Below are 40,870 nucleotides of genomic sequence, written 5' to 3'. Positions count from 1 at the left end.
CGCCTCGCTTCGCTCGGCGGAAATCGGTCGCGCCGCTGACGCGGCGCAGGCGCGGGCTTCGCCCGCTTCCCTAACCGACGGCGAGGACGCCGTCGGTACATCCCGCGCTTCCGCGCGGAGAACTTCCGGCCCAGTGGTGGGGATCTTCCGCCGCCTCGCTTTGCTCGGCGGAAATCGGTCGCGCCGCTGTCGCGACGCTTTTTTCAAGTCAGTCACGTTTGCCGCTGGGGCGCGGGCGGCGGTGCGCCTTGCCCCATTCCACGATGAGGGCATGGTACTGCTGATAGAGCTCCACGTCGCACGGGAGCGAGCTCTCGAACAGCGTCTGCAGGCGGTCGTAGGGGAGGGTGGCGTCCACGGTCAGCTCGGCGGCGCAGAAGCGGCGCGTGTAGGCGTCGATGATGAAGACGGGCAGGCCATAGGCGTAGAGGAGGATGTCGTCGGCCGTCTCGCGTCCGATGCCCCGGACGGACAGCAGGCGGTCGCGCCAGTCGCGCGTGGCTGTCGGCGGGGCGGAGGCCAGCGCCGCGTCGTGCTCCAGGACGAACGCGGCCACGGCCTTCAGGTAGGCGGCCTTCTGGCGCATGAAGCCGGCGGGGCGGATGAGCTCCTGGAGCATCGGGGACTCCAGCGCGAGCATGGCCTCGGGGGCGAGGGCGTCCGCCGCCGTCAGGCGCTCCAGGGCGCGCTCCACATTCTGCCAGGCGCAGTTCTGCGTCAGGACGGCGCCGGCCACGATTTCCCAGCGCAGGCCGCTGCGGCAGGGCCACCAGGCCTGGGCGCCATACTGCTCGCGCAGGCGTCGGTAGCCGTCGCGTATCCGTTCGCTCTCTGACCTTCCTGTCTGTTCCATAGCGATGCCCTCATCGGATGTGTCTGACTGTCTCACTGTAATGGCCTCACCCTGTCCGGCAACTCTGTGCTGGAAAAAAAGGCCGTCTGAGGGGCGGGCGCGGCAGCCGTCGTGTGTGGGGGGATGGGAGGGGCGTTCGTGCACAAAGAGGGCGTCGCGGACATCGGGGGGGAGCCTGACGTCCGCGGCGCCCTTGTTGTGCGTGTGTGTGTGGCGAAGCCCTCGCCATCAGGAGGCGTGAGGGCACCGTCGCGCCGTATGCCGCCGACCGCTTACTTGTGGATGCGGATCTTGCGGATGCGGATGGACTTGGGGGTGACCTCGACGAGCTCATCGTCGTCGATGTAGGCGATGTTTTCCTCGAGGGACATGGTGACGGGGGGCGTGAGGATGATGGCCTCGTCGGAGCCGGAGGCGCGCATGTTGGTGAGCTTCTTGGCCTTGGCGGGGTTGACGAGGAGGTCTCCCTCGCGGCAGTGCTCGCCGACGACCTGTCCCTCGTAGACGTCGATGCCGGGGCCGACGAAGAGCTTGCCGCGCTCCTGGAGGTTGAAGAGGGCGTAGCCGACGGTGGTGCAGGTGCACATGGAGACCATGGCGCCGCGGGTGCGGAAGCGGATTTCGCCGGCGTAGGGCTCGTAGTCGTGGAAGATGTAGTTCATGACGCCGAGTCCCTTGGTGTCGGTGAGGAATTCGGAGCGGTATCCGAGGAGTCCTCGGGTGGGGATGAGGTAGGTGAGCTTGGCCATGCCGTTGGCGGTGTCCATGGTCTGGATGCGTCCCTTGCGGATGCCGAGCTTTTCCATGACGGCGCCCATGCAGGTCTCGTCGACGTCGATGGTGAGTTCCTCGTAGGGCTCCATCTTGACGCCGTTTTCCTCGTGGAAGATGACCTGAGGTCTGGTGACCTGGAATTCGTAGCCCTCGCGGCGCATCTTCTCGATGAGGATGGAGAGGTGGAGCTCGCCTCGTCCGGAGACCTTGAAGCCCATGCCTTCGCCGAGCGGCTCGACCTGGAGGGCGACGTCGGACATGATCTCGCGTGCGAGTCGCTCGGCGAGGTGTCTGGAGGTGACGAAGGTTCCCTCGCGTCCCGAGAAGGGGGAGTCGTTGGGGATGAAGTTCATGGAGATGGTGGGCGGGTCGATCTCGGTGGGGGGGAGTGGGATGGGGTTTTCGGGGTCGGTGTAGGTGCAGCCGACGGTGACGTCGTCCATGCCGGAGATGGCGACGATGTCGCCGCAGATGGCGTGGTCGCAGGGGACCTTCTGGTTGACCTCGAAGCGGAAGACCTTGGTGACGCGGGCGGGCTTCATGGAGCCGTCGCGCATGACGACGGCGATTTCCTTGTTGATGTTGAGCTGTCCGCTGGTGATCTTGCCGATGCCGAGTCGTCCGAGGTAGGGCGAGTAGTCGATGGTGGAGACGAGGACCTGGAGGGGGCCGTCGGGGGAGCCGGAGGGCGGGGGGATGCGCTTGATGATGTGCTCGCAGAGGGGGGTGAGGTCGCGGTGCGGGTCCTCGAGGTTGTCGATGGCGTAGCCGTCGCGTCCGGAGGCGTAGACGACGGGGAAGTCGAGGAGCTCGTCGGGCGCGTCGAGCTTGACGAAGAGGTCGAATACCTGGTCGACGGCCCAGTGGGGGCGTGCGGCGGGCTTGTCGATCTTGTTGATGACGACGATGATGGGGAGGGCGAGCGCGAGGGCCTTCTTGAGGACGAAGTAGGTCTGGGGCATGGGGCCCTCCTGGGCGTCGACGAGGAGGAGGGCGCCGTCGGCCATCTTGAGGACTCGCTCGACCTGTCCGCCGAAGTCGGCGTGTCCGGGGGTGTCGATGATGTTGATGGTGTAGTCCTTGTAGCGGAAGGAGCCGTTCTTGGAGGTGATGGTGATGCCGCGCTCGCGCTCGAGGTCATTGGAGTCCATGAGGCACTCCTCGACCTGCTGGTTGTCGCGGAAGCTGCCGGAGAACTTGAAGAGTCCGTCGACGATGGTGGTCTTGCCGTGGTCGACGTGCGCGATGATGGCGATGTTGCGCAGATCGTTACGGATCATATCTATTCCTCCTAAAGCGGTTATTTTCGTGCAGCTATTATTATACTTTGTTTGCCCGTGCATTTCTACTACTTTTATCATCAAAATTGCACGCACCGACCGGCAGAAAACTGTAAAAAAAAGCTGAAACACGCTTTTCCGCCACCCTTTCGGATCCGGATAGGGCAAAGCCCCCGGCGCACAGAACCGCGCGCTCCGTCCGCCGCGCAAAACAAATGGCTGCAAGCGCAAACCGCTTACAGCCATAGCTTTTTACTGCTTCTCCTCGATATACTTGACGATGTCGCCGATGGTGCTCATCTGCACGGCATCCTCGTCCGGGATCTTGACGCCGAAATTCTCCTCAACGTCCATGATCATCTCGACGATGTCAAGCGAATCCGCGCCCAGATCCTCCTTGATCTTAGTATCCATGGTCATGGTGGAGACGTCGGCGTCAAACTTATCAGCCAGCAGCTCGCAGATCTTCTCAAACATGGGTCCTACACTCCTTCGATTTTTTCATGATTTATTTGTCTGAAAACTCCGATCTTGCGGAATTTTTCATACCGTTTTTGCAGCAGCGCGTCGATGCTGCGCTCCGCGCAGAGGGCAGCGAGCTGCTCCCGTATCGCCTTGCCAACGTTGCGGATCAGCTGCGCGCCGCTCGTCCCCTCCGGGATGATGCCTTCGATCATGCCAAAGCCCAGCAGATCCTGCGCGGTGATGCGCAGCGTGTCGGCGGCCTCGGCCTCGCGCTTGGGGTCTTTCCACAAAATGGACGCACAGCCGCGCGGCGAAATAACCGAGTACAGCGCGTTTTCGAGCATCAGCACCCGGTCGGCCACGGCCAGCGCCAGCGCGCCGCCCGAGCCGCCCTCGCCCGTGATGATCGAGATGACCGGCGTGCGCAGCTCGATAAACTCATACAGGCAGCGGGCGATGGCCTCGCCCTGCCCGCGCTCCTCCGCGCCCACGCCGCAGAACGCGCCGCCGGTATCGACAAAGTTGATGACCGGACGACCAAATTTCTCAGCCTGATGGGCAAGGCGCAGCGCCTTACGGTAGCCCTCCGGGTGCGCCATGCCGAAATTCGCGTCCATGTTCTGCTCGATCGTGCGGCCCTTACGGTGGCCGATAACGGTCACCGGACTGCCGCAGAAATACCCCACGCCCGCCATGATCGCGTGATCGTCGCCGAAATAGCGGTCGCCGTGCAGCTCGATAAAGTCATCGAACAGGCTTTCAATATAGTCGCTGAGCATCGGCCGCTTGGTATCGTGGATGATATGCATTTTTTCGCTTGCCGAACGGTCAATCATTGCGCCACACCTGCCATTTCTTCGGTTTGGGCTGCGTGTGCAGCTTGAGCAGCGTTTCGAGCGTGCCCTTGAGCTTATTGCGCGGAACTATTTTATCACAGAAGCCGTGCGAAAGCAAGAACTCTGACGACTGAAAATCCTCCGGCAGCGTTTGGCCGATGGTGCCCTCGATCACACGGCGGCCGGCAAAGCCGATGGTCGTGCGCGGCTCGGCCAGAATGATGTCGCCCAACATGGCAAACGAGGCGGTCACGCCGCCTGTGGTCGGGTCGGTCAGCACGGTGATATACAGCAGTCCCGCGTCCGAATGGCGGCGCGCCGCCGCGGACACCTTGGCCATTTGCAGCAGCGAAAACATGCCCTCCTGCATCCGCGCGCCGCCCGAGCAGGTAAACAGCACGACGGGCAGGCTCTTTTCGGTCGCGTATTCAAACAGGCGGGTCAGCTTTTCACCAACGACCGAGCCCATCGAGGCCATCAGAAAATGGCTGTCCATCACGCCGATGCCGGTCTCCACCCCGCCGATGCGGCATACGCCGGTCTTGACCGCGTCCGGCATACCGACCTTTTCGGCAAGCTCGGCCGTTTTTTCGGCATAACCCGGAAACTGGATCGGGTCGGCAGGCGCAAGGCCGGCGAACAGCTCACGGAAGGAATCCTTGTCCGCGATCTGCCGAATGCGTGTGCGCGCAAGCAGCCGGCCGTAGCGGCCGCAGTGCGGGCAAACATACAGGTTTTTGCCATAGGTGTAGGCCTTCAGCTCCGCGCCGCAGCCCTTGCAAGCGACGACCTTGCCCTCGTCCTCCTCCGGCGGCTTCATCTCCATCGAGGTTTCTCTCGTTTTTTGGAACAGATCAAGCAGCCCCATGGATATCCTCCTCTCTTATCAGTCGAAAGCGCCCTGTGCAATCGAGTTGACGTGAAAATCCGCCTGCTCAAATGCCTTGGAACGCAAAATGCGCATCTGGTAATCCGCACCGGTCACGACGCCCTCAAACAGCATCTCAGCCAGCGCACGGCGCATCCGGGCGATGGCCTGCTGCCGATCTGCGCCGTAGACGATCAGCTTACCGATCATCGAATCATAAAACGGCGGAATGGTATAGCCCTGATAGGCCGCCGTGTCAATGCGCACGCCCGGCCCGCCCGGCAGATGCAGCGAAACCAGCTTGCCTGGGCAGGGCGCGAAGTCCCGGCTGGGGTCTTCGGCGTTGATGCGGCATTCGATCGCGTGTCCGCGCAGCGCGAGCTCGTCCTGCCCGAAGGAGAGCGGCTCGCCGGCGGCGAGCTTGATCTGCTCGCACACAAGGTCGACGCCGGTCACCTGCTCGGTGACGGGATGCTCGACCTGAATGCGGGTGTTCATCTCGCAAAAGTAAAAATTGCGCTCCTGATCGACCAGAAATTCGATCGTGCCCGCGCCCCGGTAGCCGACGCGCTTTGCCAGCTCGACCGCCGCCTTTGTCATCCGCTCGCGCAGCGCGGGTGTGACGAACGCCGAGGGTGCTTCCTCGATCAGCTTCTGGTGGCGGCGCTGGATCGAGCACTCGCGCTCGAACAGATGCACCACGTTGCCGTAATTGTCGCCCAGCACCTGCACCTCGATATGGCGCGGGTTTTCGATGTATTTCTCCATGTACAGACGGCCGTCGCCAAAGTTTGCGATCGCCTCAGCGGCCGCGCCGTCGTACGCGCTCTTCAGTTCCTTGACGCTGCGTGCAAAGCGGATGCCCTTGCCGCCGCCGCCCGAGGCCGCCTTGAGCATGACTGGGTAGCCGATGCGCGCGGCCTGCTCGATGGCTTCGTCAAAATCCCGCACCGGCCCGTCCGTGCCAAGGGCGACGGGCACGCCCGCCGCAATCGCGGTGCGCTTGGCCTCGGACTTGTCGCCCATCAAACGGATGGTGGCCGAGGTCGGGCCGATAAAGGCCAGTCCGGCCTGCGTGGTACGCTCGGCAAAGTCCGGGTTTTCGGACAGAAAGCCAAAACCCGGATGAATGGCCTGACAGCCCGAGGCCAGCGCCGCCGAGATGATGTTTTCCATATTCAGATAGCTGTCCGACGCGCGCGCCGGGCCAATGCACACGGCCTCATCCGCGATCTGCGCGTGCAGCGCCTCGCGGTCGGTCTCGGAATAGACCGCGACCGCGATCACGCCGAGGTCGCGGCAGGCCTGAATGATGCGAACCGCGATCTCGCCGCGATTTGCGATGAGTACCTTTTGAAACATTGCTCTCTCCGTCTCAGTCCATGATGACCATGCACTTGATCTCAGCCTCGGCGGCCTTCTGGTCGCCCACCCAAACAACGCCCTCGGCCACTGCCATCGGGCCGCGGCGCTTGACAAAGCGCACCTCCATGCGGAGCGTGTCGCCCGGCTTTGCCATCGCGCGGAACTTGGCCTTGTCGATGCCGGTGTAGACCGCCGTTTTGCCCCGGAACTCCGGGATGGACAGCAGCGCCACACCGCCCACCTGCGCCAGCGCCTCCAGCCGGAAGACGGCCGGCATGATCGGGTTTCCCGGGAAATGCCCTTGGAAAAAGAACTCCTCGCCGGTCAGATGCAGCAGGCCGACCGCGTGCTCCTCATCCAGCTCGACGATCTCATCGACCAGCAGCATGGGCGGCCGGTGCGGCAGGATCGCCATGATCTGCTCTTTATTCAGCATATTCTACATCTCTCTCCGTTAAAACATTGGTTGCGGCAAAATCCGCGCGCAAAGCACGCGCTGGACAGCGCCCGCCGCGCCTCACTCCAGCACGACCACGACCTGATTATACTCAACCAAATCGCCCGGCTGTGCGAGAATACGCGCGACTGTGCCGTCGCACGGTGCTTTGATCTCGTTCATGGTCTTCATCGCCTCTACAATGAACAAGGTGTCCCCCCGCTTGACCTTCTGGCCGACCAGCACAAAGGGCGGCGCGTCCGGCGCGGGTGACGAATAAAACGTGCCCACCAGCGGCGCGGTCACCGGCGTGCCCGCGGGTAGGGTATCGTCCGGCGCACTCTGCTCACTGGGCGCGGCGGCGGCCGGTGCGGATGCGGCCACAGGCGCAGCAGGTGTCTGCACCGCGACCGGCGCGGCCTCCTTGGCCTTGATCTTGATCTTGACGTCGTCCGTCTCGATAGAGACTTCACCCAAACCGCGGGTCTTGAGCGCGTCCATCAACTCGACGGCGACGTTCTTGAGCGTATTGATATCCATGAAGCATCACACCTTCTTAAACAGGATACAGGCATTATGCCCGCCAAAGCCCAGCGAGTTGGAAATCGCCACGCGAACCGGCATCGAGACTGCCTGATTGGGCGTAACGTCGAGGTCACACTCGGGGTCGGGCTGCTCGTAGCCGATGGTCGGCGGCACGACACCGTCCCGGATGGCCATGACGCAGGCGACCGCCTCGATCGCGGCCGCGCCGCCCAGCAGGTGGCCGGTCATCGACTTGGTCGAGGAGACCTTGACCTGCCGCGCCGCCTCACCGAACGCCTTTTTGATGGCAAGCGTCTCATATTTCTCATTGAGCGGGGTCGAAGTGCCGTGCGCGTTGATATAATCCACGTCCGCCGGGGTCAGCCCCGCATCCGCGATTGCATTTGCGATCGCACGGGCGGCTGTGTCGCACGCGGGATCGGGACTGGTAATATGATATGCGTCGCCCGTCGCACCGTAGCCCGCAACCTCAGCCAAAATGGCCGCGCCGCGCGCCTGCGCATGGGTCAGGCTCTCAAGCACGAGACAGCCCGCGCCCTCGCCCATGACAAAGCCCGAGCGCCGCGCGTCAAACGGAATGGACGCGCACGACGGGTCATCGCCCAGATGCACGGCCTTCATATTCTGGAAGCCGGCCATCGAGATCGGGATGATGCCGTTTTCCGTGCCGCCGCACACGACCACGTCCTGATAGCCGTGGCGGATGGCGCGCATGGCCTCGCCAATGGCATGGTTGCCCGTGGCGCAGGCCGAGACCGGACAGAAATTTTCACCCCTGAAGCCAAAGCGCATCGAAATGTAAGCCGCCGCCATGTTGGCGATCATCTCCGGAATGCACAGCGGTGAAACACGCCCCGGCCCTTTTTCGTTGAGCTTGGGGATCTCCTCCTCGGTCACATGCAGGCCACCCACGCCCGAGCCGAAAATCACGCCCACGCGGTAGGGGTCAAAGCTGCCCTCCTTCAGTCCGGCCTGATCGACCGCCTGCTGCGCCGCCGCCAGCGCGAAATGGCAGTTGGCGTCCATGCGGCGCGCCTCGCGCTTATCCACATACTGCGTCACGTCAAAGTCCTTGACCTCAGCCGCGAGCTTTACCTTGAACTCGCTCGCGTCAAACCGGGTGATCGGCCCAATGCCGCACTTGCCTGCCTTGAGCGCCGCCCAGTAGCTTTCCACATCATTGCCAACCGGCGTGATCGCGCCCATGCCGGTGATTACAACTCGTTCCACTTCAAACACTCCTTTTCTCCCTCGCTCTGCCGCCGAACCGAGCGCCCTGCGCGGCCCTTGCTTCTGCACGTCATCCATGGTTTGCCGTGCGCGCGCCTTACAGCATACCGCCGTCCACGACGAGCACCTGCCCGGTGATGTAGCTTGCCGCGTCCGAGGCGAGGAAGGACACCAGCGCGGCGACCTCCTCCGGCTGACCACAGCGCTTCATGGCGATCTGCGCCAGCATAGCCTTTTTCACATCCTCGGGCAATACATCGGTCATATCGCTTTCGATAAAGCCGGGCGCGACCGCGTTGACACGCACACCGCGCCCGCCAAGCTCCTTGGCGGCAGACTTGGTCAGGCCGATGACGCCCGCCTTGCTGGCCGCGTAGTTGGCCTGCCCGGCGTTGCCGGTCAAGCCCACGACTGACGAGAGGTTGATGATGCTGCCCCTTTTGGCGCGCATCATCATCGCACCGGCCAGTTGCGTCATGTTGAACACGCCGACAAGGTTGGTCGAAATGACCGCTTCAAACTGCGCGGGCGTCATGCGGACAAGCAGGCCATCCTTGGTGATGCCCGCGTTGTTTACCAAGATATCCGGCGCGCCCAGCTCCTCCTTGATCTGCCGCAGCGCCGCCTCGCACGCCGCGTAATCGGCCACGTTCCACTGGCGGACATAGGCCTTCACGCCGTGCGCGCGGCACGCCTGCGCCGCCGCCTCGGCCTTTTCGACCGAGGATGCACAATTGATAACGACATCGTGGCCATCCTTGGCCAGCTTTTCCGCGATGGCCGCGCCAATGCCGCGCGAGCCGCCGGTCACGATTGCAATACCCATATTTCCTCCTCGTTTGGCACGGGTCTCGGCCGTGCTTTGCACTTATTGAAACCGCTGATAGGCGTTTTTCAGCAACGCTTCGGCCTCTCCGGCCATGCCCTTGATGATATCCGCGCACGGGCGCAGCGCGGTGAGCATACCCGCGATCTGTCCAGCCATAAAGGTGCCCTCCTCATAGTTGCCGTCCTGCACGGCCTTGCGCAGTGCGCCCGCCGTCGCAGCCTCCAGCTCCTCGAGCGACTGGTCGGTCGGGGTTTTCTCCAGCTTCAGGCACTTGCGCGCCAGCGGGGTCTTGAGCGCGCGCACCGGATGCCCCGAGGGACGGCCGGTGACAACGGTCGAGATATCGCTCGCGCCCAGCACCAGCTCCTTATACTTATCCGAGATAAAGCACTCATTTGAGGCAAGAAAGACCGTGCCGCACTGCACGCCCTCCGCGCCCAGCAGCAGCGCCGCCGCCATACCGCGGCCGTCCGCGATGCCGCCCGCCGCGATGACTGGGATATCGACCGCGTCCACCACCTGCGGCACGAGCGGCATGGTGGTCAGCTCGCCGATATGGCCGCCGCCTTCCATGCCCTCTGCGATGACCGCGTCCGCGCCCGCGCGCTCCATGCGTTTGGCCAGCGCGACCGAGGCGACCACCGGCATGACCTTGATGCCCGCATTCTTCCAGCTTTCCATATATTTGCCCGGATTGCCCGCGCCCGTGGTCAGCACCTCGATCTTCTCATCAATGGCCAGCTGAGCAAGGTCATCCGCATTAGGAGAGAGCAGCATGATATTCAGGCCGAGCGGCTTGTCCGTTATCGCGCGCGCCTTACGGATCTCATCACGGATCACGTCGGCCGGCGCTGCGCCGCCCGCGATGATGCCCAGACCACCCGCCGCGGACACCGCACCCGCCAAATGATGCTCCGCGACCCACGCCATCGCGCCCTGCACGATCGGATATTCGATCCCAAGCAGCTTGGTGATTTTTGTATGCATAATAGTATACCCCTCTCCTTTATAGACGAATCAGTGCCGAGCCATAGGTCAGCCCGCCGCCAAAGCCGGCCAGCAGGATAAGCTGCCCCTCATGCAGCAAGCCCTTTTGCTTCATCTCCGCCAGACACAGCGGCACGGACGCGCTCGACGTGTTGCCAAAGCGGTCCATGTTGATGTAGATTTTGCGCTCATCCAATCCATACTTTTTGGCGACCATCTTGATGATGCGCTGGTTTGCCTGATGCAGCACGAACCAGTCGACCTCGTCGGCCGTTTTGCCCACTTGCTCCAACGCCTTGTCGATGGCCGCGGGCACGGCAGTGGCAGTAAAACGGAACACGTCGTTGCCCGCCATCGTCAGGTAGCGCGTATCTGTCACGGTCGGGCGCGACGCGCCGAAAGGATCGTCCTCGACCGGCAGCGCGCCGATATACAGCGCGTCGCCCATCGTGCCGTCCGCCATTGAGTAGGTCGAGAGCACGCCGCTCCCGTCCCCGCTCGGCGCAAACACAGCCGCACCCGCGCCGTCTCCGAACAGCACACAAGTCGTGCGGTCGGTATAGTCGATCACGCTGTGCAAACGCTCGGCCGAGATGACGAGCACCCGCTTTTTCTTGCCGGAGCGGATGTAGCTGTCCGCCATCTCCACCGCGTACACAAAGCCGCTGCACGCGGCGTTGAAATCCAGCGCGGCGGCGTTTTTCGCGCCGAGCGCGGCCTGCACCCGGCAAGCCACCGTGGGCGTCAGGCTGTCCGGCGTGACGGTCGAGACGAGGATCAGATCGATCTCCTCGGGCGCTACGCCCGCGTCAGCCAGCGCCTGCTGCGCGGCGGCCAGCGCCATGTCCGCCGTTCTCTTTCCTTTGGCGATGCGGCGCTCGTGTATGCCGGTGCGCTGCACGATCCATTCATCGCTCGTCTCGACCAGCCGTTCCAGCTCCGCGTTGGTCAAGCGGTACTCGGGCACATAGCTGCCCACTCCAAGCATTTTGCTCTGCATGTTCCTCTCCCCAAATGAAATCGCTTCCCCCTGTTGCGCGGAAAAGCGACGATAGTTTGATTGACAAAGTATTCCTCACCTATTATAATAAAAGGCAGCAGTATTGTCAACCTTTTCAGAGGGTTGGCCAACGATTTGGAGGAAAAACAAATGGAATACGGTTTCGCATTTTTCCCCGGCCAAGGGGCGCAGACCCCGGGCATGGGTAAGGATCTATACGAAAACAGCGCCGCCGCCCGGCTGGTGTTTGAGCAGGCGAGCGACGGCGCCGGTCTTAACATAGCAAAGCTCTGCTTTGACAGCGATAAGGACACGCTTTCCCGCACGGAAAACAGCCAGATCGCCATTTTCACTCATTCGCTGGCCGCGCTGGCCGCGCTGCGGGAGCTGGGCGTCACCTTCCGCGCCGCTGCGGGCTTCTCGCTGGGCGAGTACACCGCGCTGACCGCTGCGGGCGTGCTCTCGCCGGCGGACGGGGTCAAAATCGTCTCGATGCGCGGCAAGCTGATGCAGCAGGCGGCCGATTCGATCGACAGCGGCATGGCCGCCATCCTCGGGCTGGACGACGCGGCCATCGAGGACGCCTGCGCCAAGGTGACGAGCGGCCTTGTCCGCCCGGTCAACTACAACTGCCCCGGGCAGCTTGTCATTGCGGGCGAAAAGGCCGCGCTCGCACAGGCGATCGAAAACTGCAAGGCCGCCGGTGCGCGCCGCGCGCTGCCGCTGGCCGTATCGGGCGCGTTCCACACGCCGCTGATGGCCGGCGCCGCAGCCGAGCTGCGCGCCTACGCGGCGGACTTTACCTTCTCCGCCCCGCAGATGGACATATACTCTAACCTCGACGGGCAGGTGCTGAGCACCGACGATCTGCCCGCCCATCTGGAGCGGCATATGGTCTCGCCCGTGCGTTGGAGCCGTCTGGTGCAGAACGGGCTGGACGCCGGACTGACCACCGCACGCGAGGTCGGCCCGGGTACAACGCTCACCGGCTTCGCGGGCAAAATCAGCAAAGCGCTTGTGTGCAAGGCCGCGGGCGACATGGCGGGCGTGCGCGCGGCTGCTGAGTGAGCCTGCTCCAACCTATCCCACACACGGCAGACATAGCAAGAAGGGTGAAAGCCATGCTTTCACCCTTCTTTTGTCACGCCCGGTGCGGCTTTACAAGTCCTGCGGCGGCGCGTCTGCTTCAGAACGTCGGTACGACCGCGCCCTGATACTTCTCCTCGATAAACTGCTTTACCGTGTCCGAGTGCAGCGCCTCGACCAGTGCCTTTATCTTGTCGCTGTTCTCATCGCCCGCGCGGCAAGCGATCACGTTGACATAGACCGAGCCGTATTCCGCGGACTCCGCGGCCACCGCGTCATCGTTGACGTTCAGATCAAACTGCAGCGCATAGTTGCCGTTGATAACAGCCATGTCGACATCCTGTAGCGAGCGCGGGATCTGCTCGGCAGCCAGCTCACTGATATTCAGGTTCTTCGGATTTTCTACGATGTCCAGCACGGTGGCCATCTGCGTCGCGTCGATGCCGTCCTTGAGCTTGATTAGGCCCTGATCCTGCAAAAGCAGCAGCGCGCGAGTCTCGTTGGTCGCGTCATTGGGCACAGCAATCGTGGCGCCGTCCGGCAGCGCGTCGATGGTGGCCGTCTTGCCGGGATAGAGGCCGTACGGCTCATAGTGGATACCGCCCGCGTTTACGAGCGCATAGCCCTCCTCCGCGCACTTCTGCTCCAGATAGGGCAGGTGCTGGAAGTAGTTGGCATCCAGCTGGCCGTCGTTTACGGCCACATTGGGCTGGATGTAATCGGTAAATTCGGTGATCTGCAGGTCATAGCCCTTTTCGGCAAGGATGTCCTTGGCCGCGTTCAGGATCTCCGCATGCGGCGTTGGGGTCGCGCCGACCTTGATGACCTCCAGCTTGTCTCCGCCCGCATTGCCGCCCCCGCAGCCTGCGAGCGTGGCGGTCAGCAGTGTGCCCGCCAGCACCAGTGCAACTTTCTTCTTCATGATGTTCTCTCCTTTTTTATATATGGGTTATTTGCGACAAAAGTTATTTATTGCGCTTGTCCAGCTTGTGGGACAGCCTCAGGCCGATGGTCTGGAAGATCTGCACGATCACGACCAGTAGCACGACTGTAACGATCATCGGCGGGGTCTGGTTTCGGTTATAGCCGTAATTCTGCGCGATCGTACCCAATCCGCCGCCGCCGATAAAGCCGGCCATCGCCGAATAGCCGAGGATGGTGACGATCGAGATAGCCGCGCCCACCAGCAGCGAGGGCTTGGCCTCGGGCACGAGCACCTTGGTCACGATCTGCCACGGGCTTGCGCCCATCGACTGCGCGGCCTCGATCACACCAAAGCCGACCTCTTTGATCGAGCTTTCCACCATACGCGCGACATAGGGCGCGGCCGCGATGGTCAGCGGCACGATAGTCGCGGTCGAGCCGATGGTCGTGCCGACGATCGCGCGCGTGACCGGCATAAACAGCACCGCGAGGATCAAAAACGGGATCGAGCGCAGGATATTAACGATCACGCCGACCACCGCGTTGAGCGCGGGCATCGGCCGCACACCGTCCTTTGCCGTCGCCACGAGCAGCAGACCGAGCGGCAGGCCGATGAGGTAGGAGGCCAGCGTCGAGACGATGACCATGTACAGCGTCTCCAAAATGCCCCGGCCGATCAGCCCCCAAAGCTCAGGTGAAATCATCCGCGTCCCCCTCCTCTACATGCACGTTCTGCGTTTGCAGATAGGCCAGCGCGCGCCGCGCGGCACGTTCGTCCTCAGGCAGCTGCAGCAGCATCTGACCGTAGGCCTTGCCGTCGATGTCCTTGGTGTTTGCAAACATGATATTGACCGGCGCTTTGCACTCGAGCACCATATTGCTCACCACCGGCTCGAAGGACGAGTTACCGTCAAACACGATGCGGCAATAATGCCTGCCGATAGCCAGCCCGTCCCGCTTGCCGTCCGGGTAGATGAGCTGCTTGGCCATGGCCGACTGCGGCCGCGTGAACACCTGCTCGACCGCGCCGACCTCAGCGATACGGCTGGCATCAATGATGGCCACGCGCTGGCATATCTCCTCGATGACCGCCATCTCATGTGTGATAACGATGATGGTAATGCCGAGCGCGCGGTTGATCTCCTTGAGCAGCGCAAGGATGGCGCGCGTGGTCGTCGGGTCGAGCGCGCTGGTCGCCTCGTCGCACAGCAGTATCTTGGGCTTGGTGGCAAGCGCGCGGGCGATGGCTACGCGCTGCTGCTGCCCGCCCGAAAGCTGGGAGGGGTAGTTGTCCGCGCGGTCGCTCAGGCCGACGACTTTAAGCAGCTCCCGCGCGCGGCGCACAGCATCGGCCTTGTGCGTGCCTGCGATCTCCAGCGGGAAGCAGATATTCTCAAGCGCGGTGCGCTGCTGCAATAGGTTAAACTGCTGGAAGATCATGCCCATGCCGCGGCGTGCCTCGAGCAGCGCCTTTTTGCCCAGCGCGCCCAGCTCCTGTCCGTCCACCGTGACCGTGCCCTGCGTCGGCTTTTCCAAAAAATTGATGCAGCGTACCAGCGTCGATTTGCCCGCGCCTGAAAGGCCGATGATGCCGAAAATTTCACCCCGCGCAATATCCAGATCGATTCCGTCAAGCGCGGTCACCGTGCCCGCCCGGCCGTGAAAGGTCTTGTTCAGGCCGCGGATGCTGACAATGACATCCTGCTCCAAGCCGATCCCTCCTTGTAGCTAAAATCCTAAAATAAAAGCGGAAAGCAGATGAGCTGCTTTCCGCCCGCCTTCTGAACGTTTGGCGCCATAGCCGCACACAAAGCGGCCCGCGCCGTTACCGCGAGAGCCAATGCCCCCGCGCCGCAGCAAAACGAGCAAAACAGCACATGTCACACAGATGCATTCGCATGGTCAGCATGGTCATTTTCTCCTTCTCCTACGGATTTACAGGTATTACCGCCTGTTTTTATAGTGTACCGCAGCGGGCGGTATTTGTCAAGCCCTTTGTCGTCCCGCCCGATGTACGCGCTTTGCGCCCCGGGCGCGGAAAGCAGCAAGGGTAAGGCCACATAATTCGGCAAAAGCAATTTGCGATAAAATTTTGTGTACTGATAAGGCAGAATTTTGCAGTATTAGTCGATGTATTACAAGAAATTGCAACGAAATCAGAGCACAAAATTTTCGCAAAGCGCGGAAAACGCAATTGTGCGGTGTTGCCCAAGATATTTGCATTATAGCATCCCCTCGGCCGGATTGCAACGCCTTTCTTTAGAAAACCCGCCAAAATATGCGCCTGCCGCACGGCTGTCCTGCGCAGCAGACACAAAAAAGTCTGCCCGCAGGCAGACTTTTTTGAGCTACGCGGTTTTCAGCCGCTTACCAGCGGAAGAAATAGGAGAAGGGGTCGTTATAGTAATAGCCGCCGCTGCCGTTCTGGGGCGTTTGCTGCTGCTGGGTGCTCCCGTTCTCGCTCGACAGGTCGTGCGCGTCGGTCAGCGTAACGGTCACGTCGATCGTTCTGCCCTCGCTCATGCGGTAGACAGTCAGTGTGATCTTGTCGCCCGCCTTCATGCCTTCCTTGATCGCGTTGATCTCATTCATCGTCGAGACTTGCTGACCATTGACCGCTGTGATGATATCGCCGGCCTTCAGCCCCTCACTTGCAGCATACGCACGCGGGTCGATCCAGCGGATATACACACCTTGGTCGATGTTCTGCCCGGTGATACCGATAGACGGCCGTCCGGCGATGTAGCCGTTTGCAATCAGCTCGTCGACGATCGTCTTGGCTGTGTTCATCGGGATGGCGAAGCCCAAGCCCTCATACGCCGCCGAGCCAAAGCTCGAGCCGGATATCTTGGCCGACGTGATGCCGACGACCTGCCCGTACTTGTTGATGAGCGCGCCACCCGAGTTACCGGGGTTGATCGACGCATCGGTCTGAATCAGGCTCATCACGCGGTCGCTGATCGTGATATCGCGGTTGATGGCCGAGATACGCCCACCCGTGATGGTATTGGCCAGCTCCACGCCGCCGGGCGAGCCGATCGCATATGCGTACTCACCGGGCTGCAGCTGATCGGAATCACCAAACTCGGCGGCGGTCAGCTTGGTGATCGTTGTGGCGCGGAGCACGGCAAGGTCGGTCTGCTCGTCCAGGCCGACGATCTCCGCCGGCAGCTGCGTGCCGTCGCTGAGCATGACAGCAACCTGCTGTGCGTCCTCAACGACGTGATTGTTTGTGATGATATAGCCGTCCTCACTCATGATAACGCCTGAGCCACTGCCCGCGTTCGACACGACCGAGACGATCGAGGGGCTGACCTTTTTGTAGATCTCCTCACCCGCAAGGCCGTTTACCACATCGTAGTTATCCGGGTCGTAGACCGGGCGCTCGGTAATCTGCACGGTGGGCAGACCGGACTTGCCCGCGTCCGCCTGCGTGTCGCCGGGCTGGCCGTCCGCGCCGGTGACAAAATAGCCGAGCACTGCGCCGCCCGCAAACAACAGGCAGGCCGCCGCCACGCTGCACAGTGCAATCACCGCGCCGTGGCCGCGCTTTTTGGGCGGCTGCGGCGGCGTATGCGGTGCGCCGCCGGGCATCTGCCCGCTGCCGTAAGGCTGCTGCCCATAGGGTGCGGAACGGTATTCCGGGTGCTGCACGGGCGTTTGATAGGGGGTGCGGGGTTCCTCACCCTGCTGTGCGGCGGACGGCTGTTCCTGCTGCCACTGGCTCGGCTGGTGATAGCCGCCGCCCTGCTGATAGGGGGAGTCGCCGCTCTTGTTATTATAGTTAAAGTCATCCATGATCCATGGCCTCCTGTCCGTTTTGATGGCTTTATTCTAGAGCCGCTGTGTGGCGTTTTGTTGAAGACAATGTGAACGTTTTCTGAACTTTGCGCCCGTGCGCCAGCGGACGGGATGGTCACGTCGCCTTGGTGCCCGGCAGCTGCGGCGGCGCGAGCGGCAGGGTGAAGGCGAACTTGGTTTCCCTATCGTGGGAGCAGACCGATATCTCGCCGCCGTGCAGATTGATGATATTTTTGACGATATACAGCCCCAGTCCCGCGCCTGTTTTGTCCATCGAGCGCGATTTATCCGCCTTGTAAAAGCGGTCGAACACATGCGGCAGGTCCTCGTCCGAGATGCCCGCACCCGTGTTGCGGATGGAAAATCTGCAAAAATCCCCATCCGGATAGGCGTGCAGCGTCAGCTTGCCGCCAGCGTCGACAAATTTGACCGCGTTGTCCACCAGATTGTACACCGCGCGGTAAAGGTGGTCTCGGTCGCCCATGACCATCAGGCGGTCGGTCAGCTCGCACTCGACCGCAAGCCCCTTCCTTTCGATCTTCTGCTCAAACGACAGGATGATTTGGCTCGTCATTTCGGTAAAGTCAAACGGCGCGGGCGAGAGCAGCAGCTCGCCCGACTGAATTTTCGCCGCATCCAGCATACGCCCCACCATGCGCGACAAACGGCGGGTCTCCTCGGCGATGATGTGCAGGTATTTATCATACTGCTCGGGCGGGATGGTACCGTCGATCATTCCGTCCACAAAGCCGCCGATGGTGGTCATCGGCGTTTTGAACTCATGACTGACGTTGGAGATGAAGCCGCGCGTCAGCTCCTCGAGCTGGTCAAGGTCACGCGCCATGTTGTTGAACGAGACGGCCAGCTCGTCGATCTCGTAGCAGTGGTTATCCTCGGGCACGCGCACCTCAAAATTGCCCGCCGCGAACTCCTTGGCTGCCGCGGCGATCACGCCGAGCGGCCGGGTCATGTGCTGCGAAATCATGAACGAGAGCAGCAGCGCCACCGTCAGCGTGGCCAGCAGGATGAGCACGAGCGTTTGCGTCGAGTGGCGGATCATCCCGGCGACCGAAGTGTCCTTGGTGGAGACGAACACCATGCCGGTGAGCTGGCCGTTCTCGTCGGTCACGCCCGTGCCGACCGCATAGGTCGACGCCTCGGTGAACACGCCCATCGTGCCCACTGCGGCATAGCTGCCGGTGGTGCGTATCTGCTGCGCCGCGGCGGGCGCAATAAAATAGCCCGGCGACAGCACCGCGCGCCCGTCCGTCCCTGCGATCAGCGTGACCACGCCCTGCTCGTCGGTGACGAGCACGGTGATCTCATCCTCCTTGGCAATCCGCGCGACCGACAGCATGTAAAAGTCCAGAAAATCCTGCGAATCGCTCTGCTGCATCAGCTTGGTCTGCTCGGCCAGACTTTTGACCGTCGTATGCAGCTCATCCTGCTTGGTTTTGAGCGCGTAGCTGCCCATCTGGTAATAAAACATGCTGCCCGCGATCGCAAATGCCAGCACGATCAGCACGACATGCGAGACATAGTTTTTGAAGAAAAAGCTGTGTCTGCCCATGGCCTACTCCTTGGTCTCAAACTTGTAGCCGACGCCCCAGACCGTCTTCAGCTCCCACTTGTCGGACACGCCCTCGAGCTTTTCACGCAGACGCTTGACATGCACATCCACCGTGCGGGTATCACCGAAATAGTCAAAGCCCCACACATCGTCGAGCAGCTGCGCGCGCGTAAACACGCGGTTGGGGCTGGAGGCGAGATAGTACAGCAGCTCGATCTCCTTGGGCGGCGCGTCCACGCGCTTGCCCTTGATGACCAGATCATAGGCCTGCTTGTCAATGATGAGGTTGTCAAACGCGATCTTCTCCGGCTGATCGTCCGGCGCGATGCGGCGGAACACCGCGCGCACGCGGGCGATGACCTCGGGCATTTCCAGCGGCTTTACGATATAATCATCCGCGCCCATTTCCAGGCCGGATACACGGTCAGCCGTCTCGCCCTTGGCGGTCAGCATGATGATAGGCACGTCGCTGCTCTGACGGATCTCCTTGCAGACCGCCCAGCCGTCCATCACGGGCATCATCACGTCCAGCAGCAGCATATCCGGCTTTTCGGTTTTCCATAGCTTGATGCCCTCGACGCCGTTTTCGGCCTCGACCACGGTATAGCCCTCCCGCTCAAGGTACAAGCGCAGCAGCTCACGGATATTGGCTTCATCCTCGACGATCAGTATCTTTTTTGTCATATGTTCTCCCCCTGCTTTCCAGTTATATCAAGTTTATTATACCGCCGCACACGAAAAAAAGCATTAACGATTTGTAAAAGGCACGGTATTGCCCTCCATTGCGCGCGCCGCGCGGGCATGTTATACTGATACCATCAACTGCAAAGGACGTTTTCCATGTCAGATACCATCCCCATGCATATCATCGCGCGCATCCGCAGCGATTTTCCCACCAAATTCGGCATTCCCCGCCAGAGCGGACTGGCCGACACCCCTGCCCGCATCGTCTTCGAGCCGCCCTACCGCAGCGCCGACGCGCTGCGCGGCATCGAGGCGTTCAGCCACCTCTGGCTGATCTGGCAGTTTTCCGAGGCCGTGCGCGCGGACTGGTCGCCCACCGTGCGGCCGCCCAAGCTGGGCGGCAACCGGCGTGTCGGCGTGTTTGCCACGCGCTCACCCTTTCGGCCGAACGCGATCGGGCTGTCGTCCGTCCGCCTTGACCGCGCCGCGCTGCAAACGCCCGACGGCCCGGTGCTCCACATCTCGGGCGCTGACCTGATGGACGGCACGCCCATTCTGGACATCAAGCCCTACCTCGCCTACACCGACGCGCACCCGGAGGCCGCGGGCGGCTTCGCCCTGCAAAGCCGGAAGGGTGTGCTGCGGGTGTGCTGCCCCGCCCCGCTGCTTGCCCGGCTGCCCGCCGACCGGCAGGAGGCGCTGCGCGCTGTTCTCGCCCACGATCCCCGCCCCGGTTATCAGCACCTGCCCGGCCGCGTGTACGGCTTCCCCTTCGCGGGCTTTGAGGTGCGCTTCACCGTCGACAGCGACACGCTGACCGTTGTCGCCATTGAGCCAATAGACTAACGCGGCCATGCGAAAAAACGTCCCCAAGCAGCCTGCTTGGGGACGTTTTCCATTTTTACATTGCCGCTTAAAAGTGGGTCGGCGTGATCGCCTCGTAGTCCTCGATCGTACCGCCCTTCATGAAGCAGTCGATAATCTGCTTGCCGACCGGGTCAAGCTCGGGCGTATCGAACTTTTTCAGCTCCTTGGCAAAGAAGTCGACCAAAATCTTGGCGCCGGCATCGTAGCCCGCCTCGCCCATGCGATCCTGTAGCTCCGGGCGCAGGTACTTGGAGCGGATCTTCTGTCCATCGACCTTCATTTCCTTGAGCGCGTAGCCGAGCAGCGGGCAGCGCGCAGGCTCAAGGCCCTCGCGCTTGACGCGGCCGTTGCGGCGCGCCAGATACTCGCGGGTGATCCACTCCGCCGCAAAGCCGACCTTGTAAACACCGATGTGCTGGTTGGGGATGAGCACATAGCGGGTGTTCGGGCAGCTCAAAATCTGCTTGAGCAGCAGATTGGCCTGCTTGACGCGCAGACCGGTGGCAAAGGGCCAGTACGAGCCGACGCCCTCGCTCTTCAGCTCGCCGCCGCCAACGATGGACGGGTTCTTAAAGCCGCGCGGCGCGACCAAGCGCCACAGCCATGCCAGCGCGGGCGGGATGACGTGCATCATGCCCATGATGCCGTAGTTCGGGTTTTCCGCCGTCGACGGGGGCATACGCACACCGAAGGTGCGCACGTCTACCTCGACCGGCTCGGTGACGATACGCGGCACCTTGTCGCGCGGCACGATGGCGCGCGGATTGGGGCAGGGTTGTCCGTTGGAATCGAGCGTATGCTCCCAGATCAGACAGGTCGCGCCGCGGTGCGCCTCCATATTGAAGAAGCAGAGCGGCTCGTCCGGCTCGGTGCAGATGCGCTCGTAGACCGGGTCGCAGCCATAGTGGGTCACACCGTCCATGCGGAGGAACCAACCGGCCTCGCCGTCCACCAGCACCAGCTTGCCGCTGCCGTTTTGCAGCGCGGGATAGCAGGTGGCCATATCGTCGCACACCGGCTCGATGCGGCAGGTGGTGCCCATGTTGAGCACGGTCTCCTCACCGGTGACGGTGTTGGTCGAGAGCAGCACGCTGTCGTCCTCCAGCCGGGCGATATCCTGCAGCATTTCGCTCTTGCCGCCGCCCGAGGCGCCCTCGTGCATGATGACCAGCTCGTTCTCATACGGCGTTACGATGCGGCCGCAGGAGGCGTGCGCGGTCACCCAGCCCTCCCGCTCGCCGATGTCGAGCAGGATGGAGTATACGCCCTTCTTGGCCGAGGGGCCGGGATACAGGTTATACGAAAATACCTCGTGGCAGTGCTCCATGCGGTTGTGCACGCAGACCTGCCTGCCTTCAAAGTGGGAATGCCGGAACGGCGGCGCAACATAGACGAACGCGCGCGGCCGGAAGCCCTCGCACTCCGAAGCCGAGATAAAGCCCTGCAAATGCGCCAGCGCAAACGCAAAGAACGCGGCGTTCTTCGGGCAGACCAGCATGGACGGGTAGCCGTATTCATTGCCGCCCGAATTGAAGGGCATGAAGATCAGCTCCTGCGTTTTGAACCACTCCATGGTCTCCTTACGCAGCTTGTCAAAGGGATAGCCGTACACATCCTGAAAGCGCGGCTTGTCGGTCGGTCCGTCGTCGGCGATGCGCATACAGTCAGGGTCGCGGCGGCGCATATAGTCCTCCACATAGTTGATGGCCGCGCCGTTCTTGCAGCGCGTCACATCGCACTCCTTGACCGGCCCTCTGCCGGGCACATCGTATACAACGTTAAAGCGGCGGTCACCACCAAAGCACATCTCATAAAGCTCGGCCTTGGTCGTGGGCACCCAGACCGCCCGGCAGTTGGAGATCACATCGAGCAGCTCCGGGTCAAAGGTAAATTTGTCCAGCAATGAGTTCATCTATATCATCCTCCCTTCGCACCGCGTATACGCCTGTCGGCGCGGGGCGGCGCGTCATACACAGGCCCGCCATTTCTCTCTTTCACAGCAAGACCCATTGTAATTCATTCTTAGCATACAACAAAACCGGCTCTGCCGTCAATCGGTTTTTCGCGCTTTGCCGGCCGATATCCCAACTTCCCGCAGAATGCACAAAAGCGACGCCGCTTTTTCGTGTGTTTCCGTCTGGCGGACAAGTGTACACCGCACAGGCGGTGCTCACCGCTGATACCGCTCCCACACGCGGGTGACCGACCGGCAGACGCCGCCGCGCGCAACCTCAAACACCGCGCCGGACAGCGCGCAATCACCGGGGGCGGTCTTGAAATAATCGGTCAGGTCGCCCCGAAACATGGCGATAGACTGCTCCGGGCACACGCCGAGCACCGAGACGATCGGCCCGGTCATACCGATATCAGTGATATAACCCGAGCCTTTGGGGTTTATGCGCTCATCCGCCGTCTGCACATGGGTATGCGTGCCCCAAATGCAGGCGACGCGGCCGTCGAGATAATAGCCCATGGCCATTTTCTCGCTCGTGGCATTGGCGTGGAAATCGCACAGCGCGATATCGTATTGCCCTGCGTGCTCACGCAGCACCCGGTCGGCGCAGAGAAAGGGGTTGTCCGGCCCAAAGGGCATGTCGCACCGGCCGATCAGGTTGAACACGAGGATGCGCAGCCCCTGCGCGCCCTCATACACGGCTGCGCCGCGCCCCGGCGTCTGCGGCGCGTAGTTGGCCGGGCGCAGGATGAACGGATTGTCGTCCAGATAGGGGACGATCTGCCGCTTGTTGAACGTGTGGTTGCCCAGCGTGATGACGTCCGCGCCCGCGGCCAGCATACTGTCCGCCTGCCCCGGCATCAGCCCGACGCGCGCGGCGTTCTCGCCGTTTACCACGACGAAATCCACGCCGTGGGCGCGCTTTACCTTGCGCAGCAGCGCATCGAGCGTATCCAGCCCGGCCTCGCCGACCACGTCTCCGACTGCCAATATCTTCATATCATACCCTCCTTCCGAAAGAGGGGCTGCCCGCGGCAGCCCCTCAGCTTTCAGTCGAACAAGGTCGACACCGATACTTCCTCATAGATGCGTGCGATCGCCTCGGTCAGCACCGGCGCGACCGACAGCACCTTGATCTTGTCGATCTTCTTTTCATGCGGCAGCGCGATGGTGTCCAGAATGGCCAGCTCGCGGATCGGGCTGTTCTGGATGCGCTCGATCGCAGGGCCGGAGAGCACGCCGTGCGTCGCGCAGGCGTAGACCTCGGTCGCGCCGCCCTTTTCGACCAGCGCGTCGGCCGCGTGCACCAGCGTGCCGGCGGTGTCGATCAGGTCATCGACCAGAATGCATTTTTTACCCTGCACGTTGCCGATGATGTTCATCACCTCGGACACATTGGCCTTGGGACGGCGCTTGTCGATGATGGCAAGCGGCATATCGAGCTTTTCGGTGAACTTGCGCGCACGGGTGACCGAGCCAAGGTCGGGCGAGACGATGACGGTATCCTCCGTGCCGACGCCGAACTTGCCCGCGATATACGGTATCAGCACCGAAGAGCCGAGCATATTGTCCACCGGGATATCAAAGAAGCCCTGTATCTGGGCGGCGTGCAGATCCATGGTCAGCACGCGGTCCGCGCCCGCGGCGGTAATCAGGTTAGCCACCAGCTTTGCCGAGATCGGGTCGCGCGCCTTGCTCTTGCGGTCCTGCCGCGCATAGCCGAAATACGGGATGACCGCCGTGATGCGTCCGGCCGAGGCACGCTTGCAGGAGTCGATCATGATGAGCAGCTCCATCAGGTTGTTATTGACCGGGTCGCAGGTCGACTGGACCAGAAACACGTCCGAGCCGCGCACCGACTCCGAGATGGAGACCGATATCTCACCGTCTGCAAAGCTTGAGATCGCAGCCTTGCCGAGCGACAGGCCGAGCGCCGACGCGATCTGCATGGCGAGCGCCGGGTGAGAATTACCGGACAGGATCTTAATGTTTTTACCGTGAGAAATCATGCGATTTGCCCCTCCGTACTTTTATTATGTGTCCTTTTTGCGTTTTCTCTCCTAAAGCATCGCCGCACGATCGCACCTTCGGCACTCTGCGTGACCTTCACGCCCCGCTCTCGCCGCGTTTTCCCGCGATATATCCAGTATTACCGCCAAACCGCGTCTTATCAGCGCGAAATTTTTCCCGCAAACCGCTCTTTGCCGTGTGCCGCGGCGCTGCCTTATCCTCTCAAAAAACGATATCGGTCACCCGTTGTCCTGACCGTGCGCCCTGCGGCGCTTGTCGTTCCAGCCCTCAAGTGTGCTCTGCCGCGCACGCGCCACGGCCAGCGCCCCGTCCGGCACATTCCGGGTGACGGTCGTACCGGCCGCAGTAAAGACGCGGTCGCCCAGCGTGACCGGCGCGACAAGGTTGGTGTTGCAGCCGATAAAGCAATCGTCCCCAATGACGGTCTGGCTCTTGGTATAGCCGTCGTAGTTGACCACGACCGTGCCGCAGCCGAAGTTGACCCGCTCGCCGACGGTCGCGTCTCCGATATAGGTCAGGTGGGATACCTTGGTGCCGTTGCCGATGGTCGACTTCTTCAGCTCGACGAAATCACCGACGCGGCAGCCGTCACCCACCACGCACTGCGGGCGGATATAGGCAAAGGGGCCGACCGTGGCATTGTCCCCCACGGTGGATTCGTATACCTGCGAGTGGTTGACCGTCGTTCCCGCGCCGATCACGGCTTTGTCCAAAATGCTGTGCGGGCCGATGACGGCTCCCGCGCCGACCTTGCAGCCGGGGCGGATGTGGCAGCCCGGCAGGATGACCGCGCCGGGGGCGATATCCGCGTCGGGCGCGATATAGGTGCCCGCAGGGTCAAAGAGCTGCACGCCCTTTTCGATCAGCGTAAAATTGACGCGCTGCACCAGCAGCAGCTGCGCCAGATAGGCCGAAGCGCCGTCGCGGATCTCGACGATCTCATCAGTGACAGACACGCCCTTTTGCGCGCCCGCCTCGACCGCCGCCCCGACCAGCCGGTCGAGCGTGTCCGCCCCGCTTTGGAGCGCCCTTTGCAGCGCGTCATAGGTAAAGATGGCGGCAAGGCAGCGCTCGTCACGCGGGATAGGCTGTCCGTCCTCGTCAAAGCCCTGCCGCCCGGCGGTCAGCACGCTGACGCCAAAGCCGGTGACTGTGTGCGTCTCGGTCAAGTGCGTGAGCGCGTCCGGCTCGGTCAGCGCCAGCGGCGCGGCAATGACCAGCACCTGCGCGCATTCCGGCAGCGCCCGCAGCGCGGCAAAGCGTCCCTCCTCCGCCAGCGCGATGCTCTCCGCGCCGGCCGGCGCATCTTCACGCCCGTCATGCACAAAAAAGCAGGCATCCACCGCGGCGGGCAGCAGCCCCTTGACCGCGTCTCCCGCTGTGCCGAACAGCACCGGGCGCGCGTAAGCGGAAACACCGTTTTGGTCAAACAGGCCGCCGATCAGGGCGGCAGTAATATTGCTCATTGCAGCAGTCCTTCCCATCCGTTCGCGGGGACAAGGCGCCCCCTGTTTTTCGGTTATAGATTCATTATACAACACCGTGCGCCAAATTGCATCAGCATTTTTGATAAATTTCGCGCGTTTCGCGCGGTGCTTTCGCCCTTGCATGACAAAAGAGCCGCCCGCTGGGGCGGACAGCCCTTCTCCCATCCCGCCGGGAACAGACGGCGCGCTATTGCCCCGCCCGCGCCAGCTCCTTGGCCTGCTTGCCGCTCAGATGCTCGATCTCCATCTCCAGCATACACAGCGGCGCCCAGTCCCGCTCGATCACGTCGCTTCGGTTTTGCGCGCTGTCATCCGGCGAAAACCGTATGGCGAGCGCCTCGATCGCCGCGCGCTTTTGCTGCGCATCCTCGATCACGCGCACCCGGCCAAAGGCGATCACGCTGCGGAAATAGGAGGTATACTCCTCCGGCACGATCTGATCCTGGTCGATCACGCAGAACGAAGCCTTGTCGCTGCGCGCGAGCGCATCCAGCTTATGGCCGCTCTTGGCGCAGTGAAAATACAGCCTGCCGCCGCTGTATACATAATTGAGCGGCACAGCATAGGGATAGCCTTCATCCCCCGACACGGCCAGCACACCGGACGTGCCGCGCGCCAAAATCTCCTCGCACGCCTCAGCCGGCAGCGCCTGCCGGCTTCTTCTCAGCTGACGAAACATCAGCCTCCTCCTCTCCTGCCGACGCCCACGGCGGGGCGGTCAATCGGCTTGCGGCATCTGCCGCAATATCTCGATCGGCCCGCAGCCCGCGCACTTCGCGCAGTCGTGCATACAGGCCATCGGGTCGTCCGGGTCATCCTCGCGCCCGATCGCCAGCAGCGCCGGGTCGCCCTGCTGCTCACCCACAAGGAACTTGGCAACGGCCTCCTCGGCCGCGCCCGTGCAGCCAGGCACGAGCAGCACGCCGATCAGCTCGAGCGCGTTGCGCACGGCAAGACCCAGCCCGCCGCAGATGAGCACGTCGATCTGCTCCATACTGACCGTTTTGACCATATCGGTCACGGCCGTGCCCGCCACCGGGGCGATGCGCTTGGCGGTCGGCGCGCCGCCCTCGGCCGTCACAATCAGAAAGCTGCGGCACGCACCCAGATTTTCCGCTATTTGCCCATTGTCATAGGCCACGCCGATGTTCATCGCAGCTCCTCAACCGCCGCCAGCGCGCCTGAGAGCGGCGCGGGCAGCTTAACGTCCTCGATCTTGCCCGCGTCCACCGCCGCGGCCAGCGCGGGGTCGATCGGCAGCTTTGCCAGCACGGGCAGCTCGTACTGCGCGGCGACCTCGTCCGCCTTGCTCTGCCCAAAAAGCGCGACCTGCTTGCCGCAGTCCGGGCATTCAAAGTAGCTGTAATTTTCCACGATGCCGACGACCGGCACATCCATCATCTTGGCCATCTTGACCGCCTTACCGACGATCATCGAGACCAGATCCTGCGGCGAGGTGACAACCAGAATGCCGTCCACCGGCAGGGACTGGAACACCGTCAGCGGCACGTCGCCCGTGCCGGGCGGCATGTCGATGAACAGGTAGTCCACATCGTCCCATACCACGTCCGCCCAGAACTGCTTGACAGTCTCCGCGATGATCGGCCCGCGGTAAATGACCGGGTCGTCCGGATTTTTGAGCACCAGATTGATCGAGATCATCTGCACACCGCCCTCGCTGCGCGCGGGCAGGATGCCCTCCTCGCAGCCCTCCAGCTGGTCATGCACGCCGAAGGCCTTAGGGATGGACGGGCCGGTGATATCGGCGTCCAGAATGCCGCAGGTGTAGCCCTTGCGGGTCAGACCGACGGCCATCATCGAGGTCAGCAGGCTTTTGCCCACGCCGCCCTTGCCGGATACGACGCCGATGACCTTCTTTATTTTTGCAGCGGGATTGGCAGCCACCTTCAGGCTCTTTTCGCTGCCGCAGCCGGCTGAGCACGAACTGCAATTATGCGAGCAACCCATATTAAAACAACTCCTTGCTATCTATAAGAAATATCCAAACACAAGGCGGCCGTGCCTGCCGCCCCCATCGGAGCGGCCAGCGCCGCCTTGGATTTCAGTATAGCGCATCTGCACGGCTTTCGCAAGAGCAATCGGCGGCGCATAGGCTGATTTACGGAGGTATCAATCATGACACTGAACAATTCTCAATTTTTTGCATCCATCATCACCAACCGCCGGCCCGACGCAGCCGCCGTGGTGCGCGGCGAGCGCGCCGAGGGAACGGTGTCCTTTTACCAAACGCAGCAGGGCGTGCTGATCACCGCGGCCATGCGCGGCCTGCCCGTTACACGCATGGCCTGCGCGCAGCCGATCTTCGCCCTACACATCCACGAGGGGCGCAGCTGCACAGGCAACGCCGCCGACCGCTTCGCCGGTGCGGGCGCGCACTACAACCCCGGCGGCTGCCAGCATCCATACCACGCGGGCGACCTGCCGCCGCTGTTCGCCACGCGGGCGGGCACGGCGTGGATGGCCGTGCTGACCGACCGCTTCCGCGTGCGCGACGTGCTCGGGCGCACGGTCATCCTGCACGAAAAGCTGGATGACTTCACCACCCAGCCGTCCGGCAACGCCAACGGCAAGATGGCCTGCGGGGTCATCACGCCGTCCGAGCAGTAAGCCGCCCGGTAAGGCCAATGCAAAGAGCCGTTGCCTCGTGGGGGAAACGAGACAACGGCTCTTTGCCGGTTACTACATAAAATTAGAAAGAAAGGGGTAAAAAAGAGAAATAAAAGATCGGTAGGCCGTCAGCCCGGGTTTGCGGCTTCCCTTGCTGACGTATTCCAGTATACCGCCCGGCCGCGGGCAATGTGTGAATAGACTTTTAACATGCTGTGAAGGTTTTGTTTCCCGCCGCCCCGCTTCTCCTACGCACACGACAAAGTAAAAAAACGCCCGTCTCTGTGGGGGAAACAGAGACGGACGCCCTTCCCCTCCTGCGGAGGGCAAAAAGGAGTTGAAAAAGAAAGAAAGGGGGAAAAAAGGTGTATCCAAACTGTGCTTTTAGAGGAGAGCGGTTCCTCCTTGGCGTTATCAGTATAGCGCATCGCAGCGCACAATATATGAACAACTTTTGAATAACTTATGAATCTTTTTTGACGAACTTCTTTGCCGTATGGGAAAAGACCCGCATTCCATGGGGGAAGGAAAGCAGGTCTTTTCCGTCGGTTCACAAGTAAAAAGGGTAAAAGAGAAATAAGAGATCGGTAGGCTGCCGGCGTGGGCTTGCGGCTTCCCTTGCCGACGCATTCAGTATACCGCGTGTCCGGCCGCGATGTGTGAACGATCTTTGAACAGCTTGTGAAAGAATTGTTTAGGCTGCGCCCCAAAGCCAGGTGTTCGCTTTACATCCCTTTTTTCTTCAGGCGGATATCCTCACCGACGAACTGCATCGCCTGAAACTCACCCCGCAAGCGCGAGGCAACGGCGGGCGAATACTTATCGGCCAGCGCTTCGGGCAGCAGGTTGGTGTTGACGATCATCGGGCGCTTTGCCATCAGGCGGATGTTGATGAGATTATACAGCGCAGACACCGTGAACGCCGTGCCCATCTCGGTGCCCATATCGTCGATGATGAGCAGGTCGGCGCGCTCGTAGCGCGCGATGCGTTCGGCCGCGGCCTCGCCGTCCCCGCTGCCGAACTTGATCGTCTCATACGAGGCGACGATGTTGATCGCCGTATCATATGCGACCGAAAAGCCGCGCCCCGACACCGTTTCCGCGATGCAGGCGGACAGAAAGGTCTTGCCCAGTCCGGTCGAGCCGTAAAACAGCAGATTGGGCGCGTCCGCCCCAAACCGCTTGGCGTATTCCTTGCACTCGAACAAATGGTCGGCCATCAGCTCGCGCGGCGAGTCCCCCAAGCGGGCGTCCCGCCGGTCAGGATAATAGTCCAGCCGGAATGCGTCGAAATTCTGGTCGCGCACCGGCAGCATGGCCGAAAGCTGCTCCTTGAGCAGCTTTGCATAGCGCGCCTTGACACAGCTGCACACCGCGCCGCCGTCGTAGCCGGTGTCCCCGCATTTCGCGCACAGCGGCCGGTCGGTCAGGTAGTCCTCCGGCAGGCCGAGTTGCCCGAGCAGCGCCGCGCGCTCGGCTTGCAGAGCCAGGTTTTGGTCGCGCAGCCGCTCGATCGCGGCGGTCGGGTCACCGCCCGACTCCATCGCCGCCTTGAGCACGGCGGCAGCGGTCGACGAAAGGCTGCGGTCGATCGCGCGGATGCGCGGTGCGCGCGCATACACATCGCGGCGGCGCGCCTCGAGCTGCTCGGCGTGGGCGGCGCGGTCGCGCTCGAGCGCGCGGCGGGCAGCGGCGAGCACCTTTTTATCATAGGCCATTGGCTTCGGCCTCCAATCTTCTGCGTCTTATCTCTTTGCGGTGGTTTTCCTGCCACTGCTGCTCCCACGCGGCGAGTGTGGCGGCGTCGGTCGGCTGCGCGGCCGTCTGTCCAACGGCCTTGGATACCCCCGCGCGGCTTTCCGGCTCAAGCGCGGTGATCTCACTCTCCGTATGTATACCCGCCTCGTCCCACCGGCGGAGAATGCCCAGCGTGTAATCAAGGCTTTTGTGCCCCTGCTGCCGCTCGGTGCGCCGCACGGCGAGCGCCACGGCCTCGGGCGGGAAGCCATGCGCCAGCGCAAAGCTGCACACGCGCTGCTCCTTGGGCGCGGGCTGTGCCGGGTCAGCCGCAAGCGCCTTGTAGATCGCCTCGCTCAGCGGCTTTTCGTTGGCGCGGCGCGTCAGGTATGCCTGCGCGTCCTGCGCGGACAGGATGCCCATATCCGCCCAACGGTTGGTCTCGCGCCGGATATCGGCCAGACGCACCGCGCCCTTTTCCTTTTTCAAAAAGGCCAGCAGCTCGATGATCGCACCCGCATCCAGCCCCAGATGGTCATAGGCGGTCAGCAGGCAGCGCAGCTGCCCTTCGGTCAGCGTGCGTCCCAGCGTCTCCTCGGCCGCTTGGCAGACCGCGGCAAAACAGTGGTCGTCCGTCCGCGCGCGGCGCAGCTCGTCTACCGTGTACTGCGGCGGCTGCGCGGGCTTGTCCGCCGCCGGGGGCGGCGCGGCGGGCGCGGTCAGGCCGTTTATCGTGAACAGCGCGCGTTCCATGCGCGCGGCCGAAAGCTGCAACGCGCGCGCGGCTTCGCGCTCATCCCGCACGCCGCCGTGGCGCAGGATATACAGATACAGCAACGCCGCGTCCCCGTCACCGACTGCGATCAGCTTGTCCAGCATATCGCAGTACGCGACGCGCAGCTCGCCCTCGGGCAGTCGGTTGAGAAGTGGCATGGCGTTACCGTCCTTTCTGCGTCGATGTCCGTTTATTATAGCATAACGAAAGCGAAAAAAAAAGAAGTCTCTCACCTGAAACAAAAACCATTGCAAACAAAGGGGCATTGTCTGCCAAAATACGGCAATCTTCTCTTGTATTCCCTGCGCGCCTGCTTTATAGTATAGATATCGCATTCACCGGCTGGCGCCGCCGGGCTGCCCTGCCGAAAAAAATCAGGAGGGAACGATACCGATGGAAAGAACCTATATCATGCTCAAGCCGGACGCCTTGCAGCGCGGCTTGGCCGGCGAGATCATCACCCGCATTGAGCGCAAGGGCTACCGCATCACGCAGATGAAAACGCTGCGGCTGGACGAACCGATCCTGCGTGAGCATTATGCGCATATCGTCGATATGCCCTTCTTCCCCGCGACCGTTGAATACATGACGAGCGGCCCAGTGGTCGCCATGGTCGTCGAGGGGGAGAATGTCATCGCGGGTATGCGCACGCTGATGGGCCCGACCAAGAACGAAAATGCCCTGCCCGGCACCATCCGCGGCGACCTCGCCTGCTCGACCACGTTCAACATCATCCACGGCTCGGACTCGCCCGAGAACGCGGAGATCGAGATACGGCGGTTTTTCGGCGCGGTGTGACCGCCTCCTTCGTGACGAAGCAATGGGTAAAAGGGCAAAATGTTAGTCTATTTTTTGTCAGTAGTTTGTGGGTTTAGTGTGGATTTTGATACTTTAAAAGAAATATCACCCAAACTATTTCATGAATAATTGACAAATATATAGACTTATTTTACTATGCAGTAAAGATACGCTATTACTGGCTTATCTTTGATGTACTCACCCATACTATATTCACCCACATCAAGAGAAGGAGTTGATCATCAATGAAGTTCAGAAAACGTGCTCTTTGTTCCATCCTTCTGGGTGCATTCATGGCTTGTAGTGCATTAGCCTTAACGGCAAATGTTACGGGAAAATGGATTACCGGCAGCACCACTGCTGCGCATCAAGCAGGTGTTACAGCCGACACTGCCCGGGACATGGGTAATCCTGCCGATGCAGGCAGGTATGTTGATAGGTACGAATTCCCCAGCAGCCGTATGAGCGATAAACAGAAAAAAGCGTCCGATGAATTAGCTAAAACGCTGGCTATTCGTGACGAAGCAATCATTGCATCCTTCGGCCTCGACTTAACCGATTTCCGCCGTATTCCTATCACCCAACTCGAGATGGTCGAACAATGCGAAACCGTCGTGCAGGATATTGTTATGGAGATCATCCCCATTTATGGGATACACGCAGGCGACTCTCGTGCGGTTGGTTTGCTGCGCGCAGATAATGCATTGCTGTACATCGCCAAGCGAGATGCTGCAGGGGTGAATCATCTGTATGCCTATGCACCTGATGATAATGACCGCTGGCACCTAATCGATGAGACCACGACACAGGCCGATGCTGCCGATATTGCTGCGGTCAAGCAGGCCAATGAAGCCTACCAAGCTGCTCTGGCAGAGGGATTCTAACTATCCGCAAACCACAACAAGAGCGTCAGGCACTCGCCTGACGCTCTTTTCTGCGCTTCTCTTACTTGACCGGCTTGCGCGCCTTTGTGTCCGCCGCGTTGACTGCCGCGGTCAAACAGACCGGTAGAGCCTGCTAGGCCGCGCCGCTGCCCAAGGACTGCTGACCGAAAAACACCGCGGCGCGCTTTGTCCTCTTACGCATGGCCGCTATCCCCCTTACCGTTGTCATTCCGTCTCCTGATGGCTCACAATGGGTCAACACCGCCCTGCAAGATGCAAACCCAGCGTCAGTATGTTATGGCCGTCCTCATACTTATAGTCTACGCTGTCCATCATCTTGCGCACCATGAAGATGCCCAGCCCGCCGATCTCCCGCCCCTCAGCGCAGGCGGTGACGTCCGGCTCCTTGGCCTCCAGCGGGTTGTAGGGTGTGCCGTCATCCCGGATGGTCAGCGTCAGCACGCCCTTTTCCTCAGCGCACCGCACATGGGCGCGCTTCGCGCCGCTGTAACGCACGATGTTGGAGTAAATCTCATCCATGGCGACCATAAGCCGGTTGACTGTCCTCAAGGGGAGTTCCAGCCTTTCCAGCTCCCCTTCCAGAAAGCCCAACACCCGGGCGGCAGACGCCTTCGTGGGTTCCACCGTCAGCACGGCTCCACTTTCCGGCGGTTCGGGCCGGACGCACGGCATGGTGGTTTCGCCATGCCGGTCGGACTCGCCCACAAAAGCGTCCGCATCCGCCTTGACTTTTTTGCAGAGTTCTCCCACAGTCAGCCGCCTCTTTTCATTCAGTCTCGCCAGCAGTCGCCCGGCTGGCCTCTGGGTCAGCGGGCTTCCATCCACATTCTCGTGAACAGTTATGGCCATCGTTCCTCTCACTGCATGACATTTTGAAGGTGTATGTACCCAGCATATCGGATAATTGCCTATCCGTCAATCGCAAGCTAAAAAGAACCGCCTATCCCCGGCCGCAAACGCCGTGGCGGTCTTATTCCTGCGCCATCAAGGCCACAATTTGCTCCACATCAGCGAGCAGCTGGCCGCGTACAATCTGCTGCACCTTCTCCACCAGCATCGGTGACGCTGCCCAGCTATATCGCAGGAACACGCAGAAGGTGAGCAGCATGAGCACCTTAGCCTTGGCAAGGAACTGCTCCCGCTGTTCCGGGGTTTTATCTTCCATGTATTTGTCCAGATACCGGGGGAAGAAGCGGTCCAGCATCTCCACCGGCATGCCCAGCATCTTTTCCCTGAGCTCCTTGCTCGTCATATACTGTCCCACAAAGAAGGAAGCGATGTCGTAAAGGGGATTGCCGCAGGAAATATCCGCCATATCAATGAGGATCAAGTCCTCACCGCCCTGAACCATTACATTGTTGGGATGGAAATCGCCGTGGATGACGGTATCCTTTTCCGGGATCGCGTCGTTAATGCGGTGGAGCTGCCGGATCTCCTCTTCCTCCAGATAGGGCTTTAGCGCGTCGATATACTGGCCGAACAGCTCGCGGGTGCTCTTAAGTGTGCCGGCCGGCACATGGGTGGTGTGGAGCGTCTTGAGCAGTTCGGCAAACCGGTCGGCGGTCTGCTCCAGCTTCTCCGGGTGCTTGCAGACGTAGCCCGCGACCGTGCGGGTGTCCACCAGCTCAAACACCAGCCCGTAATGACCCTCGCATTTTACAATGTCATAGGGGATGGCCGTGGGAACACCCATGACAAAGGCCTTGCGGGCGTAGCTCTGCTCCTCCTTGGCCTCCTCCAGACCACCGTCATGGAGAAAGAGCTTGACGATGGTATCCTCGTCCAGCCGCACCACCTTGCCCCGCGAGCCCTGCCCCAGCACCTCGCAGCCCTCCACGCTGACAGTGCGCATGGCACGAGAGACCTCCAGCAAATCTACAAAGCCGGTGATGTCCAGCACCTCATAGACCTCGCTGGAAACGTTGACCATCTTCAGCGCCCCCTCCATCTTGCGCAGCTTCAGTATCACCCGCAGACCGGAGGATGAGATATAGTTCAGCTTCTCCGCATCCAGCACCACCTCTCCCTCGGGGTACTCGCGGCGCAGAGCCATGACCCGCTCCTCCGCCTCGGGAGCGGTGACGGAATCAATATTGCCCTCTAAGGCGATGGTCAAAATATTGTTTGCAAAAGTGCCGTTGATGTTCATATTGCCGTTCCTTTCTAATTGAATGATGATAATATCGTCAGGCCTCCGTATACAGCTGCCTGAGTGTGGTCAAGTCGTCATCCGTCAGGCCAAGCTTGGTCTGCAGGTAGGCCACAGCACTTCCGTAATGCTCCTTCATATATGTCAGGGCATTGGTAATGTACCTCTCGCTGACTCCCCGCGTCCCCACCAGCATATCCTCCAGCAGCTTCTCGTCCTTGACCACAGGCTCCAGCCTGCTCCGTACGTCGGCCAGCTCCCCGGCAAAAAAGTCATTGGTCAGCATATAGTCCCGGATGATGGTCTTTTCGTCCACGTTCAGCGCGCTGAGCAGGAGCATCGCTCCTATGCCGGTGCGGTCCTTGCCGCTCGTGCAGTGCCACAGCACCGCGCCGCCCTCCCGGTTGTTCAGCAGAATGCGGAAAAATTCCCGGTAGCCGCTTTGGCCCTGCTCACTGTCCAAACACTCTGCATACATCCGGTCTGAGACCACCCCGGCCTCTATACAGGCCTTCAGCCGGGTAAGCTGATCCGTCTTGGGATCGGTCAGCACATCCCGAACCGGCGCGGCACGCCGCACCATCTGCTGCTCATCCATGATCTGCAGCCAATGCCTTTCCGCAGAGGGCAGCTCCGGTTCGAGGCTGGCGGCAACCTCCATGCTGCTTCTCATATCAATGACGTGCGCCACACGGTAAGTCTCTGCCAGCCGCTTCAGCTCCTCCGGCGCGGCGTTCCCCAACTGCGCGGTGCGCAGCAGCAAGCCGCGCTTGACCGCTGTACCGTCCCGGGTGCGATAGCCCCCCAGCTCTCTGGCGTTCTGAACACCTGTTATTTCTATCCTCTGGCTCTCTACTGTAACTGTATTGGTCTGTGCCACCATGATCGCCCCCTGTCATGCGCCGGGCAGCGGGGTGTGAGCCGCAAGCTTTACGGCTACAAAGCACTTATCCCGCGGATGATCCGGCGCGTCACCGAAGAAATCATAGAACGTGAAGTTGTAAATAAACCGCTCCGCGCCATAGACGCCGTAGCCGTCCTGATTGTGGTCGGTGGTGTCAAAGGGATCGGCCACGATGATAACATCGTCTCCCTCGTACTCCGTTCCCATGGTGTCATATCCAATGATGACCTGCCAGTGACCGCCCCAGTCATTCCAGCCCACAATAATGGGAATGCCCGCCTGAACACGCTCCCGGATGAAAGCCATGTTGACCGCATCCAGATCGTCCGCGTGGTCGTATGTCGTCTCCAGCTCAAAGCCGCCCACCGTCTCAAGCATATCAATGATCTGATCCATGCAGGTGCCGATATGCTGAGCAGCATGATCCTCGCGCAGCGCCGCCAGCGTTTCCTCGTTCCAATCGCCGCGGGCGTCGAAGTAGTTCAGCACCATTTCCACCGCGCTGACGCCGCAGGACCACCAACTGGTCTGCTGGATGGTCTGGAAATGCGGCAGAATGTACCGCGTGTCCGTCGACTGCGCGTTATAAAAGTCCATATCATAAAAATAAGGAGAATCCTCATGGTCCCCCTGCCGCTCCACAGCGCTGGCTCCGTAGTCGTCAAAGTTTGTACGGTAGTCCATTTTCATTTCATCAGAGTAGTTTCCCATTGGGGTGGAGACCGGAAATGCATATTTCCCGATGATAACGCCCGTGGCCAGCGCGGCGAGTGTCAGAACACCTGCGATAACTGCGCTCCTTGTATGTTTTGTTTTTTCCTGCTTGTTGTCCACTGTATTACCTCCCAAAAAGTTGTTCACCGGCTGTCCATCTGCTCTCCGTCAGCGCTTTCTGCTGCGGCGGTATGTTTGCCAGCCCCAGAGCGAGCGTATTCATTCTTGACCAGATTCTGTTTCAGCTCCTGGCTGCTAGCCGAGACTGCACTTGCAAGCGCCGCAGCGTGTGCATGCTCGTTTTTTCCTTTGCTGTGCATAACCACCCTCTCTTTTGTGCTTAAATGACAGCGGTAACCCACAGCCGCCTTCTTTTCCGGTTGTCTGCAAATACCCCTCCATCTGTCACCTCCATGATTCAGGATATGTATAAAAAAATTATAAAACACAGGCCGTCACAAATCTGTTACAAACCATCCATTTTTCCATAAAATAAAAAAATTTTTTTAATGTTAACTTTATACTCTGCTTAACACAACAGTGACACAGCGCCGGAAATCCGGCTCCACTTGATGCAAGGCCGCGTTTCTTGACAGACAAAAACGGGGCTTCTCCTTTGAGAAGTCCCGCTTTTGCAGCAAAATACGGGCAGCCCTATCGACAGGACTGCCCGTTTGTCATCATTCCGGCTCGTGCTCGCCGAGCAGGGTCAGCACGTCAATGGCCGTTCCATCCTGCTCCGCCTCGACATGGAGGTGCGTGCCGAGCGCAGCCTCGATCGGGATGCTGTCCGCGCACACGCCGATGGCCTCACCCGCGCTGACGGCTTGCCCGGCGGCGACGCGCACATCGGTCAGACCGCGGCAGGTGGTAGTCAGCGCGCCGTCATGCGCGATGGTAACGCAGGCGCCGTACAGGCCGTCCTCAAAAACGTCGGCCACCGTGCCGCTGCTCAGCGCAAGCACCGGCTCGCCCGGCTCGGCGGCAAAATCCGTTCCGGTGTGCACGCGCCAGTCGCCCAACGTGGGCTGGAACAGCAGCTCATCCCCGGAAAACGGCGTGATGACCGCGCCCGAGACCGGCCGCACATAGACCGGAGCGGAAACCGTTTCAGCAGGCGCGGGCGCGGCGGGCGCCTCTGCCGGCTGTGTCTCCTCGGCCGGGGCGGAGACCGGCTCGACGCCGGTCGGCTCATCAGCTTCGACCGGCTGGTCTGCGGACAGGTCGGGCAGTGCTTCGGCTGGGGTGATGACCGGCGTGGTTGGCGCCGGCTCGCTCTGCGCGGGCGTGCGCATACTCGACCACAGCACCCACGCGGATACCGCGATGATGAGGGCACACACGGTCAGGATGGTGTAAAAGCCGCGCGTCGACAGGACGGCGGTGTGCTTTCCATTATATTGTTTCATATCCCTTTACCTCCGTTTGGTCAAAGTATCGCCACGGAGGAAAGGATTTATACATGGCTGAGCACGGTATCTTGGTAGTAATGGCTCAAAATTTTATCATAGGCCGCGCCCTGCTCAGCCATGTATTTCGCGCCGTATTGGGACAGACCAACGCCGTGTCCATAGCCAATGGTATGAAAGGAGATGCGGTCGTCGTCGGTGGTGATTGTGAAGTTGGCCGAGTGCAGGCCGAACAGCTCGCGCACAGCCGTGCCCTCTACCGTCACCCCGCCGAGCTGCACGGTCAGCACGCTGCCCGCGTCCGAGCGCACCGAGGCTTTGAACCAGCCCTGCGGCGGCCCGGAAACATCGGCGGCGGGCAGCGCCGCGGCCAGCTTTTCGCGGAAGGCATCGGCAGTGAGCGTCACCGTACCCTCGTATTCGCTGCACGCCGAGCCGCCCGGGCTGACCACGCTTTGCAGATAGGGCACATCCTCGTCCCAAACATCGCGCGCGGCCTCGGTGCGTGGGCCGCTCGCGCAGTGGAACACGGCGGCGATGGGCGCGCCCTCATAGGTCAGGATCTGCCCCGCGGTATCCTGTACAGCCTGCCGGACGCGGGACAGGTCGCCGCCTGCCGCGGCGGCGGCAGCGGCATCACGGTAGGCTGCGCAATGGCGGTAATCATCACACAGGTCAGCCTCTGGATGGGCGGCAGGCCGGCCGCGCCCGAGCTTGTATACCGCGTAGGTGCGCGCCGCGACGGCCTGCGCGCGGATGGCCTCGACCGGAAACGAAGCGGCAATCTCGGCCGCAACCACACCTTCTACATAGGTCTCAAGCGGCAGCACGGTCGGTTTTCCGTCCAGCTCGACCGTGACGGTCGATGGGCCGCTCTGCGCCGAAGTGGTCTGCCCGCTCTCCTCCGGCGCAGCCTGCGGCACGGGAAAGAGCACGGGCGTGTCCGCCATATCGGCGCGCGACCAAACCGCGGGCAGCAGATAGAGCGCAAAAACCAGTCCCATTCCGATGAAAAACAACCTGCGCATAGCCTGACCCTCCTTGCCTATGCAGTATATGCAGGGCGCATATCCGGCAAGAACGACCAGATATAGTTTTCTCTTGACAAAGCCTGCAAGATGTTGTATTATAGGAAATATCAGGTATAGAACAAATGTTCGCTGCGACTGGAGAATGGATAACTCCGTTCGGGCGGGCATGGGTCTGACAATGGCAAGGAGGGACGGCATGACACTATATGAAATGTCCAGAGAATACCGGGCGAACACCGCGCTGCTCGAGCTGCGGCTCCGGCAGCTCCAGGCGGCGCAGCGGCGCGCGCGGCAGCCGGAGGTCAAATTCCGTCTGAAAAGGCGGATCGGCTGTCTGCGTATGTTGATCAACGAGAGCCGTAAAACAGCCTTTGCACTGGAGCATTATCACGAAAGGAGTGGACAGAGCGATGAAAACGCAGCCGCTGTCTGAAAAGCAGGCCGACCGTATGGCCTATGAGGGCTATCTTGCTTCCCTCGCCGGGGATACCAGCGCCTTTCGAGAGGCTTTCCGCACTTCGTTTTTCCGCGCGATGAACGAGCAGCTGACTGCGCGGCAGTACGAGATCCTGTGGCTGAGCGAGGTCGAGGGGCTGTCCGGCAAGGAGATCGCCTATAAGCTCGGCATCAGCCAGAGTGCGGTCTCACGCCACCGCAGCCGGGGCAAAAACCGCCTGCGCGTGCTGCTGGCCTACAATCTCGATCTGCGGCACGAGAAGTTCAGCTGACAGGCGGGCATACACACGGTGCGCCTTTTCTCAAAACAGCGAAAGCTGCTCGTATCCGCGCTGATAGCGGCGGGTGATATCGCGCATTTGATAAAAAACACCGGTCTCGTCGCAGGCGTCGGTAAAGGTGCTCCACAGGGCGCGGGCGTGCGGCACGCTGCATTCGTACCGCGTGCCGTAGCGCGCAATGTAGCGCTGCTTCAGGCCGGGAAAGGCGCGGTCGAGCGCCTGATAGAAGTAGGCGCGCTGGCGGTCGCGCATGGTCAGGCCTAGGGCGGGGTAAATGCACACCGTGCCGGTCTCCCGCACACGGTGGACAAGGGTGCGGACGCTGTCCGCGTCATCTGTGAGCCACGGCAGCACAGGCATGAGCAGCACGCAGGTGTGCAGCCCGGCATCGTGCAGGCGGGCGAGCGCATCCAGCCGCGCACTGGGCGGCGGTGCGTGCGGCTCAAGCGCGCGGGCAAGCGCGTCGTCCGTGGTCGTGATGGTCAGCTTGCACAGCACGGGCGCGCCGGCGCTCACCTCACGCAGCACGTCGATATCGCGGCAGATGAGGTCGCTCTTGGTGGCGATGGCCGCGCCGAAGCCGTAGGCCGCAAGCAGTTCGAGCGCGTGGCGCGTCAGCGCGGTCGAGCGCTCGAAAGAATTGTACGGGTCGCTCATCGCGCCGGTAGACACCACGCCGGTGCGCACCTTGCGACGTAAATCGTCCCGCACAATGCGCAGCGCGTCCTGCTTGGCGCGCACGGTATCAAAATCATCGTCGCAGTAGCAGGCCGAACGGCTGTCGCAATAGATGCAGCCGTGGCAGCAGCCGCGGTAAAGGTTCATATTATACCGCGCGCCAAACCAGCCCGCGCTGTTTTTCACAGGGGTGACGATGGTTTTCGCTGGGATGGTCTGCATGGCGCATCCTCCTTTGTCCGGTGAGACAAAAAACGGGCGGCACGCCCGAATAAAAAAAGAACGCGGCATCAGGCAATGCTATTGCACCGCCCCACCGCGTATCTTTAACGAATATCAGCTCGGCGCCGGGAGTCCCTCGCCGAATGAACAAATTATAGCACTTTGCTTTTCCACCGGACAAGATAAAAAGTTTACAAAATAAAATTCATAATTTATTCATAATTGGTCAATTCGACAAAACCGCACATTCGTGCGCCCGCATCGCCGCCGCCATGCAGCCAAAACACGGCCAAGGGGTGCGATGCAGACC

The 40,870-nt window shown here is 61.3% G+C and carries 41 protein-coding genes; 7 read left to right on the top strand and 34 right to left on the bottom strand.

Annotated elements, in window-relative coordinates; translation table 11 throughout:
• Positions 1-208: 208 nt before the first annotated feature.
• The 12 genes from MR935_RS02840 to MR935_RS02785 form a co-directional block, all read right to left on the bottom strand.
• The gene (locus MR935_RS02840) at positions 209-853 is read right to left on the bottom strand and encodes an endonuclease III domain-containing protein (protein ID WP_290570855.1); all 645 of its coding nucleotides are present in this window, start codon (positions 851-853) and stop codon (positions 209-211) included.
• Positions 854-1,125: 272 nt separating this feature from the next.
• Positions 1,126-2,907 (bottom strand): translational GTPase TypA, encoded by a 1,782-nt coding sequence (gene typA / locus MR935_RS02835; protein WP_290570853.1) that lies wholly within the window; start codon positions 2,905-2,907, stop codon positions 1,126-1,128.
• A gap of 252 nt (positions 2,908-3,159) precedes the next feature.
• On the bottom strand, positions 3,160-3,384 hold the full coding sequence (gene acpP / locus MR935_RS02830; protein ID WP_290570851.1) for an acyl carrier protein: 225 nt from the start codon (positions 3,382-3,384) through the stop codon (positions 3,160-3,162).
• Positions 3,385-3,389: 5 nt separating this feature from the next.
• The gene (locus MR935_RS02825) at positions 3,390-4,208 is read right to left on the bottom strand and encodes an acetyl-CoA carboxylase carboxyltransferase subunit alpha (RefSeq protein WP_290570849.1); all 819 of its coding nucleotides are present in this window, start codon (positions 4,206-4,208) and stop codon (positions 3,390-3,392) included.
• On the bottom strand, positions 4,201-5,076 hold the full coding sequence (gene accD, locus MR935_RS02820; protein ID WP_290570847.1) for an acetyl-CoA carboxylase, carboxyltransferase subunit beta: 876 nt from the start codon (positions 5,074-5,076) through the stop codon (positions 4,201-4,203). The genes MR935_RS02825 and accD overlap by 8 nt, the downstream gene beginning before the upstream one ends.
• A gap of 18 nt (positions 5,077-5,094) precedes the next feature.
• On the bottom strand, positions 5,095-6,438 hold the full coding sequence (gene accC / locus MR935_RS02815) for an acetyl-CoA carboxylase biotin carboxylase subunit (RefSeq protein ID WP_290570845.1): 1,344 nt from the start codon (positions 6,436-6,438) through the stop codon (positions 5,095-5,097).
• 13 nt (positions 6,439-6,451) lie between these two features.
• The gene (fabZ, locus tag MR935_RS02810; protein WP_290570844.1) at positions 6,452-6,877 is read right to left on the bottom strand and encodes a 3-hydroxyacyl-ACP dehydratase FabZ; all 426 of its coding nucleotides are present in this window, start codon (positions 6,875-6,877) and stop codon (positions 6,452-6,454) included.
• 81 nt (positions 6,878-6,958) lie between these two features.
• Positions 6,959-7,417, bottom strand: coding sequence for an acetyl-CoA carboxylase biotin carboxyl carrier protein (gene accB, locus MR935_RS02805; protein WP_290570843.1), 459 nt, complete (start codon positions 7,415-7,417; stop codon positions 6,959-6,961).
• A 6-nt stretch (positions 7,418-7,423) separates the two neighbouring features.
• On the bottom strand, positions 7,424-8,653 hold the full coding sequence (gene fabF, locus MR935_RS02800) for a beta-ketoacyl-ACP synthase II (protein ID WP_290570842.1): 1,230 nt from the start codon (positions 8,651-8,653) through the stop codon (positions 7,424-7,426).
• 97 nt (positions 8,654-8,750) lie between these two features.
• The gene (gene fabG / locus MR935_RS02795) at positions 8,751-9,479 is read right to left on the bottom strand and encodes a 3-oxoacyl-[acyl-carrier-protein] reductase (protein ID WP_290570841.1); all 729 of its coding nucleotides are present in this window, start codon (positions 9,477-9,479) and stop codon (positions 8,751-8,753) included.
• A 42-nt stretch (positions 9,480-9,521) separates the two neighbouring features.
• Positions 9,522-10,469, bottom strand: coding sequence for an enoyl-[acyl-carrier-protein] reductase FabK (gene fabK, locus MR935_RS02790; RefSeq protein WP_290570839.1), 948 nt, complete (start codon positions 10,467-10,469; stop codon positions 9,522-9,524).
• 19 nt (positions 10,470-10,488) lie between these two features.
• Entirely contained in the window at positions 10,489-11,469 is a 981-nt protein-coding gene (locus MR935_RS02785; protein ID WP_290570837.1) for a beta-ketoacyl-ACP synthase III, read from the bottom strand.
• A 150-nt stretch (positions 11,470-11,619) separates the two neighbouring features.
• On the opposite strand from MR935_RS02785, the gene fabD reads away from it, so the two are divergent.
• Complete coding sequence (gene fabD, locus MR935_RS02780; RefSeq protein ID WP_290570835.1) at positions 11,620-12,537, top strand: ACP S-malonyltransferase; 918 nt, start codon at positions 11,620-11,622, stop codon at positions 12,535-12,537.
• A 118-nt stretch (positions 12,538-12,655) separates the two neighbouring features.
• Here fabD and MR935_RS02775 read toward each other — a convergent pair whose 3' ends face one another.
• From MR935_RS02775 to MR935_RS02750, 6 genes are all read right to left on the bottom strand, one after another.
• Positions 12,656-13,477 carry a MetQ/NlpA family ABC transporter substrate-binding protein gene (locus MR935_RS02775; protein ID WP_290570832.1) on the bottom strand — a complete coding sequence of 274 codons (822 nt, stop codon included), beginning with the start codon at positions 13,475-13,477 and terminating at the stop codon, positions 12,656-12,658.
• A gap of 43 nt (positions 13,478-13,520) precedes the next feature.
• Complete coding sequence (locus MR935_RS02770; RefSeq protein ID WP_290570830.1) at positions 13,521-14,183, bottom strand: methionine ABC transporter permease; 663 nt, start codon at positions 14,181-14,183, stop codon at positions 13,521-13,523.
• The gene (locus MR935_RS02765; protein ID WP_290570828.1) at positions 14,170-15,189 is read right to left on the bottom strand and encodes a methionine ABC transporter ATP-binding protein; all 1,020 of its coding nucleotides are present in this window, start codon (positions 15,187-15,189) and stop codon (positions 14,170-14,172) included. The genes MR935_RS02770 and MR935_RS02765 overlap by 14 nt, the downstream gene beginning before the upstream one ends.
• A gap of 657 nt (positions 15,190-15,846) precedes the next feature.
• On the bottom strand, positions 15,847-17,277 hold the full coding sequence (locus MR935_RS02760) for a trypsin-like peptidase domain-containing protein (RefSeq protein ID WP_290570826.1): 1,431 nt from the start codon (positions 17,275-17,277) through the stop codon (positions 15,847-15,849).
• Between the two features lie 118 nt (positions 17,278-17,395).
• Positions 17,396-18,850: a sensor histidine kinase gene (locus MR935_RS02755; RefSeq protein ID WP_290570824.1), complete on the bottom strand. Its 1,455-nt coding sequence runs from the start codon at positions 18,848-18,850 to the stop codon at positions 17,396-17,398.
• Between the two features lie 3 nt (positions 18,851-18,853).
• Positions 18,854-19,534, bottom strand: a complete 681-nt coding sequence (locus MR935_RS02750) for a response regulator transcription factor (RefSeq protein WP_290570822.1) — start codon at positions 19,532-19,534, stop codon at positions 18,854-18,856.
• A gap of 156 nt (positions 19,535-19,690) precedes the next feature.
• Between MR935_RS02750 and tsaA the strand changes: the two genes are divergently transcribed.
• Positions 19,691-20,380, top strand: coding sequence for a tRNA (N6-threonylcarbamoyladenosine(37)-N6)-methyltransferase TrmO (gene tsaA / locus MR935_RS02745; protein ID WP_290570820.1), 690 nt, complete (start codon positions 19,691-19,693; stop codon positions 20,378-20,380).
• Positions 20,381-20,447: 67 nt separating this feature from the next.
• Here tsaA and MR935_RS02740 read toward each other — a convergent pair whose 3' ends face one another.
• The 7 genes from MR935_RS02740 to MR935_RS02710 form a co-directional block, all read right to left on the bottom strand.
• Complete coding sequence (locus MR935_RS02740; RefSeq protein WP_290570818.1) at positions 20,448-22,313, bottom strand: DUF4914 family protein; 1,866 nt, start codon at positions 22,311-22,313, stop codon at positions 20,448-20,450.
• A 258-nt stretch (positions 22,314-22,571) separates the two neighbouring features.
• Entirely contained in the window at positions 22,572-23,354 is a 783-nt protein-coding gene (locus tag MR935_RS02735; RefSeq protein WP_290570816.1) for a TIGR00282 family metallophosphoesterase, read from the bottom strand.
• Between the two features lie 50 nt (positions 23,355-23,404).
• On the bottom strand, positions 23,405-24,364 hold the full coding sequence (locus MR935_RS02730) for a ribose-phosphate pyrophosphokinase (protein ID WP_290570814.1): 960 nt from the start codon (positions 24,362-24,364) through the stop codon (positions 23,405-23,407).
• 240 nt (positions 24,365-24,604) lie between these two features.
• Positions 24,605-25,852: a DapH/DapD/GlmU-related protein gene (locus MR935_RS02725; protein WP_290570812.1), complete on the bottom strand. Its 1,248-nt coding sequence runs from the start codon at positions 25,850-25,852 to the stop codon at positions 24,605-24,607.
• Between the two features lie 208 nt (positions 25,853-26,060).
• Positions 26,061-26,552, bottom strand: coding sequence for a pyridoxamine 5'-phosphate oxidase family protein (locus MR935_RS02720; protein ID WP_290570810.1), 492 nt, complete (start codon positions 26,550-26,552; stop codon positions 26,061-26,063).
• 39 nt (positions 26,553-26,591) lie between these two features.
• Positions 26,592-27,026, bottom strand: a complete 435-nt coding sequence (locus MR935_RS02715) for a NifB/NifX family molybdenum-iron cluster-binding protein (RefSeq protein WP_290570808.1) — start codon at positions 27,024-27,026, stop codon at positions 26,592-26,594.
• Positions 27,023-27,841 carry an Mrp/NBP35 family ATP-binding protein gene (locus tag MR935_RS02710; RefSeq protein WP_290570806.1) on the bottom strand — a complete coding sequence of 273 codons (819 nt, stop codon included), beginning with the start codon at positions 27,839-27,841 and terminating at the stop codon, positions 27,023-27,025. The genes MR935_RS02715 and MR935_RS02710 overlap by 4 nt, the downstream gene beginning before the upstream one ends.
• A gap of 168 nt (positions 27,842-28,009) precedes the next feature.
• Between MR935_RS02710 and MR935_RS02705 the strand changes: the two genes are divergently transcribed.
• Positions 28,010-28,501, top strand: coding sequence for a superoxide dismutase family protein (locus tag MR935_RS02705; protein WP_290570804.1), 492 nt, complete (start codon positions 28,010-28,012; stop codon positions 28,499-28,501).
• Between the two features lie 725 nt (positions 28,502-29,226).
• Here MR935_RS02705 and MR935_RS02700 read toward each other — a convergent pair.
• Together MR935_RS02700 and MR935_RS02695 are read right to left on the bottom strand one after the other, a co-directional pair.
• The gene (locus tag MR935_RS02700) at positions 29,227-30,219 is read right to left on the bottom strand and encodes an ATP-binding protein (RefSeq protein ID WP_290570802.1); all 993 of its coding nucleotides are present in this window, start codon (positions 30,217-30,219) and stop codon (positions 29,227-29,229) included.
• Positions 30,209-31,171 (bottom strand): DnaD domain-containing protein, encoded by a 963-nt coding sequence (locus MR935_RS02695; protein ID WP_290570801.1) that lies wholly within the window; start codon positions 31,169-31,171, stop codon positions 30,209-30,211. Before MR935_RS02695 ends, MR935_RS02700 begins: the two co-directional genes overlap by 11 nt.
• Before the next feature lie 235 nt (positions 31,172-31,406).
• Between MR935_RS02695 and ndk the strand changes: the two genes are divergently transcribed.
• Positions 31,407-31,811 carry a nucleoside-diphosphate kinase gene (gene ndk / locus MR935_RS02690; protein WP_290570799.1) on the top strand — a complete coding sequence of 135 codons (405 nt, stop codon included), beginning with the start codon at positions 31,407-31,409 and terminating at the stop codon, positions 31,809-31,811.
• Between the two features lie 245 nt (positions 31,812-32,056).
• Positions 32,057-32,695, top strand: coding sequence for a hypothetical protein (locus tag MR935_RS02685; RefSeq protein ID WP_290570798.1), 639 nt, complete (start codon positions 32,057-32,059; stop codon positions 32,693-32,695).
• A 255-nt stretch (positions 32,696-32,950) separates the two neighbouring features.
• Here the strand turns inward: MR935_RS02685 and MR935_RS02680 are convergent, their stop codons facing one another.
• From MR935_RS02680 to spoIID, 6 genes are all read right to left on the bottom strand, one after another.
• Positions 32,951-33,466, bottom strand: a complete 516-nt coding sequence (locus MR935_RS02680; RefSeq protein ID WP_290570796.1) for an ATP-binding protein — start codon at positions 33,464-33,466, stop codon at positions 32,951-32,953.
• Positions 33,467-33,686: 220 nt separating this feature from the next.
• Positions 33,687-34,865: an anti-sigma factor antagonist gene (locus MR935_RS02675; RefSeq protein ID WP_290570794.1), complete on the bottom strand. Its 1,179-nt coding sequence runs from the start codon at positions 34,863-34,865 to the stop codon at positions 33,687-33,689.
• 37 nt (positions 34,866-34,902) lie between these two features.
• Positions 34,903-35,745 carry a tyrosine-protein phosphatase gene (locus MR935_RS02670; RefSeq protein ID WP_290570792.1) on the bottom strand — a complete coding sequence of 281 codons (843 nt, stop codon included), beginning with the start codon at positions 35,743-35,745 and terminating at the stop codon, positions 34,903-34,905.
• A 15-nt stretch (positions 35,746-35,760) separates the two neighbouring features.
• Positions 35,761-36,603 carry a papain-like cysteine protease family protein gene (locus MR935_RS02665; protein WP_290570790.1) on the bottom strand — a complete coding sequence of 281 codons (843 nt, stop codon included), beginning with the start codon at positions 36,601-36,603 and terminating at the stop codon, positions 35,761-35,763.
• A gap of 560 nt (positions 36,604-37,163) precedes the next feature.
• Positions 37,164-37,892 (bottom strand): M23 family metallopeptidase, encoded by a 729-nt coding sequence (locus MR935_RS02660; protein ID WP_290570789.1) that lies wholly within the window; start codon positions 37,890-37,892, stop codon positions 37,164-37,166.
• Between the two features lie 47 nt (positions 37,893-37,939).
• Positions 37,940-38,920 carry a stage II sporulation protein D gene (gene spoIID / locus MR935_RS02655; protein ID WP_290570788.1) on the bottom strand — a complete coding sequence of 327 codons (981 nt, stop codon included), beginning with the start codon at positions 38,918-38,920 and terminating at the stop codon, positions 37,940-37,942.
• A 199-nt stretch (positions 38,921-39,119) separates the two neighbouring features.
• Between spoIID and MR935_RS02650 the strand changes: the two genes are divergently transcribed.
• Both MR935_RS02650 and MR935_RS02645 read left to right on the top strand, forming a co-directional pair.
• Positions 39,120-39,356, top strand: a complete 237-nt coding sequence (locus MR935_RS02650) for a hypothetical protein (protein WP_290570787.1) — start codon at positions 39,120-39,122, stop codon at positions 39,354-39,356.
• On the top strand, positions 39,334-39,651 hold the full coding sequence (locus tag MR935_RS02645; protein ID WP_290570785.1) for an RNA polymerase sigma factor: 318 nt from the start codon (positions 39,334-39,336) through the stop codon (positions 39,649-39,651). Before MR935_RS02650 ends, MR935_RS02645 begins: the two co-directional genes overlap by 23 nt.
• Before the next feature lie 30 nt (positions 39,652-39,681).
• Here the strand turns inward: MR935_RS02645 and MR935_RS02640 are convergent, their stop codons facing one another.
• Positions 39,682-40,560: an SPL family radical SAM protein gene (locus MR935_RS02640; protein ID WP_290570784.1), complete on the bottom strand. Its 879-nt coding sequence runs from the start codon at positions 40,558-40,560 to the stop codon at positions 39,682-39,684.
• Positions 40,561-40,870: the final 310 nt, after the last annotated feature.

The organism is Agathobaculum sp. (assembly GCF_022775115.1).
Classification (GTDB): Bacteria; Bacillota; Clostridia; order Oscillospirales; family Butyricicoccaceae; genus Agathobaculum.
This window is presented reverse-complemented; position numbering and strand designations above follow the sequence as displayed.

Coding starts and splice junctions, on each gene's coding strand:
- MR935_RS02840 (WP_290570855.1), bottom strand. CDS start 853: ATGGAACAGACAGGAAGGTCAGAGAGCGAACGGATACGCGACGGCTAC.
- typA (WP_290570853.1), bottom strand. CDS start 2,907: ATGATCCGTAACGATCTGCGCAACATCGCCATCATCGCGCACGTCGAC.
- acpP (WP_290570851.1), bottom strand. CDS start 3,384: ATGTTTGAGAAGATCTGCGAGCTGCTGGCTGATAAGTTTGACGCCGAC.
- MR935_RS02825 (WP_290570849.1), bottom strand. CDS start 4,208: ATGATTGACCGTTCGGCAAGCGAAAAAATGCATATCATCCACGATACC.
- accD (WP_290570847.1), bottom strand. CDS start 5,076: ATGGGGCTGCTTGATCTGTTCCAAAAAACGAGAGAAACCTCGATGGAG.
- accC (WP_290570845.1), bottom strand. CDS start 6,438: ATGTTTCAAAAGGTACTCATCGCAAATCGCGGCGAGATCGCGGTTCGC.
- fabZ (WP_290570844.1), bottom strand. CDS start 6,877: ATGCTGAATAAAGAGCAGATCATGGCGATCCTGCCGCACCGGCCGCCC.
- accB (WP_290570843.1), bottom strand. CDS start 7,417: ATGGATATCAATACGCTCAAGAACGTCGCCGTCGAGTTGATGGACGCG.
- fabG (WP_290570841.1), bottom strand. CDS start 9,479: ATGGGTATTGCAATCGTGACCGGCGGCTCGCGCGGCATTGGCGCGGCC.
- fabK (WP_290570839.1), bottom strand. CDS start 10,469: ATGCATACAAAAATCACCAAGCTGCTTGGGATCGAATATCCGATCGTG.
- MR935_RS02785 (WP_290570837.1), bottom strand. CDS start 11,469: ATGCAGAGCAAAATGCTTGGAGTGGGCAGCTATGTGCCCGAGTACCGC.
- fabD (WP_290570835.1), top strand. CDS start 11,620: ATGGAATACGGTTTCGCATTTTTCCCCGGCCAAGGGGCGCAGACCCCG.
- MR935_RS02775 (WP_290570832.1), bottom strand. CDS start 13,477: ATGAAGAAGAAAGTTGCACTGGTGCTGGCGGGCACACTGCTGACCGCC.
- MR935_RS02770 (WP_290570830.1), bottom strand. CDS start 14,183: ATGATTTCACCTGAGCTTTGGGGGCTGATCGGCCGGGGCATTTTGGAG.
- MR935_RS02760 (WP_290570826.1), bottom strand. CDS start 17,277: ATGGATGACTTTAACTATAATAACAAGAGCGGCGACTCCCCCTATCAG.
- MR935_RS02755 (WP_290570824.1), bottom strand. CDS start 18,850: ATGGGCAGACACAGCTTTTTCTTCAAAAACTATGTCTCGCATGTCGTG.
- MR935_RS02750 (WP_290570822.1), bottom strand. CDS start 19,534: ATGACAAAAAAGATACTGATCGTCGAGGATGAAGCCAATATCCGTGAG.
- tsaA (WP_290570820.1), top strand. CDS start 19,691: ATGTCAGATACCATCCCCATGCATATCATCGCGCGCATCCGCAGCGAT.
- MR935_RS02740 (WP_290570818.1), bottom strand. CDS start 22,313: ATGAACTCATTGCTGGACAAATTTACCTTTGACCCGGAGCTGCTCGAT.
- MR935_RS02735 (WP_290570816.1), bottom strand. CDS start 23,354: ATGAAGATATTGGCAGTCGGAGACGTGGTCGGCGAGGCCGGGCTGGAT.
- MR935_RS02730 (WP_290570814.1), bottom strand. CDS start 24,364: ATGATTTCTCACGGTAAAAACATTAAGATCCTGTCCGGTAATTCTCAC.
- MR935_RS02725 (WP_290570812.1), bottom strand. CDS start 25,852: ATGAGCAATATTACTGCCGCCCTGATCGGCGGCCTGTTTGACCAAAAC.
- MR935_RS02720 (WP_290570810.1), bottom strand. CDS start 26,552: ATGTTTCGTCAGCTGAGAAGAAGCCGGCAGGCGCTGCCGGCTGAGGCG.
- MR935_RS02715 (WP_290570808.1), bottom strand. CDS start 27,026: ATGAACATCGGCGTGGCCTATGACAATGGGCAAATAGCGGAAAATCTG.
- MR935_RS02710 (WP_290570806.1), bottom strand. CDS start 27,841: ATGGGTTGCTCGCATAATTGCAGTTCGTGCTCAGCCGGCTGCGGCAGC.
- MR935_RS02705 (WP_290570804.1), top strand. CDS start 28,010: ATGACACTGAACAATTCTCAATTTTTTGCATCCATCATCACCAACCGC.
- MR935_RS02700 (WP_290570802.1), bottom strand. CDS start 30,219: ATGGCCTATGATAAAAAGGTGCTCGCCGCTGCCCGCCGCGCGCTCGAG.
- MR935_RS02695 (WP_290570801.1), bottom strand. CDS start 31,171: ATGCCACTTCTCAACCGACTGCCCGAGGGCGAGCTGCGCGTCGCGTAC.
- ndk (WP_290570799.1), top strand. CDS start 31,407: ATGGAAAGAACCTATATCATGCTCAAGCCGGACGCCTTGCAGCGCGGC.
- MR935_RS02685 (WP_290570798.1), top strand. CDS start 32,057: ATGAAGTTCAGAAAACGTGCTCTTTGTTCCATCCTTCTGGGTGCATTC.
- MR935_RS02675 (WP_290570794.1), bottom strand. CDS start 34,865: ATGAACATCAACGGCACTTTTGCAAACAATATTTTGACCATCGCCTTA.
- MR935_RS02660 (WP_290570789.1), bottom strand. CDS start 37,892: ATGAAACAATATAATGGAAAGCACACCGCCGTCCTGTCGACGCGCGGC.
- spoIID (WP_290570788.1), bottom strand. CDS start 38,920: ATGCGCAGGTTGTTTTTCATCGGAATGGGACTGGTTTTTGCGCTCTAT.
- MR935_RS02650 (WP_290570787.1), top strand. CDS start 39,120: ATGACACTATATGAAATGTCCAGAGAATACCGGGCGAACACCGCGCTG.
- MR935_RS02645 (WP_290570785.1), top strand. CDS start 39,334: ATGAAAACGCAGCCGCTGTCTGAAAAGCAGGCCGACCGTATGGCCTAT.
- MR935_RS02640 (WP_290570784.1), bottom strand. CDS start 40,560: ATGCAGACCATCCCAGCGAAAACCATCGTCACCCCTGTGAAAAACAGC.